This window comes from Lacrimispora xylanolytica, from assembly GCF_026723765.1.
Classification (GTDB): domain Bacteria; phylum Bacillota; class Clostridia; order Lachnospirales; family Lachnospiraceae; genus Lacrimispora; species Lacrimispora xylanolytica.
Genome location: NZ_CP113524.1, coordinates 2,241,443 through 2,299,113 on the forward strand (window position 1 = coordinate 2,241,443; position 57,671 = coordinate 2,299,113).

54 protein-coding genes and 1 pseudogene (2 of these 55 running past the window's edge) are annotated in these 57,671 nt (G+C 40.0%); 54 read left to right on the plus strand and 1 reads right to left on the minus strand.

Going from position 1 to position 57,671, the window contains the following annotated elements:
* The 35 genes from OW255_RS10595 to OW255_RS10765 all read left to right on the plus strand — a co-directional run.
* On the plus strand, positions 1-1,403 hold the 3' portion of the coding sequence (locus OW255_RS10595) for a putative polysaccharide biosynthesis protein (RefSeq protein WP_024835943.1). Its footprint begins 274 nt before the window's first position; only the last 1,403 of its 1,677 coding nucleotides appear in the window; its start codon lies off the left edge, out of view; the stop codon is at positions 1,401-1,403.
* A 54-nt stretch (positions 1,404-1,457) separates the two neighbouring features.
* The gene (locus OW255_RS10600) at positions 1,458-1,844 is read left to right on the plus strand and encodes a hypothetical protein (protein ID WP_024835942.1); all 387 of its coding nucleotides are present in this window, start codon (positions 1,458-1,460) and stop codon (positions 1,842-1,844) included.
* A gap of 65 nt (positions 1,845-1,909) precedes the next feature.
* Positions 1,910-3,127 (plus strand): BaiN/RdsA family NAD(P)/FAD-dependent oxidoreductase, encoded by a 1,218-nt coding sequence (locus OW255_RS10605; protein WP_024835941.1) that lies wholly within the window; start codon positions 1,910-1,912, stop codon positions 3,125-3,127.
* Complete coding sequence (locus OW255_RS10610; protein ID WP_024835940.1) at positions 3,124-4,716, plus strand: NAD(P)/FAD-dependent oxidoreductase; 1,593 nt, start codon at positions 3,124-3,126, stop codon at positions 4,714-4,716. The genes OW255_RS10605 and OW255_RS10610 overlap by 4 nt, the downstream gene beginning before the upstream one ends.
* A 69-nt stretch (positions 4,717-4,785) precedes the next feature.
* On the plus strand, positions 4,786-5,649 hold the full coding sequence (proB, locus tag OW255_RS10615; RefSeq protein ID WP_024835939.1) for a glutamate 5-kinase: 864 nt from the start codon (positions 4,786-4,788) through the stop codon (positions 5,647-5,649).
* Positions 5,650-5,659: 10 nt separating this feature from the next.
* Complete coding sequence (locus tag OW255_RS10620) at positions 5,660-5,881, plus strand: DUF896 domain-containing protein (protein WP_024835938.1); 222 nt, start codon at positions 5,660-5,662, stop codon at positions 5,879-5,881.
* Positions 5,859-6,437 carry a 5-formyltetrahydrofolate cyclo-ligase gene (locus tag OW255_RS10625; RefSeq protein WP_024835937.1) on the plus strand — a complete coding sequence of 193 codons (579 nt, stop codon included), beginning with the start codon at positions 5,859-5,861 and terminating at the stop codon, positions 6,435-6,437. Before OW255_RS10620 ends, OW255_RS10625 begins: the two co-directional genes overlap by 23 nt.
* Positions 6,424-7,668 carry a glutamate-5-semialdehyde dehydrogenase gene (locus OW255_RS10630; RefSeq protein WP_268116558.1) on the plus strand — a complete coding sequence of 415 codons (1,245 nt, stop codon included), beginning with the start codon at positions 6,424-6,426 and terminating at the stop codon, positions 7,666-7,668. Before OW255_RS10625 ends, OW255_RS10630 begins: the two co-directional genes overlap by 14 nt.
* Positions 7,669-7,828: 160 nt before the next feature.
* Positions 7,829-8,635 (plus strand): motility protein A, encoded by an 807-nt coding sequence (locus tag OW255_RS10635; RefSeq protein ID WP_024835935.1) that lies wholly within the window; start codon positions 7,829-7,831, stop codon positions 8,633-8,635.
* Positions 8,636-8,653: 18 nt separating this feature from the next.
* The gene (locus OW255_RS10640) at positions 8,654-9,346 is read left to right on the plus strand and encodes an OmpA/MotB family protein (RefSeq protein WP_024835934.1); all 693 of its coding nucleotides are present in this window, start codon (positions 8,654-8,656) and stop codon (positions 9,344-9,346) included.
* 326 nt (positions 9,347-9,672) lie between these two features.
* Positions 9,673-11,202 carry a ribosomal protection-like ABC-F family protein gene (gene abc-f / locus OW255_RS10645; RefSeq protein ID WP_268116559.1) on the plus strand — a complete coding sequence of 510 codons (1,530 nt, stop codon included), beginning with the start codon at positions 9,673-9,675 and terminating at the stop codon, positions 11,200-11,202.
* 48 nt (positions 11,203-11,250) lie between these two features.
* Positions 11,251-12,699: a tRNA (N6-isopentenyl adenosine(37)-C2)-methylthiotransferase MiaB gene (gene miaB / locus OW255_RS10650; protein WP_024835932.1), complete on the plus strand. Its 1,449-nt coding sequence runs from the start codon at positions 11,251-11,253 to the stop codon at positions 12,697-12,699.
* A 27-nt stretch (positions 12,700-12,726) separates the two neighbouring features.
* Positions 12,727-15,381 carry a DNA mismatch repair protein MutS gene (mutS, locus tag OW255_RS10655; RefSeq protein WP_268116560.1) on the plus strand — a complete coding sequence of 885 codons (2,655 nt, stop codon included), beginning with the start codon at positions 12,727-12,729 and terminating at the stop codon, positions 15,379-15,381.
* Between the two features lie 67 nt (positions 15,382-15,448).
* A complete protein-coding gene (gene mutL, locus OW255_RS10660; RefSeq protein WP_268116561.1) occupies positions 15,449-17,431 on the plus strand; it encodes a DNA mismatch repair endonuclease MutL in 1,983 nt (660 codons plus the stop codon).
* On the plus strand, positions 17,431-18,393 hold the full coding sequence (gene miaA / locus OW255_RS10665; RefSeq protein WP_024835929.1) for a tRNA (adenosine(37)-N6)-dimethylallyltransferase MiaA: 963 nt from the start codon (positions 17,431-17,433) through the stop codon (positions 18,391-18,393). The genes mutL and miaA overlap by 1 nt, the downstream gene beginning before the upstream one ends.
* Complete coding sequence (locus OW255_RS10670) at positions 18,384-19,664, plus strand: methionine gamma-lyase family protein (RefSeq protein WP_024835928.1); 1,281 nt, start codon at positions 18,384-18,386, stop codon at positions 19,662-19,664. Before miaA ends, OW255_RS10670 begins: the two co-directional genes overlap by 10 nt.
* Before the next feature lie 91 nt (positions 19,665-19,755).
* On the plus strand, positions 19,756-20,007 hold the full coding sequence (locus OW255_RS10675; protein ID WP_024835927.1) for a DUF4321 domain-containing protein: 252 nt from the start codon (positions 19,756-19,758) through the stop codon (positions 20,005-20,007).
* 50 nt (positions 20,008-20,057) lie between these two features.
* Complete coding sequence (radC, locus tag OW255_RS10680; RefSeq protein ID WP_024835926.1) at positions 20,058-20,753, plus strand: RadC family protein; 696 nt, start codon at positions 20,058-20,060, stop codon at positions 20,751-20,753.
* The gene (gene mreC / locus OW255_RS10685; RefSeq protein ID WP_024835925.1) at positions 20,754-21,650 is read left to right on the plus strand and encodes a rod shape-determining protein MreC; all 897 of its coding nucleotides are present in this window, start codon (positions 20,754-20,756) and stop codon (positions 21,648-21,650) included.
* A 14-nt stretch (positions 21,651-21,664) separates the two neighbouring features.
* Positions 21,665-22,183 (plus strand): rod shape-determining protein MreD, encoded by a 519-nt coding sequence (gene mreD / locus OW255_RS10690; RefSeq protein ID WP_035317601.1) that lies wholly within the window; start codon positions 21,665-21,667, stop codon positions 22,181-22,183.
* A complete protein-coding gene (locus OW255_RS10695) occupies positions 22,176-25,040 on the plus strand; it encodes a penicillin-binding transpeptidase domain-containing protein (protein WP_024835923.1) in 2,865 nt (954 codons plus the stop codon). Before mreD ends, OW255_RS10695 begins: the two co-directional genes overlap by 8 nt.
* A 20-nt stretch (positions 25,041-25,060) precedes the next feature.
* On the plus strand, positions 25,061-25,726 hold the full coding sequence (locus OW255_RS10700; RefSeq protein WP_268116598.1) for a septum site-determining protein MinC: 666 nt from the start codon (positions 25,061-25,063) through the stop codon (positions 25,724-25,726).
* Positions 25,727-25,761: 35 nt separating this feature from the next.
* Positions 25,762-26,553, plus strand: coding sequence for a septum site-determining protein MinD (minD, locus tag OW255_RS10705; RefSeq protein ID WP_024835921.1), 792 nt, complete (start codon positions 25,762-25,764; stop codon positions 26,551-26,553).
* A gap of 11 nt (positions 26,554-26,564) precedes the next feature.
* Positions 26,565-26,843, plus strand: coding sequence for a cell division topological specificity factor MinE (minE, locus tag OW255_RS10710; protein ID WP_024835920.1), 279 nt, complete (start codon positions 26,565-26,567; stop codon positions 26,841-26,843).
* Positions 26,844-26,845: 2 nt separating this feature from the next.
* Positions 26,846-27,970, plus strand: a complete 1,125-nt coding sequence (locus OW255_RS10715) for an FtsW/RodA/SpoVE family cell cycle protein (protein WP_024835919.1) — start codon at positions 26,846-26,848, stop codon at positions 27,968-27,970.
* A 16-nt stretch (positions 27,971-27,986) separates the two neighbouring features.
* Positions 27,987-28,382 (plus strand): methylglyoxal synthase, encoded by a 396-nt coding sequence (mgsA, locus tag OW255_RS10720; RefSeq protein WP_024835918.1) that lies wholly within the window; start codon positions 27,987-27,989, stop codon positions 28,380-28,382.
* Positions 28,383-28,414: 32 nt separating this feature from the next.
* Positions 28,415-29,359: a D-alanyl-D-alanine carboxypeptidase family protein gene (locus tag OW255_RS10725; RefSeq protein WP_268116599.1), complete on the plus strand. Its 945-nt coding sequence runs from the start codon at positions 28,415-28,417 to the stop codon at positions 29,357-29,359.
* 89 nt (positions 29,360-29,448) lie between these two features.
* Complete coding sequence (locus tag OW255_RS10730; protein ID WP_024835916.1) at positions 29,449-29,868, plus strand: hypothetical protein; 420 nt, start codon at positions 29,449-29,451, stop codon at positions 29,866-29,868.
* A gap of 203 nt (positions 29,869-30,071) precedes the next feature.
* On the plus strand, positions 30,072-31,409 hold the full coding sequence (locus OW255_RS10735; RefSeq protein WP_334308259.1) for a biotin/lipoyl attachment domain-containing protein: 1,338 nt from the start codon (positions 30,072-30,074) through the stop codon (positions 31,407-31,409).
* 12 nt (positions 31,410-31,421) lie between these two features.
* Positions 31,422-32,126, plus strand: a complete 705-nt coding sequence (locus OW255_RS10740) for a YggS family pyridoxal phosphate-dependent enzyme (protein WP_268114095.1) — start codon at positions 31,422-31,424, stop codon at positions 32,124-32,126.
* Positions 32,123-32,644 (plus strand): cell division protein SepF, encoded by a 522-nt coding sequence (locus OW255_RS10745; protein ID WP_024835913.1) that lies wholly within the window; start codon positions 32,123-32,125, stop codon positions 32,642-32,644. Before OW255_RS10740 ends, OW255_RS10745 begins: the two co-directional genes overlap by 4 nt.
* A gap of 167 nt (positions 32,645-32,811) precedes the next feature.
* Positions 32,812-33,900 carry a 3-dehydroquinate synthase gene (gene aroB, locus OW255_RS10750; protein ID WP_024835912.1) on the plus strand — a complete coding sequence of 363 codons (1,089 nt, stop codon included), beginning with the start codon at positions 32,812-32,814 and terminating at the stop codon, positions 33,898-33,900.
* Between the two features lie 9 nt (positions 33,901-33,909).
* The gene (gene lspA, locus OW255_RS10755; protein ID WP_024835911.1) at positions 33,910-34,422 is read left to right on the plus strand and encodes a signal peptidase II; all 513 of its coding nucleotides are present in this window, start codon (positions 33,910-33,912) and stop codon (positions 34,420-34,422) included.
* A gap of 2 nt (positions 34,423-34,424) precedes the next feature.
* The gene (locus OW255_RS10760) at positions 34,425-35,339 is read left to right on the plus strand and encodes an RluA family pseudouridine synthase (protein ID WP_035317600.1); all 915 of its coding nucleotides are present in this window, start codon (positions 34,425-34,427) and stop codon (positions 35,337-35,339) included.
* A gap of 117 nt (positions 35,340-35,456) precedes the next feature.
* Positions 35,457-36,089 (plus strand): cytidylate kinase-like family protein, encoded by a 633-nt coding sequence (locus tag OW255_RS10765; RefSeq protein WP_024835909.1) that lies wholly within the window; start codon positions 35,457-35,459, stop codon positions 36,087-36,089.
* A gap of 69 nt (positions 36,090-36,158) precedes the next feature.
* Here the strand turns inward: OW255_RS10765 and glmS are convergent, their stop codons facing one another.
* Positions 36,159-37,976: a glutamine--fructose-6-phosphate transaminase (isomerizing) gene (glmS, locus tag OW255_RS10770; RefSeq protein ID WP_268114096.1), complete on the minus strand. Its 1,818-nt coding sequence runs from the start codon at positions 37,974-37,976 to the stop codon at positions 36,159-36,161.
* A 513-nt stretch (positions 37,977-38,489) separates the two neighbouring features.
* On the opposite strand from glmS, the gene OW255_RS10775 reads away from it, so the two are divergent.
* The 19 genes and pseudogenes from OW255_RS10775 to OW255_RS10865 form a co-directional block, all read left to right on the plus strand.
* Entirely contained in the window at positions 38,490-39,347 is an 858-nt protein-coding gene (locus OW255_RS10775; protein ID WP_268114097.1) for a Cof-type HAD-IIB family hydrolase, read from the plus strand.
* A gap of 102 nt (positions 39,348-39,449) precedes the next feature.
* Entirely contained in the window at positions 39,450-41,003 is a 1,554-nt protein-coding gene (locus tag OW255_RS10780) for a C40 family peptidase (RefSeq protein WP_268114098.1), read from the plus strand.
* A gap of 97 nt (positions 41,004-41,100) precedes the next feature.
* Positions 41,101-42,639, plus strand: coding sequence for an LCP family protein (locus OW255_RS10785; RefSeq protein ID WP_268114099.1), 1,539 nt, complete (start codon positions 41,101-41,103; stop codon positions 42,637-42,639).
* A gap of 191 nt (positions 42,640-42,830) precedes the next feature.
* The gene (locus OW255_RS10790) at positions 42,831-43,460 is read left to right on the plus strand and encodes a YHYH domain-containing protein (protein WP_268114100.1); all 630 of its coding nucleotides are present in this window, start codon (positions 42,831-42,833) and stop codon (positions 43,458-43,460) included.
* A 205-nt stretch (positions 43,461-43,665) separates the two neighbouring features.
* Positions 43,666-44,157, plus strand: a complete 492-nt coding sequence (locus OW255_RS10795) for a hypothetical protein (protein WP_024835903.1) — start codon at positions 43,666-43,668, stop codon at positions 44,155-44,157.
* Between the two features lie 152 nt (positions 44,158-44,309).
* Positions 44,310-44,474 (plus strand): hypothetical protein, encoded by a 165-nt coding sequence (locus OW255_RS10800; RefSeq protein ID WP_268114101.1) that lies wholly within the window; start codon positions 44,310-44,312, stop codon positions 44,472-44,474.
* Positions 44,475-44,514: 40 nt separating this feature from the next.
* Positions 44,515-45,753 (plus strand): hypothetical protein, encoded by a 1,239-nt coding sequence (locus tag OW255_RS10805; RefSeq protein WP_268114102.1) that lies wholly within the window; start codon positions 44,515-44,517, stop codon positions 45,751-45,753.
* A 432-nt stretch (positions 45,754-46,185) separates the two neighbouring features.
* Entirely contained in the window at positions 46,186-46,509 is a 324-nt protein-coding gene (locus tag OW255_RS10810; protein ID WP_268114103.1) for an ArsR/SmtB family transcription factor, read from the plus strand.
* Positions 46,510-46,609: 100 nt separating this feature from the next.
* The gene (locus tag OW255_RS10815) at positions 46,610-46,957 is read left to right on the plus strand and encodes an ArsR/SmtB family transcription factor (protein ID WP_268114104.1); all 348 of its coding nucleotides are present in this window, start codon (positions 46,610-46,612) and stop codon (positions 46,955-46,957) included.
* A 58-nt stretch (positions 46,958-47,015) separates the two neighbouring features.
* Positions 47,016-48,071: an ACR3 family arsenite efflux transporter gene (gene arsB / locus OW255_RS10820; protein WP_268114105.1), complete on the plus strand. Its 1,056-nt coding sequence runs from the start codon at positions 47,016-47,018 to the stop codon at positions 48,069-48,071.
* Between the two features lie 19 nt (positions 48,072-48,090).
* Positions 48,091-48,513: an arsenate reductase ArsC gene (locus OW255_RS10825; RefSeq protein WP_268114106.1), complete on the plus strand. Its 423-nt coding sequence runs from the start codon at positions 48,091-48,093 to the stop codon at positions 48,511-48,513.
* Between the two features lie 105 nt (positions 48,514-48,618).
* Positions 48,619-48,990: an arsenite efflux transporter metallochaperone ArsD gene (gene arsD / locus OW255_RS10830; protein ID WP_024835898.1), complete on the plus strand. Its 372-nt coding sequence runs from the start codon at positions 48,619-48,621 to the stop codon at positions 48,988-48,990.
* 48 nt (positions 48,991-49,038) lie between these two features.
* Positions 49,039-50,781 (plus strand): arsenical pump-driving ATPase, encoded by a 1,743-nt coding sequence (gene arsA / locus OW255_RS10835; protein ID WP_024835897.1) that lies wholly within the window; start codon positions 49,039-49,041, stop codon positions 50,779-50,781.
* Positions 50,782-51,227: 446 nt separating this feature from the next.
* Positions 51,228-51,893: a hypothetical protein gene (locus OW255_RS10840; RefSeq protein ID WP_268114107.1), complete on the plus strand. Its 666-nt coding sequence runs from the start codon at positions 51,228-51,230 to the stop codon at positions 51,891-51,893.
* 97 nt (positions 51,894-51,990) lie between these two features.
* A pseudogene (locus OW255_RS10845) lies at positions 51,991-53,053 on the plus strand (IS3 family transposase).
* Positions 53,054-53,664: 611 nt separating this feature from the next.
* Positions 53,665-53,853 (plus strand): hypothetical protein, encoded by a 189-nt coding sequence (locus OW255_RS10850; protein WP_268114108.1) that lies wholly within the window; start codon positions 53,665-53,667, stop codon positions 53,851-53,853.
* A gap of 405 nt (positions 53,854-54,258) precedes the next feature.
* A complete protein-coding gene (locus OW255_RS10855) occupies positions 54,259-55,320 on the plus strand; it encodes a hypothetical protein (protein WP_268114109.1) in 1,062 nt (353 codons plus the stop codon).
* Between the two features lie 564 nt (positions 55,321-55,884).
* Entirely contained in the window at positions 55,885-56,211 is a 327-nt protein-coding gene (locus OW255_RS10860; RefSeq protein ID WP_268114110.1) for a hypothetical protein, read from the plus strand.
* A 367-nt stretch (positions 56,212-56,578) separates the two neighbouring features.
* Positions 56,579-57,671 carry the 5' portion of a P-loop ATPase, Sll1717 family gene (locus OW255_RS10865; protein ID WP_268114111.1) on the plus strand. The gene runs 746 nt beyond the window's last position, so only the first 1,093 of its 1,839 coding nucleotides appear in the window; the start codon lies at positions 56,579-56,581; its stop codon lies off the right edge, out of view.

Genomic DNA, 57,671 nt, shown 5'->3' on the forward strand with positions numbered 1-57,671 from the left:
ACTCAGTTCGTGTTCTAAAGGTGTCCCTGTTCTATGGAACAGTAGTTGGAGGGCTTGGTGCGGCAATTCTTTGGTTTGGGGCAGATGTTTTTGCAAATGATTTTTTAAAGATGCCGTATACCAGCTATGCGTTAAAGACACTGGCTCCTACCATCTGGATTATAGCTTACCTTGGAGTATTCAGAGGTTATTTCCAGGGACTGGGAACGATGATGCCAACAGCCATATCCCAGGTATTCGAACAGATTGTTAATGCTGTAATCAGTATCTATGCTGCAGCAAAGCTGTTTGAGGCGGGATTAAAATCAAATGCACTGTACGGCTCCACGGAATATTCCTATGCCTTTGGTGCTGCAGGAGGTACCATTGGTACGGGAGTCGGAGCCCTGGCGGCTCTATTATTTCTTGGATTTATCATGTTTAGTTACAGGCCTGTTGTCAAAAAACAGGCAAGACGTGACCGGACAAGAAGCCTGGAGACTTACCAGGAGCTGTCAGGTTTACTTGTAATGACTGTTTTTCCTATTGTACTAAGCAGTGTTGCATACAATATCAGCATTGTTGTAGATAATAGTATTTATGGAAACGGAATGGCGGTTCTTGGGATGGGCGCTTCTGAGATTGCATCTAACTGGGGCGTCTACTCAGGGAAATACCGATTGCTGTTTAATATTCCAGTAGCCATTGCCAATTCCCTTGCCTCCGCCCTCATACCATCGTTATCACAGGCGGTTGCAGAACGGAATAAAAGCCAGATTCTTAGAAAAATATCCATGGTAATCCGGTTTTCCATGATTATATCCATACCAGCTACCGTTGGACTAACGGTGCTTGCTGCTCCCATATGTAATCTGATGTTTCATAGAAGTGATAATACCGCTCTAATTAACATGATGGTATATGGATCTGTCGCCGTTGTATTTTTCTCTCTTTCAACGGTAACAAACGCAGTACTGCAAGGAATCAACCACATGCGTACACCTCTTAAAAATGCAATTATTTCATTAGTCCTTCACGTTGGAATTCTTTGGGTCATGTTATTTGTGTTTAAGATGGGTATTTATGCAGTTCTGTACTCAAACATTTTATTTGCATTAACTATGTGCTTATTTAACGGGATTGCCATCGGTAGAATTTTAAATTACAGGCAGGAAGTAATAAAAACCTTCCTTCTGCCTACGCTGGCCTCAGCTCTGATGGGTGGAGCAGCCTACGGAACTTATGCCTTGATTCATTTTGTATTAAAAAGCAACCTTCTTGGTGTTCTGGCAGCCATAGCTGTGGCTTGCGTCGTATATGGAGTTCTTCTACTGAAACTACGTTGTGTCGATGAAAAAGAACTGCTGGGCTTACCAGGAGGGGGTAAAATGGTGAATATTGCAAGAAAATTCCATTTATTGTGATTAAAAACTGAAAAGAAAGCAGATACTATACTTACTTGAAGGAGGTATCATCTCATGAAGAAGTATATGTTCTGCTTTCTTTTGTTCGTTGCGGCATCTGCTATCTGCCTGGGTGTCGGTTTTGTCATAACAAAAGACAGCGTAAGGCCGGAGAAGGCTTTACCAGGTGCGACCCTTGAAACCGAGACCGTAACAGAAGCGCAGATAGTCATAAATCAGGAAGAGGTCCAGCCTGCCAATGCAAAAGGTAAGGAAAAATATTATCTTGTATCAGAGGACGGATATTTGCTCGTCCTCTATCAGGATAAGACCACAATCTGTCTTTATACTCATATGCCTGTAACTGATTTTCCAGAGGAAGAACGGGGAAAACTAATGGAGGGCATATGGTTTTCTTCCATGATAGAGGTGTTTAATTATCTGGAGTCCTATACAAGCTAAGATTTTACCAGAAATAAAAAGACAGGCTGTTTTAGTCAGCTTGTTTAAAGATACAGGAGGAGGATATGAAACAACAGGTAATCGTTGTAGGCGGAGGCGCTTCCGGTCTTACAGCAGCAATTGTGGCTGCCAGATCGGGCGCTTCTGTTGCAATTATGGAACATACATCAAAGCCTGGGAAAAAGCTGCTGTCTACCGGAAATGGCAAATGTAACATAACCAATCTGGAACAGTTTGATGGTGCCTATCGCAGCAGCAATCCAGAATTTATAAAAAGAGCCAGGAAAAACGTGACGGTGGATGAGACACTTCAGTTCTTTCGGGATCTTGGAATTGTACTTACGGATAGAAACGGATATGTTTATCCCTATGCCGGGCAAGCTTCTGCAGTGCTTGATGCTCTGCTTACGGAACTAGACGATCTTGGGATCCAGTTGATTACCGATTGTCAGGTGACAGGGATAAAGCCTGATCTTACGGTTATGACTTCCATAGGCAAGAGAAAGGCGGATGCCGTTATATTGTCAGCCGGATCCATGGCAGCTCCAAAGACTGGATCTGATGGCAGCGGTTATGACCTTGCAAAAGCACTTGGACACAGGATTATTCCTCCGCTCCCTGCTCTGGTACAGTTACGGTGCCGGGAAAAATGGTATAAACAGGCGGCAGGTGTACGAACCGAAGCTGCCATAACCTTAAAGCTAGACGGGAAAGTCATTGCTTCCGACCGGGGAGAACTTCAATTTACTGATTATGGCATCTCAGGCATTCCCGTTTTCCAGGTGAGCCGGTTTGCAGTGAAGGGACTAAAGGAAGGAAAACAAACGATTATAGATCTGGATTTATTTCCTGCTATGGATTATAAAGAAACAAGAGATCTATTAATGGAAAGAAAAAGCCGCTTTGGACAGCGGCCCGCAAAAGAGTTCTTAAATGGTGTGATCAACCAAAAGCTGATTCCCATTCTTCTGCAGGAGGCTGGAATTAACACAGGCAACACGAACCAGATAACCCAGGCTCAAATAAAGATGCTCACCGGTGCCCTGAAAGGACTGAGTACAGTCGTTACTGCCTCCAATTCCTATGAACAGGCTCAGGTGTGCAGCGGAGGAATTGACACCAGAGAAATGGACCCGGACACCATGGAATCAAAGCTTGTGAAGGGTCTCTATCTAGCTGGAGAGATCGTTGATGTGGATGGAATCTGCGGCGGTTATAACTTACAATGGGCATGGACCAGCGGAATACTGGCTGGCAGACATGCGGGAAGAGGGAATGGATGATAAGAATTAATCAATTAAAGCTGAAAGTGGATCATACAGAAGAAGCATTATGGTCAAAAGCAGCAAAAACATTAAAACTGCCAGTAAAGGAGATAGAGTCCTTACAAATTATAAAGCAGTCCGTAGATGCAAGAAAGAAGGAAGAGCTTCATTTCACCTATACGGTAGATGTAAAAGTACCAAATGAGAAAACGGTATTACATAAAGTGAACAATGTCAATGTCATACTGTCTGAGAAAAAAGAATATCATTTCCCTGCAAAGGGCACAGAAAAGATGTCCAGCCGCCCTGTCATTATCGGTGCAGGTCCAGCCGGCCTATTCTGCGGTGTGATGCTTGCAAGAAATGGATACCGTCCTATCTTACTGGAACGTGGAGAGTCAGTGGATGAGCGAAGAAAGGCTGTTGATGAATTCTGGAAAAACGGTCTCTTAAAACCAGATAGTAATGTACAGTTTGGTGAAGGAGGAGCAGGAACATTTTCTGACGGAAAACTGAATACCCTGGTAAAAGACCCTCTGATGCGAAACCGCAAGGTTCTGGAGCTGTTTGTTGAATTTGGAGCGGATCCTTCCATACTATATATTAATAAGCCTCATATTGGAACTGATGTTCTAAGTGGCATTGTTAAAAGGATGAGAGAAGAGATTAACCGTTTGGGCGGAGAGGTACGCTTTAACAGCCGTGTCACTGATTTTATGATTAAGGATGGTAAAATTACCGGTGTAGTGGCAGGCGGCGAAGAAATTCCTTCTGAAATTCTTGTATTGGCCATTGGTCACAGTTCAAGAGACACCTTTGAGATTTTGGAAAGCAGAGGAGTTCCTATGGAAGCCAAGGCATTTGCTGTAGGCTTAAGAATCCAGCATCCTCAAAAGAGCATCAACAAATGTCAGTATGGCGTGGAAGATCATTCTGTTCTTGGAGCTGCAGATTATAAGCTGACACACAAAAGTAAAAATGGCAGAGGTGTCTATACCTTCTGTATGTGTCCGGGAGGATACGTAGTCAATGCTTCCTCGGAAGATAAGATGTTAGCCGTCAATGGGATGAGCTATCATGACAGAGCCGGAGAAAATGCCAACAGCGCATTAATCGTTACCGTGACGCCGGAAGATTTTGGAGCAACAGGACCTCTTTCCGGGGTACACTATCAAAGAGAGCTGGAAAAAGCTGCTTATTTAAGCTGCGCCGGTAAAATTCCCATCCAGCTTTACGGTGATTTTGTAAAGGGACAATTGTCAAAGAGTTTTGGTGATGTAGAACCAGCATTTAAGGGACAGTATGATTTTACATCCATCAGAGATTTCCTGCCTCCTTATTTAACGGAATCACTCATTGACGGAGTGGAAGCCTTTGACCGCAAAATCAGGGGCTTTAAAAGACCGGATGCGATTTTAGCAGGAGTGGAGAGCAGAACCTCCTCTCCGGTGAGAATCCCAAGAAATGAAGAATTTGAAAGCAGTATCAAAGGAATCTATCCCTGTGGAGAAGGAGCTGGTTATGCCGGTGGTATCACTTCTGCGGCAATGGATGGATTAAAGGTCGCTGAGGCGATTGCCGCCAGATTTCAAAGGCTTCCTATATAGAAATTGACGAAACCTTCAAAATGTTGTAAGATATTTTTAACAAAAGAACTGGAGAAAGTGGATGATACAATGAGCATCAGGGAGAGAGAAACGTTAAAAGATAAGAAGAGAATTGTCATTAAAATAGGATCTTCATCCTTAACCCATGCCTGTACCGGTGATTTAAATCTTACGAAAATCGAGAAACTGATTCGGGTTATCAGTGACTTAAAAGGAGAAGGTAAGGAAGTCGTACTGGTTTCCTCAGGAGCCATCGCCGCTGGCCGCCAGGCCTTGGGACATCATTCCAGGCCAGGTACCATTGCTGAAAAACAGGCGTTTGCTGCTGTTGGTCAGGCAAGGCTGATGATGGTTTATCAAAAGCTTTTTGCAGAATATAATCAGATCGCAGCACAGGTTCTGCTGACCAAGAATACAATGACACATGATGTCAATCGTTATAACGCCCAGAATACCTTTGATGAGCTTCTTAAGCTGGGTACTATTCCAGTCGTCAATGAAAATGATACCGTTTCTACTTCTGAGATTCCTCTGGTGGATAATTTCGGAGATAATGACCGGCTTTCCGCCATTGTTGCGGCCCTTATCGGAGCAGATCTTTTGATTCTGCTTTCTGACATTGATGGTCTGTATTCTGATGACCCAAGACAGAATCCGGAAGCAAAATTCATTAATCTGGTTGAGAGAATTACTCCAGAACTTATGGAGATGGGAAAATCCACATCAGGAAGTGATGTGGGAACTGGAGGCATGGCAGCCAAACTGGCGGCCGCCCGTATTGCTACTGACGGAGGGTCGGATATGGTAATTGCCAATGGCGACCATGTTGAGGTAATACAGGAAATTATGGCGGGAGAAGAAAAGGGAACCCTCTTCATTGCCCACCCCAATGATGATTTTGATTTAATGGACTATATTAATTACGAGTATTAAGGAGAAACGAATGAATCAGGAAAAAATAGACCGCATCAACACTCTTTTTCACAAATCCAAATCAACTGGCTTATCGGAAGAGGAAAAGGCAGAGCAGGCAGCTTTACGTAAGGAATACATTGAATCCATACGTGCCAGCTTAAGAGGAAACCTAAATAGTATTTCTATTCAGGAAGAAGACGGATCGGTAACCGATCTTGGTAAAAAGTATGGAAAAGTCGGAAAAGAATGAAATAAGGAACTGGATTAAAGAACAGCGAAAAACACTGGATTCAGCCACGGAACACGTGTGGAACGAGGTCATCTGCCAAAAGCTTTTAAATCTTTCTGAGATTCGTCAGGCTTTTTGCGTATACTGCTATGCCTCGTTTCACGGGGAAGCCGGCACATGGAAATTCATGGAGGCATTATTGAACCAGGGAAAATACATAGCAGTTCCTAAAGTTACTGGAAAACAGATTGAGTTCTATGCCATAAGCGGCAAAAAGGATCTGGAAGAAGGTGTAATGGGAATCATGGAGCCTAAATCCACCTGTTTAAAGATCTGCGACCCGGATGCACCTGTTATTGTGCCTGGGATTGCTTTTGACCGGGAAGGCAATCGACTGGGGTACGGCGGTGGTTACTATGACCGTTTCTTTGAACGGGAGCCCTCCCATCTTCGCTTTGCCATTGCATATGATTTTCAGCTGCTTGACCGCATTCCGGCAGAACCTCACGATAAGCGGGTAGACCGGATTATCACACCGAAAGGAAAGGATTGGGGACTCAATTATGACAGTGATTGAAATTGGTAAGAAAGCAAAGGAAATTACAGGTATTCTAGGAATTCTGGGCTCTGAGAAAAAGAACCAGGGCCTAAAATCCGCTGCAAAATTCCTTCTTTCAGGTGAAGCGGAAATTCTTGCTGCCAATGAGAAGGATTTGGATAAAGCGAAAAAATCAGGCATGAATGCTGGATTAATTGACCGTCTGGAACTGACTTCCCAAAGAATAGGAGCCATGGCAGACGGCCTTTTGTCTGTGGCTGCGCTTGATGATCCCATTGGTGAGGTCATCTCCATGAAAAACCGTCCCAACGGACTTACCATCGGACAGAAACGCGTTCCAATGGGAGTGGTTGGTATCATATATGAAGCAAGACCCAATGTGACTGCAGATGCTTTTGGCCTGTGCTTTAAATCCGGGAATGCAGTGATTTTAAAGGGCGGAAGTGACGCTCTGGAATCCAATATAGCAATTGTGAAATGGCTGAGAAAAGGCTTATCAGAAGCCGGACTGCCGGAAGATTCCATTCAGCTTATTACAGATACAGACCGGGAGGTCACAAAAGAGTTTATGCGTCTCAGGGAATATGTAGATGTTCTGATTCCAAGAGGCGGCGCAGGATTAATCCGGGCAGTTGTGGATAACAGTACGATTCCGGTCATTGAGACGGGAACTGGTAACTGTCATGTTTTCGTGGATGAAACGGCTGATTTTAATATGGCATTGGATATCATCTTTAATGCCAAGACCCAGAGAATCGGGGTATGTAACGCATGCGAATCCCTTGTGATTCACAGAGCGGTTGCTCCTGATTTCCTTCCTCTCCTTAAAGAAAGGCTTTCTCTGAAATCGGTGGAAATCCGTGCAGATGAAGAGGCCTGCTCCATTGTATCTGATTTTGTTCCAGCAACAGAAGAGGATTGGGGCACTGAATATCTGGATTATATTCTATCTTTAAAAATTGTTGGTTCCATTGACGAAGCCATCAGCCATATCAACCGCTACAGCACCAGTCATTCCGAGGCCATTATCACTTCTAATTACGCCAACGCTCAAAGGTTTTTAAATGAAATTGATGCAGCCGCTGTATATGTCAATGCATCCACTCGTTTTACCGATGGCTATGAGTTTGGATTTGGAGCTGAGATCGGTATCAGCACTCAGAAACTTCATGCCAGAGGCCCTATGGGCTTAAAAGAGCTGACGACCACGAAGTATATCATCTACGGAAATGGCCAGGTTCGTCCTTAAGAAGGAACTTATGTAGGTATTTTGTTACAGAAAATCAGGATATTTTACCACTTAATCAAATATTGAAACTAAATTTAGCATTTTTTTAGCGTCAAATTTCGGCATAATGTGATAAAATTGAAGCTATAAAATTATAATACTAGTTACAAAGGAGATTATTATGGATTTTTCGCTGATTGTTGGTATCATTATTGGTGTGGCAGCGTTACTTACGGGGTATGCGCTGGAGCACGGAGTAATATCGTCTTTGTTTTTAATTAGTCCCTTCATCATTGTCTGCGGAGGAACTGTGGGCTGTGTAATCGCCTCCTTTTCATTTAATGACATCGCTATGGCTATGAGAGCGATGTTCAAAAGCTTTAAGCATCCTCATTCAGCCAGTATGGAGCGGATGATATCCAAAATCTCCATGATTGCTACCCGTTATAGAACTGAAGGAGTTACCTGCCTGGATGACATAAGCAGGGACCCTGAGCTTAACGAGGAGGAATATCTTCTTTTAAAGGAAGGTCTTGTATTAATTCAGGAATTAAAAACACCGGAAGATATCCAGTATACACTGGAATCTGATATCAGAGCTTATGTACAGCAAAGAAGTATTGAGGCCAGCGTATTTGATGCTGCAGCCGGATTTTCACCTACCATGGGAGTTATTGGTACGGTAATGGGACTTATCATGGTACTTGCTTCTGGATTTGATGATCCGTCTAAACTGGCTGGATCCATTGGTACCGCATTTATTGCCACCCTTTACGGTGTATTTTTAGCAAACATTGTTTATTTGCCCATTGCTACCAAGTTAAAAACTCAGTTAAAGAGAAAACACATTCAAAAAGAGATGATTGTAGACGGCGTATGCATGATTGCCAGAGGAAGCACCTCCCGAAATATTGAAAATGAACTTGCTCTCTACTTCCAGGCATTCTCAGACGGTGGTAAGAGATATAAGCAGGGAATTGACAACTAATCACAGGAGGGGCATAAGATGAGCAGAAGAAGCATTATGGACTATGATGGTGAAAAAGATAATTCTGAGCGTTGGCTTCTTACATATTCCGATATGATTACATTGCTCCTTGCTTTGTTTATCATCATGTACGGTATGAGTTCTGTTGATACGCAAAAGGTAAAGGAGATGTCTCAGGGATTGGAACAGGCATTAAACCATGGCGGCTCCAAGGGTCTGGAACAGTCAGGAACCATTCTTCCGGAAGATAATTTAGAGAACGTATATAAAGGTCTGCAAACTTACATAAAAGAGCGGAATTTGGAACAAACTATAGACTTATCATCAACAGGTACATCCATTACCATCCGTATGAGGGATGCCATGCTTTTCAAGCCGGATACCGCTATATTGCAGGCAGAAAGCAAACCGGTCATTGAAGAGATTGCAAAAAGTCTGGAATCAATATACGGAGACATCCATCACATTACCATTACCGGTAATACGGCTGATTTAGGAAACAGGGATGCTTATAACGAAGCGGATTCCTGGCAGTTATCCGTAAACCGGGCGGTTACTGTATTAAATTACATGACTTCTATGGGCTTACAGGCAGAAAAGATGTCGATTGAAGGTAATTCTCATTATAATCCCATCTCTACCAATGATACGGAAGAAGGCAGAGCAAAGAACCGTAGAGTAGAGATTACGATTACAGGTAGGGCAAATTAGTTTTTTAGTTGACAATTTGAAACTTTTATGATATTTTGAATTTATATTTGACGAGAAAGAGGTGAAAGGATGAAGTTATAATTCTTGCTGAAGTTACTGTACAACATGAGTATAAGTTTTACTATGCTTTTTTGTTGTGCCTGTTATGCAAGAATATCACTTCATTCTCCAGCCTTTTTTGTTTGCAAATGATTCTATTTGCAACATTTAAAATACCTGCAATTTACCTGCCTGGTTCAGGCAGGTAGCTGACGGCTGCGAGATATGATTTCTTGCAGCCGTTTTTAATGCAGAAAATCACTTTCTGCTGATTTGGAGGTATGTATATGTCATTAATACAAGTTACAGATTTATCGTTCACATACGAAGGCGGAATCGAGCCTGTTTTTGAACATGTGTCTTTTCAAATTGACACTGATTGGAAGCTTGGGTTCACTGGGAGAAATGGACGTGGGAAAACCACTTTTTTAAACCTTTTGATGAAACGTTATGAATTTACAGGGAGCATTGTATCTGGTGCAGAGTTTGATTATTTTCCATTCCCTATTGAAGATCAGGACAGAAGTACCATGGACATTTTGGAATCCTTACATGGGGAATTTGAATATTGGGAGATAAAACGGGAGCTTACCAAATTACAGGTAACAGAAGATGTTCTTTACCGCCCGTTTTCAACATTATCCAATGGAGAACGGACAAAGGTCCTATTGGCTGCACTGTTTTTAAAGGAAAATCATTTTCTACTCATAGACGAACCGACTAATCATCTGGACCGGGAAGGAAGAGCTTTGGTCAGTCGATATCTAAGTGGGAAAAAAGGATTTATATTGGTTTCCCATGACAGAAACTTTCTGGATTCTTCCGTGGACCATATTCTATCCATTAATAAAACAAATATAGAGGTGCAAAAGGGTAATTTCACCTCCTGGTATGAAAATAAACAAAAACAGGATCAATATGAATTGTCAGAAAATGACAGATTAAAGAAGGGCATTCGGCGGTTGGAAGCGTCTGCTAAGCAATCCAGGGAATGGGCAGATCAGGTAGAATCAACAAAGATAGGTAAAAAATCCATGGTCCGGGAAAAATCCATCGACAATAGAGCTTATATAGGTGAGAAGTCGAGACGGATGCAGATGCGCAGAAAAAATCTGGAGCAGCGGCAGGATCGTGCGATTGATGAGAAAAAAGGCTTATTAAAAAATATAGAAGAAGCAGAGCGTTTGAAGCTGTACCCTGCAAAACATCATATGGATCGGATCCTCACCTTAAAAGAAGTGGTACCAAGCTTTGATCGTCCAATATGCAAGCCAATCAGTTTTGTATTGGAACAGGGGCAGCGGATTTCGCTTCAAGGGAAGAACGGATGCGGGAAATCAAGTCTGATAAAGTTAATCCTTGGAAGGGAAGCGAGACCTGATACATTGTCTTATACAGGAACAATTGAAGCGGCCAGCGGCCTTACTATCTCCTATGTATCTCAGGATACCTCCTTTTTACAAGGAAGCTTATCTGATTATGCCAAAGCATGCGGAGTCGAGGATTTTTTGTTTAAAGCTGTTTTAAGAAAACTTGATTTCTCCAGAGAGCAGTTTGAAAAAAATATGGAGGCATACAGCGAAGGCCAAAAGAAAAAGGTTCTGATTGCCAGAAGCCTATGTGAGAAGGCGCATTTGTATATTTGGGATGAGCCTCTGAATTTTATTGATATCTATTCCAGGATGCAGATTGAAGAATTGATTAAGGAATTTCAGCCCACTATGATTTTTGTAGAGCATGATGAGGCATTTTCTAAAGCCATTGCGACCAGCCAGATAGAGGTGGAGCAAGTGGATTTTGGACTTTGCAATCAATAGTATTTATGCTATAATGGGAAAATCGAATAAAAATAAGAGGTTAAGTAGATGGATTATACAAATATGACTTATGATGAAGCCTGTCATTACGCACCGATGGAAGAGCCTGCAAGACAGTACTTTTTTATGGAATACTGCAAGGCTCTGCTTGATAAATTAAAAAAGGCAGTAGGGAAAGACACACTTACGTTCCACATTGCCACATTTGGTTGTCAGATGAATTCCAGGGATTCAGAAAAACTCCAGGGAATACTGGAATCGATCGGTTATGTAGAAACGGATTCGGAAGAAGCCGATTTTGTTCTTTATAATACCTGTACCGTCAGAGAAAACGCTAACCAGAGAGTTTATGGTCGACTGGGACAGTTAAACAATTTAAAACGGAAAAACCCTCATATGATGATTTCTCTTTGCGGTTGTATGATGCAGGAGGAAGAGGTTGTTGCCAAGATCAGAAAAAGCTATCGTTTTGTTGATATCATTTTTGGTACCCATAACATCTTTAAGCTGGCAGAATTAATGGCAGAGCGTCTGGAACGGGACAAGATGGTAGTGGATATCTGGGAAGGAACCGATACCATTGTAGAGGATCTTCCGACGGACCGTAAATACCCATTTAAATCAGGCGTTAACATTATGTTTGGCTGCAACAATTTCTGCAGCTATTGTATCGTTCCTTATGTAAGAGGAAGAGAGAGAAGCAGAAGCCCAAAGGATATCGTGGCTGAGATCAAAAAGCTTGCCGATGATGGAGTGGTAGAAATCATGCTCCTTGGCCAGAATGTAAACTCCTATGGTAAAAACTTAGAAGAACCAGTGTCATTTGCACAGCTTCTTACCCAGGTGGATCAGATCGAGGGCTTGGAAAGAGTTCGTTTTATGACCTCTCATCCAAAGGATTTATCCGATGAATTGATTGAGGCTATGAAGCATTCCAGTAAGGTTTGCCGTCATATTCACCTTCCACTCCAGTCAGGAAGCAGCAATGTGTTAAAGGCTATGAACAGAAGCTATACCAAAGAGCAGTATTTGGAACTGGTGGACAAGATTCGTGCAGCCATGCCGGATATTTCCCTGACTACCGATATAATTGTTGGCTTCCCCGGAGAAACAGAAGAAGACTTTTTAGAGACATTGGAAGTAGTTAAAAAAGTCCGTTTTGACAGTGCATTTACCTTTATTTATTCAAAACGTACCGGAACTCCGGCGGCAAAGATGGAATGCCAGATCTCAGATGAGGCTGTTAAGAACCGTTTTGACCGCTTATTGACAGAAGTACAGAAAATATCTTCTGAGATGTGCGGCAGGGACGAGCATACAGTGCAAAAGGTATTAGTGGAAGAAATTAATGATCACGCAGAAGGACTTCTGACCGGACGCTTAGGCAACAATACTACCGTGCATTTTAAAGGGGATTCTTCTCTTATCGGAAAAATCGTGAATGTGTATCTTGACGAATCAAAAGGATTCTATTACATGGGAACTTTAAGACCATAATAATAAGAAAAGAGGAAACAAAACAGCATGGCTGGATTATCACCAATGATGACCCACTACCTGGAAACAAAAAAGGAATATCCGGACTGCCTCCTGTTTTACAGACTGGGAGACTTTTACGAAATGTTCTTTGAGGATGCGGTTACCGTTTCCAGGGAGTTGGAAATAACGTTAACAGGAAAAGAATGCGGATTAGAGGAACGGGCACCTATGTGCGGCGTTCCTCATCATGCCGTTGAGACTTATTTAAACCGTCTGGTTCAGAAAGGCTTTAAGGTCGCTATTGCTGAACAGATGGAGGATCCAAAGCTTACAAAAGGGTTAGTAAAAAGAGAGGTAATCCGTGTGGTAACACCCGGAACCATTACAAGCGCTCAGGCCCTTGATGAAACTAAGAACAATTATCTTATGGGAATTGTTTATGTGGGAGAAACCTTTGGAATCTCAGTTGCCGATATCACAACTGGAGAATTTCTCCTTACCGAGGTGGAGTCTGAACGGGAACTGACCGATGAGATTAATAAATTCAACCCGTCTGAAATCATCTGCAACGAAGCGTTTTATGTCTCCGGAGTGGATATTGAAGAAATCAAGAACCGTTATCATGCGGTCGTTTCATCTCTGGATAATCATTTCTTTTCGGATGAAGTCTGCCGGAAAATCCTAAAAGAGCATTATAAGGTTGGCTCACTCTCCGGACTTGGACTGGAAGATTACGATACCGGGGTCATTGCTGCTGGTGCAGTGATGCAGTACATGTATGAAACTCAGAAAAACAGTTTATCACACATAACTACCATTACGCCTTATTCCACCGGTCAGTTTATGATCATAGATACTTCTACCAGAAGAAACTTAGAGCTTCTTGAAACCCTTCGCGAAAAGCAAAAACGGGGCAGCCTTTTGTGGGTCCTGGACCGGACTAAGACAGCTATGGGTGCCAGGATGCTTCGTACATACATAGAACAGCCATTAATACATAAATCAGAAATTATCAAACGCCAGAACGCCATTGAAGAATTGAATATGAATTATATTTCCAGGGAAGAAATCTGTGAGTATCTGAATCCTATTTATGATCTGGAGCGTCTGATCGGGCGTATCAGCTATAAAACAGCCAATCCCAGGGATTTGATTTCCTTTAAAAATTCTTTGGAGATGCTGCCGTTTATTAGAAACATATTGGATGAGTTTAACAGTGAATTGTTAACAGAGCTTCATGGGGAGCTTGATCCCTTAGAGGACGTGAAGGAACTCATTGACAAGGCCATCATTGATGATCCGCCTATTACCGTAAGAGAGGGCGGAATTATTAAAGAGGGTTTTCATGAGGAAACCGATAAGTATCGCCATGCGAAGACCGAAGGAAAGACCTGGCTGGCTGAACTGGAAACAAAGGAAAAAGAGAAGACCGGAATTAAAAATCTGAAGGTAAAGTATAATAAGGTCTTTGGTTATTACTTTGAAGTTACCAATTCCTTTAAAGATCTTGTGCCGGATTACTTTATCCGCAAACAGACCCTGGCCAATGCGGAGCGTTATACCACCGATGAGCTTAAGGAACTTGAGGATGTAATTCTTGGGGCAGAGGATAAGCTGTATTCCCTGGAATATCAGTTATTTACGGAAGTCCGTGATTCCATTGCCGACCAGGTGCTCCGAATCCAGAAAACAGCACGGGCAGTTGCTGGAATTGATGTTATCACCTCCCTTTCCTCTGTTGCCACCAGAAATAATTACGTGAAGCCCTTCATCAATGAAAAAGGTCTGATTGACATTAAAAATGGACGTCATCCAGTGGTAGAAAAGATGATGAGGGATGATCTGTTCGTTTCCAATGACACATACTTAGATAATAGTAAGAACCGTCTTTCTATTATAACGGGTCCAAACATGGCAGGAAAGTCTACCTATATGAGGCAGACAGCTCTTATAGTGCTCATGGCACAAATCGGCAGCTTTGTTCCAGCGGAAGAAGCTAACATTGGAATCTGCGACCGGATTTTTACCCGTGTAGGTGCATCCGATGATCTGGCTTCCGGACAGAGTACATTCATGGTAGAGATGACAGAGGTAGCCAACATACTTCGGAATGCTACGAAAAACAGCCTGATTGTCCTTGACGAAATTGGGCGTGGAACCAGTACCTTTGATGGGTTAAGTATTGCATGGGCGGTGGTGGAGCATATCAGTAACTCCAAGGTACTTGGTGCAAAAACCTTATTTGCCACCCATTATCATGAACTGACGGAGCTGGAAGGAACTATAAGTGGTGTGAATAACTACTGCATCGCCGTGAAAGAACAGGGCGATGATATTGTATTTCTAAGAAAGATTATTAAAGGCGGCGCAGATAAGAGCTATGGAATCCAGGTGGCAAAGCTTGCCGGAGTTCCGGATACTGTCATATCCAGAGCAAAGGAGCTGCTTTCTGAGCTGAGTGAAGCGGATATTACGGTTAAAGCAAAGGAGATTGCGGAAATCAATTCAAATATCACCCAGAGAAAAGCCGTACCAAAGCCTGATGAGGTGGATTTACAGCAGATGTCTCTGTTTGATACGGTAAAGGATAATGATATCATAAAAGAATTAGGGGATCTGGAACTTGGAAATATGACCCCTATTGATGCACTTAACATCCTGTACCGCCTTCAAACAAAACTTAAAAACCGCTGGCAGTAAGAAACTGTTTGGGGAATCCCTTTATGTCCTTAACATGTAATCGGACAAGGAGAAAGGAGCTGGTGTCATGCCGAATATAACAGTACTTGATCAAAATACGATTAATAAGATTGCGGCTGGTGAGGTAATAGAACGCCCGGCATCTGTGGTCAAGGAGTTGCTGGAGAATGCCATTGATGCAAAGGCCACTGCTGTAACTGTGGAGATTAAAGAAGGAGGAACCAGCTTTATCCGTGTCACTGATAATGGATGCGGAATCCCAAAAGAAGAAGTCCCTCTTGCATTTTTACGCCATTCCACGAGTAAGATCAAATCGGTAGAAGATTTATTTACCGTTTCCTCTCTGGGCTTCAGGGGTGAGGCGCTTGCAAGCATAGCTTCTGTTTCCCAGGTAGAGCTGATTACTAAGACCAGTATTGGACTTACGGGGACCCGCTATCAGATTGACGGCGGAGAGGAGAAGACTCTGGAAGAAATCGGTGCTCCGGAAGGAACTACCTTTATCGCCAGAAACTTATTTTTTAACACTCCGGCCAGAAAAAAGTTCTTAAAGACTCCCATGACCGAAGGGGCACATGTGGCGGAGCTGGTGGAAAAGCTGGCATTGTCCCATCCTGAGGTCTCCATCCGTTTTATCCAGAATAATCAGAACAAGCTACATACTTCTGGAAATCATAATTTAAAGGATATTGTATACACGGTTTTTGGAAGGGAAATTGCTTCCAATCTTTTAGAGGTTTCCGTTAAAAAGCCGGATATTTCCGTAGAAGGATACATTGGAAAACCGGTAATTGCCAGAGGAAACCGGAACTATGAAAATTATTTTATTAATGGAAGATACATAAAAAGCACTGTAATCTGCCGCGCCATTGAGGAAGCTTATAAGCCCTTTATGATGCAGCACAAGTACCCATTTACCATGCTTCATTTTACCATTGATCCTGAAACACTGGATGTAAATGTCCATCCCACAAAGATGGAGCTGCGTTTCCGGGATGGGGAGATGGTCTATCACATGGTATACCAGGCAGTTGCCAGTGCTCTTGCCCATAAGGAATTGATTCCTGAGGTCGAGCTGGTAAAAAGGACAGAAGACAGCCGACTGAGTATGTCTGTGAAAAAGCACGAACCCGCTCCTGAGCCTTTTGAAAAAAACAGGCTTATGGCAATGCAGCAGCAGTCTGCGGCAAAAGAATCGGTAAAAGAATATACTACTTCTCCTGGAATCACAGAAGGATTTAAGAAACGGTTGATCCCAGCACCCTCTCAAAACATTCTGCCGGAGATGGTCAGAGAACCAGATGAACTTTCGGCCAACTGGCTAAAGCCCCAGGCATCTATAAACAAAGCTAACACACTGGAAGCTCTAACGGAAGCTTTACCAGAAACTCTACCGGACCCCCCGGTACAACCGGAAGAGAAGCCCAAACAAATGGATCTCTTTGATGGAAAATTGTTGGAGCCAAAGGCCAGATCCATGCATAAGCTGATTGGACAGCTTTTTGATACCTACTGGCTGGTGGAATTTAATGAGCAGCTTTATATCATTGATCAACATGCTGCCCATGAAAAGGTTTTATATGAGAAAACCATGGCAACACTAAAAACAAGGGAGTATACCTCCCAGTTAATAAATCCGCCCATTATTCTGACTCTGAACCGGAATGAAGAGGTCTTGCTCAATCAGCATCTGAAATATTTCACTGAAATGGGCTTTGAAATCGAACCTTTTGGGGGAAGAGAATATGCGGTCAGAGGAGTTCCGGCTAATTTATTTTCCATTGCAAAAAAAGAACTTTTGATTGAGATGATCGACGGCCTTTCAGAAGATGCAGCTGTCAGCAATCCAGATGTCATATATGAAAAAATTGCTTCCATGTCATGTAAGGGAGCCGTAAAAGGCAATAACCGCCTTTCCTTTGCAGAGGCCAACGAACTGATTGATCAGCTTCTGGGCTTAGAGAATCCTTACGCCTGTCCTCACGGAAGACCTACGATTATTTCCATGAGTAAATATGAGCTGGAAAAGAAATTTAAGAGGATCGTGTAATGAAACCATTAATTATTTTAACCGGCCCTACTGCGGTGGGGAAGACAGCATTGTCCATACGCCTTGCAAAGGCGATCGGTGGAGAAATTATCAGTGCCGATTCCATGCAGGTCTACCGCCGTATGGATATCGGCTCTGCCAAAATCACAAAAGAGGAGATGATGGGAATCCCCCATCATCTTATTGATGTTCTGGAACCAGACGAAGAATTTAATGTGACCGTGTTTCAAAAACTGGCGAAGGCAGCTGTGGAAGAGATCTATTCCAGGGGAAACATACCCATTGTTGCGGGAGGCACCGGTTTTTATATCCAGGCCCTGTTAAATGACATTGATTTTACAGAGAATGGAGAGGACACTTCCATAAGAGATGAGCTGGAAGCTCTTGCAAAAGAAAAAGGAGCAGAGTATCTTCACGGGATGCTTCTTGCCATAGATCCTGAATCCGCCGAACAGATTCATGCCAACAATAAAAAGCGGGTAATCCGGGCCATTGAATATTACCGGCAGACAGGAGAGCGGATCTCAGAACACAATAAAAGGGAACGGCAAAAGGAGTCTCCTTATGACTTCCTGTATTACGTTGTTAATACAGACCGGGACATCCTTTATCAAAGAATTGATCAACGGGTGGACGAGATGATGAAGCAGGGACTGGTTGAGGAAGTGAAAGAGTTAAAAGATTCTGGCTGCACCAGAGACATGGTTTCCATGCAGGGATTGGGATACAAAGAGATTCTGGATCATCTGCAGGGAGAATGTACTCTTTCAGACGCTGTTTATCTGTTAAAAAGAGACACCAGACATTTTGCCAAACGCCAGATTACCTGGTTTAAAAGAGAACGAGATGTGAAATGGCTGAATCTGCCTGACTTTAACAATGATATGGACAAGGTGCTGGAAACCATGATACAGGAGATCAATGAGACATACGGATTGGAGAAAAAGGAACAATGGAAATAAATGCAATGTACGAGAATCTTGGAATTAGCAAGAAAGTCCTGGATTTTGGAAAAAAGATAGAAGATAGCTTAAAAGATCGTTTTCAGGAAATAGATGAAAATGCAGAATACAATCAAATGAAGGTAATCAAAGCCATGCAGGATAACCGGGTCAGTGATATTCACTTTGCAGCGACCACTGGCTACGGTTATAACGATCTTGGACGAGATACTTTAGAAGATGTTTATGCCAGTGTCTTCCACACAGAAAGTGCTTTGGTAAGACCAAACTTAATCAGCGGAACTCACGCCCTTTCTATCGCACTTTCCGGAAACCTACGCCCAGGTGATGAACTGCTTTCTCCAGCCGGTAAGCCCTACGATACCTTAGAAGAAGTAATTGGTATCAGAGAGAGTACTGGTTCTCTAAAAGAGTATGGAGTGATATACCGTCAGGTGGATCTACTTCCAAATGGTACATTTGATTACGAATCCATTAAAAAAGCTATCAATGAACGGACAAAGCTTGTTACCATCCAAAGATCAAAAGGCTACGATACACGTCCCACGTTCTCTGTTTCACAGATTGGTGAGCTGATTGCCTTTGTCAAAGAAATCAAGCCGGATGTAATCTGTATGGTGGATAACTGCTATGGAGAATTCGTTGAACGGATGGAGCCGTCTGATGTTGGGGCTGATATGATTGTTGGATCTCTGATCAAAAATCCAGGTGGCGGTCTTGCTCCCATAGGTGGCTACATTGCCGGAAAAACAGAATGCATTGACAAGGCATCCTATCGGCTGACAGCCCCAGGTCTTGGAAAAGAGGTAGGAGCAAGTCTTGGACTTAACCAGGCCTTTTATCAGGGATTATTCCTGTCTCCAACGGTAGTTGCCGGTGCTTTAAAAGGGGCCGTGTTTGCAGCCAATGTATATGAAAAACTGGGATTTCAAGTAGTACCAAACGGAAGCGAATCCCGTCATGATATCATACAGGCTGTTACCTTTGGAAATCCGGAAGGCGTTATCGCATTTTGCCAGGGAATTCAGGCGGCAGCTCCGGTTGACAGCTTTGTTTCACCAGAACCATGGGATATGCCGGGATACGATGCCCCTGTTATTATGGCAGCTGGTGCATTTGTCCAGGGTTCCTCCATTGAATTAAGTGCGGATGGGCCTATCAAACCACCCTACGCTGTTTATTTTCAGGGAGGGCTTACCTGGTATCATGCAAAGCTTGGTATTTTAATGTCTCTGCAAAAGCTTTTGGATGCAGGTTTGGTTCAAATCTAAAAAAACGGTATACACGAATGGAAAACTATGCTAAAATATCATGATAGGTATGGACATTCCTGCCATTAAACCAAAAGGGGTAGCAGAGCAGATGAAGTACAAAAATTGCTGGATACTGCTTCTTCTTATGCTTGCCGGTGTTGTACTAGGAGGCTTTGTTGGAAATCTTACTGAGGGTATATCCGGATTGTCATGGCTAAGTGCAGGACAGTCCTTTGGCTTTGATACTCCCATCGTGGTAAATTTCGGCATTTTAGTCATTACCTTTGGTTTTAATTTAAAAATCACCATGTCCGGCATTATAGGAATAGGGGCAGCCCTCATAACGTATCGGTTCATTTGATTCTTACATATGTCTACACACGTGCCTGGAGAGTAACGGACAGGAGACATATGAAACGTATAACCATGAAAGACATCCCATCGGATGAGAGGCCCTATGAAAAGTGTTTGAAAGAAGGGGCACAGAGCTTAAGCGACGCGGAACTTTTATCAATCATTATCCGCACAGGCAGCAGAGGAGAGAATTCTCTGATACTGGCACAAAAGATACTGGCCCTAAATTATCCGAAAAAGGGTATTTTAGGGCTTTTACACCTTTCTATGCAGGAACTCATGCAGGTGAAAGGAATCGGAACAGTCAAAGGTGCCCAGCTTTTATGCATCGGAGAACTTTCCAAACGCATTTGGAAAAGAACAGCCCAGCTGGAAGCGGCCTCTTTTCATAATCCCCTTGATATTGTCAACTATTATGTGGAAGACATGCGTCACAGGGAACAGGAGCTTGTTTATGTGATGCTTCTGAATACAAAGGGAGTCCTGATCAGGGACATAATGATCTCTCAGGGAACGGTCAATGTATCCGTAGTTTCTCCCAGAGAGATTTTCATTGAAGCTGTAAAACATCATGCTGTGAGCCTGGTGATGATTCACAATCACCCAAGCGGTGACCCAGCTCCAAGCAGAGAAGATATCAACCTTACCAAAAGAGTTAAGGAAGCCGGAGAATTATTAGGCATTCGGCTGTTAGATCACATAATTATAGGAGATAATTGTTATATCAGTTTGAAAGAACGGGGAATCTTGTAAATGGAATCAAAGCGCAGTAAATATGTTCTTATATCATTAACCGTATTTTGTATCCTTCTGATTGGGCTGACCTCGATTCGCGACACGTGGCTGACCCCTCTCCGGACGGGCGTGGGCTATGTCCTGATTCCGGTGCAGTCAGGAGTTAATTCAGTGGGTTCCGCCATATACGGGGAAATCACAGACCTTTCTAAATTACACAGTGCTCAAAAAGAAAATAAAGAGATGAAAGATATCATCACACAGCTGACCGAAGAAAATACCAGACTTCAATCAGAGGAACTGGAACTAAACCGCCTTCGAAAGCTCTATGGTCTGGATCAGCAGTACGGACAATATGAAAAAGTGGGAGCCAGAGTCATTGCCAATGATTCCAGCAACTGGTTTCAGGTGTTCCGTATTGACAAGGGTTCCAAGGATGGCATTGCTGTGAATATGAATGTAATGGCTGGCGGAGGCCTTGTAGGAATCGTCACGGATGTAGGTGCTAATTATGCCACAGTCCGTTCTATCATTGATGATTCCAGCCGTGTAAGCAGTATGGCAATGCAGTCTGGTGACAGCTGTATTGTTGCCGGTGATCTGACTTTATTTAAAGAAGGAAGACTTAGAATCACCAATGTATTAAAGGATAGCGACTTAAAGAATGGAGATAAAATTGTCACTTCCAATATAAGCTCGGTGTTCCTTCCAGGACTTTTAGTGGGTTACGCCGCTGATATTACCAATGACAGTAACAATGTTACAAAATCCGGATATCTGGTCCCTGCCGCGGAATTTGACAGTCTGCAGGAAGTACTGGTTATTACGAAATTAAAATCTGAAATGATGAAAGAAGAAACTTCCCAGGAGACAACTTCCGCTGAAACTCAGGCGACGGAAAGTGCTTCTCAATAGCGAAAAGGAGTATCATGAGACGTGTTTTTTTCAATGTACTGCTGATTATTCTGGCATTTACCATTCAAAACTGTATATTCCCATTGCTGCCGTTTTTATCAGCGTCTCCAAATCTGCTTTTAATTCTGACCTTTTCCTTCGGCTTCATGCATGGAAAAGAGGCAGGAATGTATTACGGTCTGCTTTCCGGGTTGCTGATGGATCTGTTTTATACTGGTCCCTTCGGCTTTTATACCCTGATTTTTCTATATGTAGGGTATGTGAACGGTATTTGCACCAAGTATTATTACGAAGATTATATTACCCTTCCTTTAATACTCAGCGTACTGAATGAATTGGCTTACAACTTTTACATTTATGTTTTCCGGTTCCTGATCCGCCAAAAGCTAAGGATTGGATACTATTTTGTTAACATCGTGCTGCCGGAAATCATTTTTACCGTAGTGACGACACTGCTTCTTTATCGGGTATTCCTGATTTTAAATCGTCATTTGGAAGACATAGGAAAAAGAGGAGATTCTAACATTGTTTAGGGATTTATTGGACATCGTTTCTGAGTTTTTAAAAAAAGCTGTATCATCCCGGCTTTTCGTACTTGGAATCATTTGTTTTGCCATGTATGCCGGCTTAATTAACAAGCTGTTCCATATGCAGATTATCAATGGAGAAAAGGCCCTTAATGAATATTTCCAGATAACGGAGCAGACCATCACCACAGCTGGTACAAGAGGCAATATTTATGACAGGAATGGCAAGGTCTTAGCTTATAACAAGCTGGCTTATTCGGTGACGGTTCAGGATAACGGAGCCTATAAAACTGCAGCCGCCAGAAATAATATGTACTTGAACCTGGTGAGAATCCTTCAGAAGCATAAAGAGACCATTCAGAGTAAATTTGAAGTGGCCATAGACTCAAATGGAGATATGGTTTATACCTCATCCTCTGAAACGTCAAGAAAAAGGTTCCTTCGTGATTATTACGGATTAAAAAGTGTAGACGAGCTTGATGACGAAAAGGGGAAGTATCCCTCGAATTTAAGCGCAAGAGAGCTGTTTGATTGGGCCTGCAAAGAAAATAGCTTAAAGGATTTCAAAGACTCAAAAGGTAACATAATCACTTTAACGGACCAGGAAGCCCTTGATATTATTAATATTAAATATGCACTGCGTCTCATGTCCTACCGGAAATATGAGGCGACGACAGTAGCCTCCCAGGTCAGTGATGAGACAGTAGCAGATATCTTGGAGCATCTTAGGGACTTACAGGGAGTTAGTGTAGAAGAAACTACAATTCGTGCCTATAATTACAGCATTCCATTTGCCCCTATTATTGGTTATACCGGAAAGGTACCTGAGGATCAGTTGGAGGATCTTCAGAAGAAGAAAGAGGACTATGATATTAACGATATCGTAGGACGTACCGGAATTGAATACACCATGGAACATGAACTCCAGGGAACCAAGGGCAAAAAGACCATATACAAAGACAGCGTAGGAAGAATCCGTCAAACCAAGGACGAAACAGATTCTTCTGCTGGAAATGATGTTTATTTAAATCAGGATGCAGACCTTCAGGTTGGTATTTATCATTTGATTGAACAGTCTTTAGCAGGTGTTCTCATAAAAACCATTGTGAATGGTGATTATAAAACAGGGGCTAATACTGATGGTTCTAATATGAAAATCCCTGTTAAGGATGCTTATTATCAGCTGATCAATAACAATGTACTGTCCTTAAAGGAACTGGAGGATGCCGATGCTTCAGTGGTTGAAAAGAGTATTTATTCCAAATACATATCTTCTCAAAAACAGATATTCGCAAATTTAAAAAACGAATTAATGAGTGACCATCCCACACCGATGAAGGATCTGCCGGAAGATATGAAAGCTTATATGTTTTATATCTATACTTATTTGTCAGGTCCCACGGTTGCTATCATCAAAGAAGATCAGGTGGATACTTCAAGTGAAGAATACCAGGCCTGGAAATCCAATGAAACGAGTCTCAGGGAATATCTTTATTATGGAATTGCAAATGGCTGGGTGGATACCACAAAGCTTGAAACCGGTTCCAAATATACCAATGCGGATGATACCTTTGAACAGCTAATTAATTATGTACTGACCAATCTGGAAGGGGACCGTAACTTTACCAAGAGGATTTACCGTTACCTGATTAATGATGATGTTATTACCGGTCAGGAATTGTGCCTCGCCCTGTACGACCAGGGAGTATTAAAGGATGATGGTCAGGATGCGGCTCAGCTAAGAGCTACCGGAGATGCTTACTCCTTTCTATTAAAAAAGCTGTCCACCTTGGAGATTACACCGGCCCAGCTGGCATTATCGCCCTGTAACGCTGGTGTTGTAGTGACCAATGATAAAACAGGGGAAGTACTGGCATTGGTTTCTTATCCTGGGTATGACAACAACAGGATTGGAGATGGAACCTATTTCAGTCAGCTTCAGGCAGACATGTCTCTGCCCCTTTATAACAATGCGACTCAGACGAGAAAAGCACCAGGTTCGACCTTTAAGCCGATTACCGCAGTTGCAGCGCTGGAAGAACATGCCATTACAACCGATGAGACTATAAACTGTACCGGTATCTATACCGATGTGGAACCGCCAATTAAATGCTGGATTTATTCCGGACATCACGGCCCTTTGAATATAGTAGGTGGAATAGAAAATTCCTGTAACTTTTTATTTGCGGATTTAGGGCATCGTTTGTCAACGGATGCCGGAGGCGTATACTCCCCAGATTTGGGCCTTGATGTTTTACGCACTTACGCAACCAAGTTCGGACTGGATCATAAGTCCGGCGTAGAAATTGCAGAGCTTGATCCTCAGATTTCCAAAGAAGCTCCCGAGCGTTCTGCCATGGGTCAGGGAAGCCATGCGTACACCAATGTACAGCTTTCCAGATATGTGGCAGCCATCGCAAACAGGGGAACCGTTTTTGAACTCAGCTTACTTGATAAAACAACGGATTCTGAAGGCAATCTGATACAAGATTATACCCCTAAGATTTCTTCTCATATTGACGCGGCGACAACAACGTGGGATACTGTACAACAGGGAATGAGAGAAGTGATTGCAAATGGTTCAACCAAAAGGTTGTTTCAAGACCTTGAAGTGGAGATTGCAGGTAAGACAGGTACCGCTCAGGAAGCCCGCAACAAACCCAACCATGCTTTCTTCATTTCTTATGCGCCATATGACAATCCGGAAATCTGTGTTACTGTGAATATTCCGTATGGCTACTCATCATCCAATGCGGCCAATATTGCGAAGAATGTTTACAAATACTACTATGGTTATACTGACTTAGAATCCATTGTAAACGCGGGTGCCCTGGATGCAGCGAAAGTCAATATTCGCGATTAACTAGGATAAGAGGTGATATGATGCATAATACCGTAGTAATTAAGAGCAACAGAGCAGGTATGACTGTCATCCTGGACCCCGACATCCCTTTCCCTCAGCTTCTTTCTGATATTGGGAAAAAATTCGGGGATAATTCAAAATTCTGGGGATCAGTACAAATGACCCTGACTCTAGAAGGCAGGCAATTAACTTCTGAAGAAGAATTCGCAATCATCAATCAGATTACGAATAACTCCAATGTGGAAATCATCTGTATTGTCGATACAGATGCGAACCGGTTGGAACGATGTGAAAAAGCACTGAATGAGAAACTTATGGAGCTGTCCTGTCAGACTGGCCAGTTCTTTAAAGGTAATTTGCAAAATGGAGAGACCTTGGAATCGGAATCCAGTATTGTCATTATTGGAGACGTGTGCAAAGGTGCAAAGGTTCTTGCTAAGGGAAATGTCATTGTTCTTGGCAAGTTAACAGGAACCGTATGTGCCGGGGTAGCAGGTAATAAGAGCGCACTGATCACCGCTCTTGATATGGCTCCTATACAGCTTCGCATCGCAGACTGTACTTCAGGTCTTGATGGCCGTGGCAGGCGTTTGGGCAGGGGACCCATGAAGGCTTATCTAGAAAATAATAAGGTCATTGTTAAACCAATGAAAAAAAGTATGGAAATATTCCATAAATTAAGGTAAAATAGTATAAGGTATAAAAATCAGGAGGATATGGTATGTGTGAAATCATCGTAATCACTTCTGGAAAAGGCGGGGTAGGCAAGACGACAACTTCTGCCAACGTCGGTACCGGACTGGCAATTCTGGGGAAAAAGGTAGTTCTGATTGATACTGATATCGGACTTCGTAACCTGGATGTAGTCATGGGTCTGGAAAACCGCATCGTTTACAATTTAGTAGACGTGGTAGAAGGGAACTGCCGTATGAAGCAGGCCCTGATAAAAGACAAAAGATACCCGAACCTGTTTTTACTTCCCTCTGCACAAACAAGGGACAAGACTGCTGTTACACCCGGCCAGATGGTAAAGCTGGTTGACGATCTAAGGGATGAATTTGATTTTATTATCCTTGATTGTCCTGCCGGGATTGAACAGGGCTTCCAAAATGCCATTGCAGGCGCTGGCAGAGCCATAGTCGTTACAACACCGGAGGTTTCTGCGATCCGGGATGCAGACCGTATTATCGGACTTTTAGAAGCCGCTGATATGGGAAGCATTGAACTTATTGTTAACCGGATACGGGCTGACATGGTAAAGCGCGGAGATATGATGTCGTTAGATGATGTAATGGACATACTTGCGGTAGATATCATTGGAGCTGTACCGGATGATGAGGATATCGTTATTTCCTCCAATCAGGGAGAACCGCTGGTAGGTATGGGAACCCCGGCGGGACAAGCTTACATGGATATCTGCAGAAGGATTGCCGGCGAGAACATCCCGATTCAGAATCCTGCCGTGCGCGAAGGCCTGTTCTTCAAACTCTCAAATCTCTTAAAGAGAGCATAGGAGGGTTTGATATGAGCCTGTTTCCTGTATTCCGCAAGAAGAATTCAGGAGAAATTGCAAGAAATCGTCTGAAACTTTTGCTGGTTGCGGACAAGGCTGATTGTTCTCCTGAAATCATGCAGATGATAAAAGACGATATGATCCGTGTAGTATCAAGATACATGGATATTGATTCCGACAGAATAGAGATACAGATGAAGAAGTTAAAGCAGCCAGACTGTGAAGGTTTTTCTCCGGTGCTTTATGCTAACATCCCTATCCGCGATGTACCTGACAAGGGGATATATTAATTATGTTTTCAGAAATTAACTTAAAGTTTTATAATTACCGTTTAGTTTTATATATGATAATTCTGTCAGTGACTGGAATCCTGGTGGTGGCAAGTGCCTCCAATCAGGACTCCTCTATTGTGACGAAGCAGATCATAGGAGTTATGGTAGGATTTGCCCTGGCTATCGGCATTTCTATCATTGACTATCACAACATAACAAAGCTGTATGTTTTGGTTTATGCAGGCTGCATCATTTTACTGGGGGCGGTACTGGTTATGGGGCATACGGCGGGAGGCGCAACCAGATGGATCAACCTTCCGGGTATCGGTCGCATCCAGCCCTCTGAATTCGTAAAAATAGGATTAATTATATTCTTCTCCTGGTACTGGAATAAATATCAGGAGAAGATGAATATGCCGGTCATGATAGGAATGGCGGCAGGACTAGCTGCCATTCCTATCGGCCTTATTTTTGCAGAACCAAACCTGTCAACCAGTCTTGTGGTCACCATTATCATTCTTTGTATGGTTTTTTCCGCAGGAATCAGTTATCGTTGGATCGGTGGAGTGCTTGCAGTGGCAATACCTGCAGGCGCGCTTTTTATATTCCTGCTGACAAAGGGCCTAATTCCTTTTATTCACGACTACCAGGCACGGCGTATTCTTGCTTGGATTTACCCGCATGCCGAGCAATATGCAGAAAATCTGTATCAGCAAAAAAATTCAATCATGGCAATCAGTTCCGGCCAGCTTCAAGGGAAGGGACTTTTTAATACGACAATCGCATCTGTAAAAGATGGGAATTTCTTATCAGCTGGAGAAACCGACTTTATTTTCGCTATTATTGGCGAGGAGATGGGGTTTCGAGGCAGTGTAATCATCATTCTCATTATTGGTCTTGTTGTTTTTGAATGCCTTTATATGGCAGCCCGTTCCAAAGACTTATCAGGAAGACTGATCTGTACGGGCATGGCAGCTTTGATTGGTTTTCAGGCATTTGCTAATATTGCAGTGGCGACACAGATTTTCCCAAATACAGGCCTCCCGCTTCCTTTTATAAGCTCGGGAGTCAGCTCGCTCATTAGTATATTTATGGGCATGGGGCTGGTGCTGAATGTTGGATTGCAACGCAAAATCGGTAATTAATAGGAGGTATATCGTTATGAATATAGGATTAGTTGCACATGATTCTAAGAAAAAACTGATGCAGAATTTCTGCATTGCCTACAGAGGCATTTTAAGCAAGCATATGTTATATGCAACCGGAACCACCGGACGATTGATTGAGGAAGTAACAAATTTAAACGTTCATAAATATCTGGCAGGACATTTAGGCGGAGAACAGCAGCTTGGATCTCAGATTGAGCACAATGAGATTGATTTGGTGGTCTTCTTAAGAGACCCTCTTACCCAGAAATCCCATGAACCGGATATTGTCAATATTATGAGCACCTGTGATATGCACAATATTCCGCTTGCAACCAACCTGGCAACTGCAGAGCTTTTAATCAAATCTCTGGAGCGAGGCGATCTGGAATGGCGGGAAATGTACAAATAGAGGTGTTTTTTGTGAAAAGAAAAGCTTTAGTAATGTCAGGCTTCCTTTCCGTTGCCATACTGTTAACGGGATGCTCTGGTCTGCGTAAGCTTGACAATCCATATGTATTTTCGGAACGGACTGCTCTTTATGCAGCTGGAAGTAAAGCAGATAAATCAGATACCTTCGCCCAGAATCTTTGTGTCATTCCGGAAGACGTGGCCAGCCAGGACAGTAAAGTTACAGCGGAAGCAGCCGCTGTTTTTGACCTTACAAAGGGATCTGTGATCTTTGCTAAAAATCCGTTTGAGCGAATGTATCCTGCAAGCATTACAAAAACCATGACCGCTCTTGTTGCCTTAAAATATGGCAATTTGTCAGATGAAATCACAGTGACAAACGCTGCTGTGATTACAGAGCCTGGATCCAGTTTAAGTGGAATTAAGCCAGGTGATAAGCTGACCTTGGAGCAGCTTTTGTATGGACTCATGCTTCCCTCTGGTAACGATGCAGGAGCAGCGATCGCTGAGCACATCGCAGGCGATGCAGATGCCTTTGCCAAGATGATGAACGAGGAAGCTGTGAGAGTGGGGGCCACTGGCACCCATTTCATGAATCCTCATGGACTGAACAATGAAAATCATTATACGACGGCTTATGATCTGTACTTAATCTTTAACGAGGCTTTAAAATATCCGGAATTCCGTAAAATTATCGGAACAGACCGTTACACCACTACTTATCAGGATAAAGATGGAAATCCAGTCAATGTTACCTGGAAGGATACCAACCGGTATCTGACTGGTGAGAAGAAGATGCCACAGGGACTTACGGTTCTTGGCGGGAAAACAGGCACTACCCAGGCAGCTGGAAGCTGTCTCATCATGGGAAGCTTAGATGACTCTAAAAATGAATACATTTCCGTGGTTTTAAAGGCTTCCAACCACGCAACTCTCTACGATAACATGACAAATATATTAAATAAAATAGCAGAATAATCATTGCCTTTCTTATGAATTTGTACTATAATTAGATTAATCCGAATAAACTTTTTATACAAATTAAATAATGCAAGGAGGAGATTGCTATGGTGCAGATAATAGCGGGAAAAAAGGGTAAGGGAAAGACAAAGCATCTGTTAGACAGAGCGAATTTCGCTGTAAGAGACTCAAAAGGCTCTATCGTGTACTTGGACAAAAGCTCTAAGCACATGTATGAGTTAAGCAACAAAATCCGTCTCATTAATGTGAATGAGTATCCAATAACATCTAGTGAAGGATTTATTGGTTTTATCTGTGGTATCATATCTCAGGATCATGATTTGGAAATGATGTTTTTTGACAGTTTTTTGAGGCTGGCCTGTTTGGAAGGAGAAGACATATCTGAGACCATTGCAACTTTGGAAAAAATCGGTGAAAAGTATCACGTAACTTTCGTTCTAAGCGTTTCAATTGATGCGGAACATCTGCCGGAGAACGCTAAGGCCGATGTGATTGTTTCATTATAATCATAGATAATAAACAGGGGGCTGGATAACGGTCCCCTTTATTTTTCTTGAATTTTTAGAAGTTTCCTTTTATAATGTATGAAAGGAAAGGAGGCGTCAGGTTGGCAAAACAAAAGGCAACGCAGTCAGGAAAGAAGGCTGCACAACCAAAGAAGAACAAAAAAATAATCCGGTACCGACGGCCTCTGAATATCAATGTTGGCATGATCATCTTTGCGCTGATTTTTGTTTATATGGTGTTCAGTGTAACCGCTTACCTTCGAAGAGATAAAGTAATGTTTTATGAAGTACAGGAAGGAAGCATTGTAAACAATAAAAATTACACAGGTATCATTCTCCGTCAGGAGGAAGTTAAGACTACAGACCGTTCCGGCTATGTAAATTATTACGTAAGAGAGGGTAAACGGGCGTCCACTGGAACCAGAGTATATTCTATTGATGAGACTGGGACGATTGCTACTTTTCTTGCGGAAAACGCACAGGATAAGGTAGCGTTAAAGCCAGAGAACTTATCTGGTCTTAAAAAGCAGCTGACCTCTTTTAGCCTAGCCTACAACAGTGACCGCTTTCAGTCTGTTTACGATACGAAATTATCTGTAGACGCGGAGGTCCTTGAATACATGAACTTTAACAGTCTTGACAACCTTGGAGATCAGATGGACAAGGCTGGCGTTAATTTTCAACAGGTAAGGTCCGATCAGGCTGGAATTGTTTCCTATGGCATTGATTCCTATGAGGCACTGAATTCTTCCGCTATATCAGAAGAATCATTTGACCGTACTAAGTATACAAAAAACATAACCAAGTCCGGCAGCCTGATTGAAAAGGGAGTGCCAGTATATAAGCTCATAACTTCTGATTTGTGGTCTGTTGTGTTTCCGCTTGCAGAAGAGGATGCAAAAACTTATGGAGATAAAACAAGCCTTACCGTACAATTTTCAGGTCATGATTTAAAGATTCCAGGAAATTTCACCGTATTTACCGGTACCGATGGAAAAACCTATGGAAAACTTGATTTTGACAAATACATGGTGCAATTTGCTTCGGATCGATTTGTGGACTTTGAAATAGTCTCTAAGAGGGCTGATGGTCTTAAGATTCCTGTGACTGCGGTAACCAAGAAAGACTTTTTACTGGTGCCAATGGATTACATGACCCAAGGCGGAGACAGCACAGAAACAGGCTTTAATAAAGAGGTCTATTCTCAGTCCGGCACTTCTGTGGTCTTTGTTCCAACTGAGATCTATTATTCCGAAGGTAATAATTACTATATTGAGATGAATGATAAGGACGGCTTTAAGGCAGGCGATTACATTGTTAAGCCCAACTCCACTGACCGGTATCAAATCGGGCCAAGCGCATCCTTGCAGGGAGTTTACAATATTAACAAGGGATATGCCGTGTTCAAGCAGATTGATGTACTGTCATCCAACGATGAGTACTATACCATTAAGAAAAATATGACCTATGGGCTGGCTGTTTACGATCATATTGTATTAAATGCAGAGACTGTCAGCGAAGGGGAATTAATATATCAATAAGAGGTGATTAAATTGATTCTGGAAAATCTGGAAGAAGTAAATAAACGAATTTTATGCGCATGTGAAAAAGCTGGGAGAGATCCCAAAGAAGTGACCCTGATTGCAGTTAGTAAAACAAAGCCAGCCTCTATGATAGAAGAGGCATATGGTGCTGGAGTCCGTGATTTTGGAGAAAATAAAGTTCAGGAGTTATGTGAAAAATACAAGGAGCTTCCACAGGATATCAAATGGCATATGATTGGTCATCTGCAGCGTAATAAGGTAAAGCAGATTATCGGAAAAACAGTGCTGATTCACAGTGTTGATTCTCTTCGTCTTGCAGAGCAGATAGAGGAAGAGGCTGGGAAACAGGATTTAATCATTGACATTCTCCTGGAAATAAATGTAGCTGAAGAAGACAGTAAGTTTGGCTTTAAACTGGAGGAAGCGGAGAGTGCTATTTTAAAAATCGCCACCTTTCCCCATGTTAGGATAAAAGGCCTCATGACTATTGCACCTTTTGTTGAAAAATCTGAGGAAAATCGTTCCGTTTTTAAAAAATTAAGGCAATTTTATGTTGACATGCAAAGCAAAAACATTGATAATGTTAATATGAGTTTGCTCTCAATGGGTATGACCGGAGACTATGAAGTTGCAATAGAAGAAGGTGCTACTCTTGTTAGAGTCGGTACCGGTATTTTCGGTACAAGATATAAGATTGGAGAGAATGAAGTATGAGCATTTTAGGCAAACTGATGGATAGCATGCGCTTAAATGATACAGATGATGACGATGATTACTATTTAGATGATGATTACGAGGATGAAAAAGAAAAGCCTGCAAAGAAAACACTCTTTTCCAAAAAGACTGATGATGAATACTACGATGATGAAGAGGAATATGAGCAGAAGCCTCGTTTTCTGTCCCGTTCTCCCAAGGTAGTGCCGATGAAGCAATCAAGAACTATGGAAGTTTCAATGGTAAAGCCAACTTCCATTGAAGATGCGAAAGAAATATGCGATCATATGCTGGCTGGAAAAGCGGTTGTACTTAACATGGAAGGAATTCATACGGAAGTGGCGCAAAGAATCATAGATTTTACATCAGGTGCTACTTATTCCATGAATGGCAATCTGCAGAAGATATCAAATTACATATTCATAGCAACTCCTGAATCTGTTGAATTGTCCGGGGATTTCCAGGATTTACTGAACAGCGGAAGCTTGGATATGGGCGGTATGAATCTACGTCTTTAGATCGCTTTTTATAATGCAATAACATATTTTATGGTACAAGCAGATGATTTTCCGTTACATTCACTTATTTATATGCGCGGCCAAAAAGCTGGCAATGGTGAAAAGGAGAATTGTTTGCTTTCTTCCATAATATAGGCAGACAAATTTTACGACGGAGGAATTGCTTCATGGGAGATAGAATTCCGGTACACATGAATGGTGACTTTCAGTATGACATTGTTATGGAGATGACATTTGACGGTCTGGAAAGGGAATTACATGAATTTGGCTTGCAGGGTCGCAGAATCTGTATTGTCACAGATTCTAATGTTGCGGCTCTTTATTTAAATGAAGTGGAAGCAGTTGTCTCCCGTTGCTGCCGGGAAACCTCTCATTTCATTTTTCCCGCAGGAGAGGAAAATAAGAATCTTGATACGGTCAGGAGCTTATATGAGGTTCTTATAAAAAGGCAGTTCGACCGCTATGACGTTCTATTAGCGTTAGGCGGCGGAGTCGTAGGCGATTTATGCGGCTTTGCGGCTGCCACTTATTTAAGAGGTATTTCCTTTATTCAGGTCCCAACCACTCTGCTGTCTCAGGTGGATTCAAGTATCGGCGGTAAAACAGGTGTTGATTTTGATGCTTACAAAAATATGGTAGGCGCGTTTCATATGCCTAAACTTGTGTATACCAATATATCCGCTTTAAAGACACTTTCTCCAGAACAGTTTTCCTCAGGAATGGGAGAAGTCATTAAACATGGGTTAATCCGTGATGCTTCTTACTATCATTGGCTGAAGGATCATGCTTCTATGATTCATGCCAGAGACTTAGAGCATTTAAAAGAGATGGTAAAGATCAGTAACCACATTAAGCGTGAGGTGGTGGAAAAGGATCCTACGGAGCAAGGAGACAGAGCCCTCTTAAACCTTGGTCATACCCTGGGACATGCCATTGAAAAGCTGGCTGATTTCAGGCTGTTACACGGCCATTGTGTGGGGCTTGGCTGCATCGCTGCTATGGCCATTTCCATTCATAGGGGATTGGTTCAGGAAGAGGAGCTTACGAGGCTGTATGAGCTTATGAGAGACTTTGACATGCCAGTGACAGTCAGTGGACTTTCCTCCCATGACATTGTAAGTCTTACGAAGAATGATAAAAAGATGGATTCCGGCGCCATCCGGTTTATCCTGTTAGAACAGATAGGGAAGGCGTACGTTGATAAGACTGTAACAGAAGCAGAAATGTCAAAGGGGCTTATCCCCATCTTAGCATAAGGAGATTTTATGAATCAGAAGACAAAACTAATCATTGGACTAATCATCGGCTTTTTTGCGGCAATCGGGTTAGACCAGTGGACCAAGCTCCTGGCGGTAAAGCATCTTATGGATCAGAGTGCTTATAATATCTGGACCGGAGTCTTTGAATTATTATATTCTGAGAACCGTGGAGCAGCCTTTGGTATGCTTCAGGGAAAGCAGATTTTTTTCCTGTTTGTTGCCATAGCTGTATTATCAGTAGCTGTTTTTTCAGTTATTCGTATGCCAGCCACGAAAAAATATCTGCCTCTTCATGTCATTGCTATGTTTTTATCAGCAGGAGCAGTAGGAAACATGATAGACCGGTTTACCAGGGGCTATGTGGTAGACTTCCTTTATTTCAGGCTGATTGACTTTCCAATTTTTAATGTTGCAGACTGTTATGTTACCATTTCCATGTTCTTTTTTATCATTCTCTTCTTTTTTTACTATAAGGAAGAGGATTTATCATGCCTGAACCTTGGAAAGAAGGAGGTTTAACATTGAATCTGGAATTTACCGTAACAGCTGAGGAAGCAGGGATTCGGATTGACCGGTATTTATCCGACCGATGCAGTGAGGTATCCCGCTCTTATTTGCAAAAGCTGTTAAAGGATGAAGCTGTATTAGTAAACCAGAAGACAGTCAAAAGCAACTATAAGGTATGCCCAAACGATTATATCCTGATATGCATTCCAGAAGCCATAGAGCCTGAGATTGAAGCAGAGGACATGCCGCTGGAAATTATCTATGAGGATAAAGATATTATCCTCATCAATAAGCCTAAGGGTATGGTAGTACACCCAGCGGCAGGCCATTACAGCGGAACTCTGGTCAACGGTTTAATGGCCCATTGCCGGGATGACTTATCTGGTATTAACGGAGTAATGCGCCCTGGAATCGTTCATAGGATTGATATGGACACCACGGGGGTGCTCATTGTCTGCAAGAATGATATGGCCCATAACTCCATAGCAGAACAGTTAAAGGAACACTCCATTACGAGGAAATACTATGCCGTGGTCCATGGAGTTCTGAAAGAGGATGAAGGCACTGTAAATGCCCCAATAGGCCGTCATCCGGTAGACCGCAAGAAGATGAGCATCAACGAAAAAAATGGAAGAGAAGCCGTGACCCATTACCGGGTTTTAGAGCGATACCGGCAATTTACCTATGTGGAATGCCAGCTGGAGACAGGTCGGACTCATCAGATCAGGGTTCATATGGCAAGCATTAATCATCCTCTGTTAGGAGATTCTGTTTACGGTCCCGCTAAGTCACCATTTCGCCTAACCGGACAGACACTCCATGCAGGAGTGCTTGGCATCATACATCCCAGAAGTGGGGAATATATGGAGTTTACCGCGCCCCTTCCTGAATATTTTGAGGATTTATTAAGAAAATTACGAACCACTTAGATGATTGTCTAAGTGGTTTTTTTGCATAGAAAACTGTTAAATGTTAGAATAAATATAGATTTTTCAGATATTTTGATGTATAATATTACCATCAGATAACTGGAAGGAGTGATCGATATGAGTAAACATCCGGTAATTACAATTGGAAGACAATGCGGAAGTTCCGGAAAGATCATTGGTCAGAAACTGGCAGAAGAATTAGGAATTAAATGTTATGACAAAGAGCTTCTTGCACTTGCATCGAAAAACAGCGGACTTAGTGAGGAACTGTTTGAATCTCACGATGAAAAGCCCACCAGCAGCTTTTTGTATTCCCTGGTAATGGATACCTATTCTTTGGGTTTTACAACCTCCGGTTATATGGATATGCCAATTAACCATAAACTGTTTCTGGCACAGTTTGAAACCATCAAAGAGCTTGCCATGAAGGAGCCTTGTATAATCGTTGGAAGATGTGCAGATTATGCACTTTCCGATTATCCCAATTTGATATCCGTTTTTATATCTGCAAAAGACGAAGATAAAATCAAATCCTTAAAAGAGCTATACCAGATTGATGATGCTAAGGCCAAAGATTTAATGGTAAAAACAGATAAGCAGCGCTCCAGCTATTACAATTATTATTCCAATAAGAAATGGGGAGATGTAAGAAGCTATGATCTCTGCGTCGACAGAAGCTCTGTTGGGGTTGATGGAGCTGTGAAGGTCATTAAGTGCTTTATAGAAGAAAAGATGAGCAGGCTATCATAATATATTAAAACGGACATTTCTTGATTTCATGGAAATGTCCGTTTTTTATATAATCCTATTTAATATAGCTTATTCTACGGTTACTGACTTCGCCAGATTTCTAGGCTGATCCACATCCAGGTTTTTACCAACAGATGCGTAGTAAGCAATCAGCTGTAAAATAACTGCGATGGGGAATACAGTAAAGCTGTCATTGATATCAGGAATGTTGATCTGAATATCAGATACACCTTTTTCTATCTGGGCATTTTCTTTGGTCAGCAAAATTACAAATGCACCTCTGGCCTTAACCTCTCTGATGTTAGAGATGGTCTTAGAAAACACCTTTTCCTGTGTGGCAATTGCAATCACAGGAACCTGATCAGTAATGAGCGCTATGGTACCATGCTTTAATTCTCCGGCAGCATATGCTTCTGCATGGATATAAGAAATTTCCTTTAATTTTAAAGCGCCTTCCAGGGAGAATGCGTAGTCAAGCCCACGCCCAATGAAGAATGCGTCAGGTTTCTGGATGAGGTGGCTTACCAGATCCTTCACTAATTCCTTCTTCTCAAGCATCGCTTCCATAGCTGGAATGGCATCTAAAAGCTCTTTCATAAAGTCTCTGGCTTCATCCTTGCTGTAGCACTCACGTACATAGGCCATACGGCAGCCAATCATGTAGAGAGCCGCTAATTGTACGGAATAGGCTTTGGTGCTTGCTACTGCAATTTCAGGGCCTGCATGGGTGTATAAAACATAATCACTTTCTCTTGCAATGGTAGAGCCTTTAACATTTACGACAGAAAGCGTTTTGGAACCATAATGTTTTGCAAGGCGAAGAGCAGCCAATGTATCAATGGTCTCTCCTGACTGGGATATGATGATTACCAGGGTCTTATCATCAACCAATGGCTCTTCATAACGAAATTCTGAGGCAATGGAAACGGATACAGGTATTCTTAACAATGGTTCTATAAGGGCTCTGGCTGCCATTCCTGCATGCATTGCCGTACCACAGGCAACAACGTGGATCTGATTGCAGTTCTTTAATACGTCATCCGGAATCTGGTCATCCGTAAAATCGGGAAGCCCCTTGACCAGACGTGGAAGAATTGTGTTCTTTAAAGCATCTGGCTGTTCATGAATTTCTTTCAGCATAAAATGTGGGAAACCATTCTTCATAGCTGATTCTGTATTCCAGTTTACTTCCAGAAGCTCTGGCTCCTGTTCCTTCTGGTCCAAATCAAACAGCTGTGTCTGATAAGAGGTAAGCTTTACAATATGATTCTCAGGCACTACGAAATACTGTCTGGTGTAAGGAATCAGAGCAGTCAGATCCGATGCCAGGAATGAACCGGAACGGGTGTAAGCGGCCACCAGTGGGCTTACGTTACGGATTGCATATATTTCACCAGGATGATCCTCAAACATCATACAGAAGCTGTAAGAGCCTTTTAAATGGCCAACAAGCTTTGCAATGGCTTCAATGGGATCTCCCTGATAAATGTGATCCAACACCCAGGCAGCAACCTCTGTGTCGGTTTCTGAATGAAGCTTATCTTCCAGATGAAATTCTGTAGTAAGCTGATGATAATTTTCAATAATTCCATTATGAACCAGGGTAACACGCCCAGCTCTGTGAGGATGTGCATTTTCCGTAGTTACGCCGCCGTGGGTTGCCCATCTTGTATGTCCAAGACCGCAGTGGGATACTTCTGTAATGTCCTTGCAGCCTTCTTTTAAATTTGATACCTTTCCAGTATGACGAATGACACGAATATGAGAGTTTTCCATACAAAGAGCAACTCCAGCGCTGTCATAGCCACGGTATTCCAGCTGGGAAAGTCCCTCAAGCAATATTTTCTTAGAGTCCAAAGGTCCTGTATATCCAATAATTCCACACATATTTTATAATCTCCTTATATTTTCAATTGATTACAGCATTCATAAAAAACCGCAGACAAAAAACAGGCTGTCTGTTTCCTCATTTTATGGCAGCTTTTTTCTTTTATTCATTTGTAAGTCTCCGGTTCCAGCATGTTTGTTTTGCAGTTACCTGCATATTTCACGTTGGATCACACGCCCGGAGGGCATGGAAGGGCATCCGCCGAATATTCGATAACCCTTCACCTCGTTAACCTTTGGTACCGTTTTTCTGAAAAAACGTTCACGTTCGTACCATCAGGTGCATGGCGCTTAGCTTTGCTATTAGAAATTTATCCTCCTTATAAATTTAGTTTATTATATCCTTTCATCGTTTGTGAGTCAATACCATGATTTACATCTATTTTACGAAAAGTATCTTTTTTATATTACAAGAAATCCTTATAATGAATCATAGGATATGTATAAAGGGACATTTTTCCCCATAAGATCTACTTATCCTTACACAATATAAAATGAAGAAAGGAACAACTTATGATACGATTAGTAGCATCTGATATGGATGGAACACTTTTAAACCGATTTGGAAAGGTATCACAATGGAATGTCAATGCGATTAAAGCACTGGAAGAAAAAAATATTGGCTTTGTAGTCTGTACAGGCAGACATTACGAGGATGCTTATGCTCCGCTTAAGGAGGCAGGAATTCAATGCGATATTATCTGCATGAATGGTGCTGCAGCATTTAATAAAATGGGGGAGAGACTTAGAAAACAGCCCTTGTTAAACAGCCAGGTTGCAATGATTCTTGATATCTGCCGCCCTTATTTCCCGCTTTTTGATTTCATGACTGAATCAGGAAGCTGTACCACAACCAGCCGGGAGAAACTGAAAAAAAGCTTTGAAAGCAGAGTATTTCTTTCCATGGTAGCCGATGAGTTGACCTATGAGACCATAGAAAGTCGTTTTAAATTTATTACAGAAGATTTTCTCTTAAATGGAGAGACAGATATCTTCAAAATTTCGGTGATCCATGAAGATCCTCAGGTCCTGGATCAGATCCGCAGGCAGCTTAAGAAAGAAGACGGTATTTCAATTGCCTCCTCCGCATCCACCAATCTGGAACTGACTCATGAACTGGCACAAAAAGGCTCTGCACTCATGGAGTATGCCGTAAAATCAAAAGTCCACCCACGGGAGATTCTTGCTCTTGGAGACAGTGAAAATGACTTGTCCATGTTAAGTCTTCCCATCGGTTACACCGTTGCAATGGGAAATGCTTCTGATGCCGTAAAGCGCAGCGCAAGACTTATAACAAGAACCAATGAGGAAGATGGTGTGGCACTTGCCATTGACGCCCTGATTTTATCAAAAGAAGCTGCCGTTGGTTAATTCCATTCTATCTTAATAAACTCTTAAATCTTTTTCTCTGTATTTTACGGTCCTCTTATGCTATAGTTCTATTTTAGAAGAAAACAACAGGAATGATAGCAGATGAAACTAGGTAAAACCGTTAAAATACAGATGTCAGCAGCCATGATTATGGCTCTTTTGGGAGGTCTTCTCTGCAAATACTCCCAATCTTATATTTCCGCATACGACAAACCAATGATTGATACTACAGAACTTATGGCAAGTGCATTGCCAAAAGTTAATACAAACGATGAAAAAGCTCGTTCAGATGCAGAAGAGGAGCAGCCAGAAACACCGGCCCCCTATGCTCCATCTCTGACTGCATTTAATCTGGCCTTTCTTTATGGAGAGGGAGATTCCCAGGAAAAAAGTCTGGGTGAAGAAGCTGCAGAAACTCTGTCTAGGAAAGACTCAGCCTGGCTGGCCTCTATTTATCAGGTCGGAGACGAAAGTCCTGAAAAGGTGGCTAAAAAGTTAAATATACCGGATGCTCCCTTAAAAGGATTATCCTTTCAAAAAGTAAATATTTCTTTTTATAATGAAGCTGGAAAACAGATTTCTCCCCAGTCAAATATCCAGGAGATTATGTCCCTGGCCAATACATATTTTTACTATGCAGCGCCAAATGATTACGACGCTTTTTTAAGCTATGCAAACCAGCTGTGGGAAAGCTCTCATACCGTTCAATACTCCATCAGTGATATCTATTACTGTGATGGCTCTCTGGAAGGCAATACAGTTCCCCTTCCAGAAACTGTTCCTGCAACCCCCTCAGAAGCTCAACCTGCTGTTTCCGAAGCAGAAGAGGAAACAGAAGCATCAAAGGAGATTGGACCGGGTTTTGCCTTAAAAGAAAAAGAAACCGCCTCCACAGAAGCAGAAACCATAGAAGAAACCGAAGCTCCGAAACAAAACCCATGCCCCGGACACGTGGACCTTCATATCAAGGCGGTAATTACCGGACTTTCTGATTCTAAAAAGGGATTATTTTCTCTGGATACTCTGGGTTCTGAGAAAAATGATTCCATACAGTGGCCAGGCTGGACGGAGGAAACGAAAAAATATGCGGCAAGCCTTGCAGAACAGGATTGGGCAGAGGCTTATGGGCTTACACTTACACCAACATTTATTTCAAATCCTCTATCTTACGAAGAGATACAAAACTATATGGACCGGCTTCCGGATACACTTTCTCAAAGCAGGACAAAACTGATTTATTACGCGTTATCTTCCGTTGGGAGAGTGCCTTATTACTGGGGCGGTAAACCTGCCTGCGCCGGCTATGAGAGAAACAATTTCGGTGCACTGGCAGAACCTGATGAAAAGGGCAGAACGTTGAAAGGACTGGACTGCTCCGGATGGATCAGCTGGATTTATTGGTCTGCCATTCAAAAGCGCCTATCCTCCGAGAGTACATCAGGGCTGGCTTCTCTTGGTACACCCATAAAAAGAGAGGATTTACAGCCTGGAGACATCATCCTGAAAACAGGAGATGAGGGGCATGTCGTTATGTTTCTTTGCTGGGAAAGCGACGGAAATATGACTGTTATACACGAATCAAGCGCTTTGGTAGATAATGTGACCGTAACAAAAATGAGCGCAAATTGGCCTTATATCAGAAAATTGATCGACTGATAAAATTAAGAGAAAAGCAAGGACTTACTAATGTTTTTCTGTTAAAATGAAATGAAGTCTGCCTAAGACAAATTGGGAAAGGATTGATATTTCAATCATGGATTATGAAGATGAATTAGACCGAATGCGAGCCCGCAAACGTCATAAGAATGGTACCGGCAGCCGAAGTGAAACTGGACGGCCGGCACCAAAAAAGCACCCTCAGCAAGCTGCTAAAGGGGATAGAGTATATTACAGCGATGGAGATGGGAGAAATCCCAGAGCCCGATATACCGGTGCCTCAAGCAGTCCGAAACGCAACAATCAAAAGAAGAAAAAGCGAAAGCATAAAAAACGTATTGTATTGATAGAAATTGCTGTCCTGATACTTATTTTATTGGCCGGATTCTTTATGTTTAAGCAAAGAACCCACCAAAAAGGATTTTGGACCATAGCCGTTTTCGGAGTAGACTCCAGAGACGGTAAGCTGGATAAAGGAGCTTTATCCGATGTTATTATGCTTTGTAACATCAATAAAGCTACGGGAGAAATTAAACTGGTATCCGTTTACCGGGATACTTATTTGAAAATCAACAGCAAGGGAACGTATCATAAGATTAACGAAGCCTACTTTAAAGGCGGCCATAAGCAGGCAATAGAAGCCTTAAACGAAAACCTGGATCTAAGCATTGATGATTATGCCACATTTAACTGGAAATCCGTTGCCGATGCCATCAATATTTTAGGCGGCATTGACCTTGAAATTACAGATTCTGAGTTTGCTTACATAAATGGTTTCATCACCGAAACCGTAAATTCTACAGGTGTTGGTTCCCATCAATTAAAGCGTGCCGGCATGAATCACCTGGATGGGGTACAAGCAGTTGCCTATGCCAGACTTCGCCTTATGGATACCGACTATAACAGAACCGAACGCCAGCGTAAGGTTGTAAATCTGGCCATGGAGAAAGCCAAGAATGCTGATTTGGCAACCCGTAGTTCCTTAGTAGCTGCTGTATTCCCACAGGTATCCACCAGCATTGGGGTAAATGACGTTCTCTCTATTGCCAAAGGAATTAACAAATATCACATTGGAGAAACCACTGGCTTCCCATTTTCAAGAACTGCTATGAAGATGGGGAAAATGGACTGTGTCATTGCAACTACTCTGGAAAGCAACGTAATACAGCTTCAGCAGGTTCTTTATGGAGTCACCGATTATAGTCCGTCCTTAACAGTGAAGAATATCAGCGGTAAAATCGCCAAGGAAAGCGGCCTGACCCAACCAGGTCAGAATGCTCCTTCAAGCAGCGGCTCCGGTGGAAAGAAGAAAAAGTCTTCCTCCACAAAAGAAACAGCTCCTCAGCAGACGGAAGCAGTCGTTGAGACCACAGCTGAAACTACACCGGAAACCACCGAAGAAAATGTAAAAGAAACGACTTCGGCAGAGACAAAAGTAGAGAGCACAGAAGCCCCTACCAACCAGGATGGCAGCTTGATTGGCCCGGGAGCAAAGATTGACGATCCTAATTCAAAGAAAAATGATAAGAAGAAAAACAAAGATAAAAAGGAAACAAAAGAAGAGACAGAACCAATAGATACCCCGGAGCAGCAGAATGAACCGGATCAGCAAGGAGAGTTTGGGCCAGGTATTTAATGAATAGAAGTTTAATCGTGATACTTGAAAGGAAACGCACTGATCGATAGGCAGTGCGTTTCCTTTTTTCTTTTTACATCCTCTTTTGTTAAATTAACAGATGTGAAACTTGAATATTTTATTCATTGTTTGTAATATGAAAAACCATATGTTATGATGTTATAAAATGGATAAATATGGGGGAAATGTATATGAGGAAGAAAGTATCAAACAAGAGTTTCAAATTTGTTTCAAAGAAGATGAAAAGAGGAATTTTATTTGTTGCAGCAATATTAATCATTGGATCCATGGAGACAGGCTATTCTGGAGGTGTTATAGTTTCTGAGGCGCATTCAGGAAGAACAGACTCCCAGGGGGGCCATCATGATTATAAGAACAAAAGTGGTTTAGGTAGCTATCATTATCATCATGGTTATGAGGCACATTTACATCCAAACGGCGTATGTCCCTATGAAAATGGTAATGGAACATCTACAACAAAGTCTTCAAAGCAGTCAGTTGGGTCAAGTACAACTACAACTTCTGAGAAAAAGACCGAACCCACTCTAAAAATAGAAGATTATAGTCTCATTTTTGAAACAGTCTACTATTATAATAATAATCCGGACTTACAAGCATCTATAGGAAATGGTGGCCAGGACTTACTGGAGCACTTCGTTAATTATGGTATGGCTGAGGGGAGAAGAGGGTCAAGTAATTTTGATGTAAAAACATATAGAGATAATAACAAAGATTTAGAAGCTGCATATGGTGATAATTTAAAAGAATATTATGTGCATTATTTAAATATTGGGCACAAGGAGAACCGAACACATAATTAATATATTATCCTTTCTATGGCAATATGGGAACGTAAGAAGCCGCTTATATATTCAAATTCGTATCTATTGACAATATTCTAGCCACATTTAAATATAACGTTCTATTTTTGTCGGTTTTAGCCTAAAAAACAGTAGTTTGCAATTGGAAAATTATTGAATTTATAGAAAAATCATGATACTATATTTAAAAAGGAGGGGTATTTATATGAAAAAATTATTAAAAGTCATTTTAACAACAGTTTTACTTGCTTGTATTATGATTTTACCCGCAAGTGCTGCTCAAGAGCAGACTGTTAACTGGGGAGATACTAATTATCAGATAATTGTTCCGGGGTTTATTGGGGGAAAGGATATAACAATTAGTGGTCAGACCACACCAGCAATTGTTATTGAGAAGCCTACAATAAATAGTGAAAACAGGTATCATTTTTTTGATATCGTAACAACAGATACAAATGCAACCTTAATTACTTCTACAGTTAGTACTGCTGATACAGTCGTAGGGGATTATATGGTAGATTTACAGGATGGCCGTGTTAGCTATATTCCGTTTTTTACTGAAGACTTTAATAGTATATCAAATGAACCTATTTATTTTGGATTTTCATATCGGGATAATAACTTCAATGTAATCAAAGAATTTCCGCTTTGGGTTGTGTTCCAAGACAAAGATACAACCACTGGGAATACGAATTAGTTATATTAGCGTAATATAGGACTTTTCTGCTTATATACATTTGTAAGTAGTGGGAGAGTCCTATTTTTAATACAGTTATGGGAATGCTGCAATATATCAACTCAATTGAATCAAAATGGAAGACGCTTACCCATAATCAGCTGAATCTCATAATGGAAGAAAATGACGAAATGAATAATAATTTAATTACAGAGCGACCAGTACTTAAAAGTATACCTGAAGAGGATAGAGAGTTTATCTTTTCTGAGTTTTCAGATGCCAAAATTACAAAATGCTTGTACGATGAAGAACCTATGACTGATATAAATAGAAATTAAGTACTTATTTGAAAAAAATAATAACTTGTGAGGTATTAGTTTGAATGACCTATATGAAACAATAAAACCATTCTTAAATAAAACTATATTATCCAAATATAAGTTCGGTTTTGCAGGGGAGGTGTATATTGAAGCAGATAAGTTCGAAGAAGAGTATAACCAATATTTTCTGATTTTAGAGAAATATTTCAGTTTAAAAAAACCGTTTTACTGCAACAGAAATCACACTTATTATTCCACGGATATAAGCGAGACAACAGACTTAATAAAAAATATAGTTATAGATGCGCCAATAATTTTAAGTTTAGAATTATCGTATGATAATAAAAGATATATAATATTCTCACTTACGGAATATATGTTGTCATGTATAGCAAAATTAGTTGGTGTTATATTCTCTTATACGAATTTGGATGATGTTTATTATAAGGAACTTAAAGAATACCTGATAGATTTGACTGACTACATAACTCGAATTATTTTTGATGAGGAATTGAATCAATTTCCACCCTTATCTCTTGGTTTAATTGATAGTATTATAATGGATATGAAGGAACTTAGTATTTCCAATATCCGTGAATATTCAGAGATGGACAATATACTTATTATGTTTGTTACATATTTTGCATTATGTGATTATATTGGAGAACACGACATTATTATATCACCTTTACAGGGAGCTGCATTAATACCACCATTTTATATATCTATGCAAAAGTATACCAATATGATGAATAAAGGTTCCGGTTTAGCAGGGTATGAATATGTTAGGTTTTCAAAATATGATAATACTCATTATTGCGAATTATCCTTACTTGACCAGGTTCATTTGTTGAGTCATCACTATCCAGAGAGTACAAATATTTTATTGATAGATGATAGTACAGGGACGGCAATTACGCTAAAATCTATTAAAATTGTATTGTTGAAACATTTTAAAAAAATCTCAACTTGCGCATTAGAGTATTATTGGGAGGGTAAAATTTTTAAAGCTGACTACCAGGCGTTTCAACTAGATGACATAGATCTTATAACGCCCCTTTGCTACAGATATTTTAAAATACTGGAGGAACATATAGAATATCTGAAGAATGTACAAGATTATAATTTTCGGTATGATTTAGTTGAGTTTAGTAAAATAAATATGATCTATGATAAAATGGATTATTGCTCATATATAAATAGCAATTGTAAAGAACCTTCAGCAAATATAAGAACATTGAATATTTATGAGAAGATAAAGGAGATTATGTTGATCCTTTCAAGAACTAATGATTAAAACTAATTATTTTATAAAAAGAACGCGTTAACAGAGTTAATATTATTTTTATAATATAGAATTAAGGGAGTTGACTACATGGAAATAGATCACATTTATATATGCACAGAAAAGAACGCTCCTGCAGGAGATTTATTAGTAGAGAAGAACCAATAGAAGACTCCGAAAGTCAGGGATCCCTTATTAATACTGGCCTGGGAGGTTTTTGTCACAGATATACAGAAAACGACAGAACCCTAAAAACGACAAAACAAATTAGTATAGTTTTGTCGTTTTTATATTATAAAAATGTGATGATAGGGCAAAACGGAGAGCAAAAAACATATTGACAAATATCTATATGTTCGCTATATTGATATATATCTATATGCTATATTAATCATAACTAAATGAAAATATCAAATATGAATTCACATACACAGGAGAGAAAAAATGGAAAAAAATAATGAATATGTTGCTGTATTCAAAGCGTTGGGAGACGATACGCGGTTAAAGATTGTAGAAATGTTATCATGTGGTGAACTATGTGCTTGTGACATTTTAGAATCATTTCAAATTACACAGCCTACCCTATCTTATCATATGAAAATATTGACTGAGTCTGGTCTTGTTATATCGAGAAAAGAAGGTTCCTGGATGCATTATCGCAACAATTCAAATCTTACAGAAGCAGTAAAAGAGTTTTGGGAAGGTATTACCACACCTTCAGAAGCTTGTATATGCAAAAATAAAAAAGAGATTAATACGTGCCAATAATATATATTACAGTAAGTCAAAAGAATTGTAACATAATGTTTAACTATGCATAGTATATTCCTATATGTGCATATAAACATTAACAAGGAGGAGATAAATAATGGTAGAACTATTTAAAGCGCTGTCAGAAGAAAGCAGACTAAGAATACTTGCTTTGCTTATGGAACGGGATATGTGCGTCTGTGAAATAGAAGCTATTCTTAATATGACACAGTCAAACGCATCCAGACATTTATCGGCACTTAAAAGTAGCGGTATTTTAGTCAGTTATAAAAAAGCACAGTGGACCTATTATCAACTAAGTGACTTTTTTATAGAAAAGAACAAGGAGCTTTGGATCTATTTGCAGGTGAATTTAAAAGAGATTCCAAGTTATCAACAAGATTATAAGAATAGCTTAGCTGTAAGAGCAAAAAATCTTTGTTCTTGCCAAAGCAATTCGCACTAAGGCTGTTTTGATATGGATTATAATATTTATAAGTGTAGCTTAAAGCAGGAGGAATACTATGAGTAAAGAAAATAAGGGGAGATTATCCTTTCTGGATCAGTTCCTAACACTATGGATTTTTATTACCATGGGAGTTGGGGTCTTAGTAGGATTTATGTTTCCCCAGTTAGGAGAAATATTGGAAGGGATGAGTAGTGGCACTATTTCATGGCCAATCGCAATCGGCTTAATCATTATGATGTTTCCTCCTCTAGCTAAAATAAAATACGAAGAATTAGGAAAGGTGGCAAAAAATAAAAAGGTTCTGGTTCTTTCTTTAGTTCAAAATTGGATTGTTGGTCCGTTGCTCATGTTTGCTCTTGCCGTATTACTTCTACCGGATATGCCAAATTACGCAATTGGTTTAATCGTCATTGGTTTGGCTCGTTGCATTGCTATGGTAATTGTCTGGAACACACTTGCAAAAGGTGATAATGAATACTGTGCAGCTTTAGTCGCATTAAATTCTATTTTCCAAATATTTTTTTATTCCGTATATATTTACCTGTTTGTCACGTTATTACCAAAATGGCTCGGTTTGTCCTGGGGTGGCCAGGTAGTTGATTTCTCAATCTTGGATGTGGCGAAAAGTGTCTTAATTTACTTAGGAATTCCTTTCGCGTTGGGTTTCCTCACCAGATTTGGGTTGTTAAAAATCAAGAGCAAAGAATGGTATGAAACGAGGTTTCTTCCTAAAATATCACCACTTGCCTTAATTGCACTGTTATATACCATTATGGTGATGTTTGTTCTTAAGGGGCAGTACATTGTCGAATTGCCGTTTCATGTTGTTAGAATCGCAATTCCTCTCTTAGTTTATTTTACAATCATGTTCCTGGTTAGTTTCTATATGTCATATAAGCAGGGAGTAAATTACGAACAGACAGTTACTTTGGCTTTTACAGCAGCAAGCAATAACTTTGAACTTGCAATTGCAGTTACCGTAGCAGTATTTGGAATTGCATCCGATCAGGCATTCGCGGCTGTTATTGGACCTTTAATTGAGGTGCCGGTCATGATTGGTCTAGTGAATCTAGCCTTTGTTTTTAAGAAAAAATACTTTAAACAAATTTGATGTATTAAGGAGAAAACGCATGAGTTTAAATCATACAGTTAATAAGCCAAAGGTAGCCTTTATATGCGTACATAATTCCTGCCGAAGTCAGATGGCAGAAGCATTAGGAAAGCATTTTGCTAGTGATGTATTTGAAAGCTATTCCGCAGGAATCGAGTTAAAGGACCGTATCAATCAAGATGCAGTACGTTTAATAAAGCAAAAGTACGATATTGATATGGAGGAAACACAGAAAATCAAGTTGTTAGAAGACATTCCAAATCCCGATGTAGTCATTACGATGGGATGCAACGTAAAGTGCCCAGCTCTACCTTGCAAATTAAGGGAAGATTGGGGCTTAGAAGATCCGTCCGAAAAAAACGATGAAGAATTTTTTAAGATAATAAATCAAATTGAACACAACATATTAGAGTTAAAAGAACGCCTGTCAAATGGCTTATAGGTGTTACAAAGTAATATTGCAGTGAGGAAAAACACTTTTTTATATAAATTGATGCGAACTCAATTTATATAAGTATAACTATTGAATTGAATTGGAGGTAATATCATGAACAAGATGCAAATTTTTGAACCTGCAATGTGCTGCTCAACCGGATTATGTGGAGTGGGGGTGGATCCAGAGCTTCTTAGGATTTCGACTATCTTGAATACGCTCAAAAAAAGGGGGATTGTAATTGAACGGTTTAATCTTTCAAATTCACCCCAAGAGTTTATTAAAAATAAAACGGTGAACGAATTTATTAATGTGAATGGGGTAGATGAATTACCAATTATTATATTGAACGGGCAAATAGTAATAGCTGGAAGATATCCGACTAATGATGAGTTTTCAAGTATGCTTGGTATTCCGGCTAATATATTGGGAGGAAGTTCAAAAACTTCAGGTAGCTGCGGATGTTCAGGGGGAAATTGTTGTTAATTAAAATAGATATGTATCTTATTCTTGGTTATAACTGGAGGTTTTATAGTGGAGATTTTCAATCCGCAATTAATTGCGCTTACCAAATATCTGTTTTTCACAGGAAAGGGTGGCGTAGGAAAAACATCTACTGCCTGTGCTACCGCTGTCAATCTTGCAGATAGCGGAAAAAAGGTGCTTTTAATAAGTACTGATCCCGCTTCAAATTTGCAGGATGTATTTAATGCCGAACTTACTAGCAAAGGTGTTGCCATCAAAGATGTGCCGAATCTTTTTGTGGCAAATTTAGATCCAATTCAGGCTGCGGCTGAATACAGAGAGAGTGTCATTGCTCCCTATCGTGGAAAGCTACCAGAGGCTGTAATCAATAATATGGAGGAGCAGCTTTCAGGTTCTTGTACGGTTGAAATTGCGGCATTTAATGAATTTACTAATTTTATTGCCAATGAAACAATCCAGGAAGATTATGATTACGTAATATTTGACACCGCTCCTACAGGGCATACGCTAAGAATGCTACAATTGCCTTCGGCATGGAGTAACTTTATTAGTGAAAGCACTCATGGAGCCTCCTGTCTTGGTCAGCTTTCTGGATTGGAAAGTAAAAAGGAGATCTATAAAAAGGCAGTAGAGACTCTTTCCAATAATAAATTAACTACATTATTACTTGTTACTCGACCAGAATCATCTCCGCTAAAAGAGGCAGAGCGTGCATCGAAAGAACTTGCTGATATTGGCGTAAATAATCAGCTTTTAATAATCAATGGTCTGATTAGTACTTTTGATGATTACATTTCTGAAAGCTTATTTTATAAGCAAAAAAATGCATTAGAGGAGATATCGGAAACATTTAAACAGTTAAATTTTTATCAAATTCCTCTAAGAGCTTATAATATAACTGGAATAGATAATGTTAGAGCATTTCTTACGTCAGATAATTATATACCATCTAATGAAATCGTGAGAGCGGAGAGTATAGCACGGCTAGCAGATATTGTGAATGACCTATATCAAAACCATAAAAGAGTTATATTCACAATGGGCAAAGGAGGTGTAGGAAAAACTACAATTGCTGCGGCAATTGCTATGGGCTTAGCAGAAAAAGGAGAAAAAGTACACCTTGCAACAACTGACCCAGCAGCTCATCTTAAACTGGTTATAGACGAAAACCAGAAAATAACAATGAGTCATATTGATGAGCATGCGGAGCTAAAAAAGTACCAGGAGGAAGTTCTTGACAAAGCAAGAGAGACATTGACTGATGAGGACATAGCCTATGTTGAGGAGGATCTACGTTCACCTTGCACTCAAGAAATTGCAGTTTTTCGTGCTTTTGCTCAAATAGTTGAAAAGGCGGAAAAAGAGATTGTTGTCATTGACACTGCACCAACTGGGCACACCTTATTACTTCTGGATTCTACACAAAACTATCATCGGGAAATAGAGCGATCTCAGGGTGATATTCCAGAATCAGTAAAAAAACTTCTTCCTAAATTACGTAACGATAATGAAACCGAAGTAATTATTGTTACATTAGCTGAAGCAACTCCGGTTTATGAAGCTTTAAGATTGGAAGAAGATTTGAAACGTGCTAACATTGCAACTAAGTGGTGGATAATCAATTCTTCCATTTATCAAACAAAGACATCGAATCAAATGTTAGCTGCCAAAGCAAGCAATGAGGTAGAATGGATTAATAGAGTGGATGAGCATACAAACGGTAAATTTGCTATAATAGACTGGAGTCCTTATGATATCAAAGGAGATAAATTAAAAAATCTCTTTGAATAATTTTCAATATAATCAATTCATATATTTCAATCCAGGCCTCTATATTCAAAGAATAAGTATAGAGGCCTGGATCATTTAGCAGAAGCGCATAGAATCTGAATAGAGATCTAATGGTTAAAAACAAAACCGAAAATTTTCCGACAAAACTCCGGAAGTCTTGAAATCCTTATAAAGACTAGGCAGGGATGGTTTTGTGGCAAATATTTGGAAAACGGCAAAACCCCGAAAACGACATTTCGAAATATCTGAGTTTTGTCGTTTTTTATTGTGATAATGAATTATGCATGAGTGGTATCGCAGATAAAAGCAACAAAACTATTTTTACGAGCCCTGATTCATTTGGTAGTGTTTCTTACTCCTAAACGTTGACTTAGAGAAAATTTTTATATTGAATCTCCCTTAAACTTCCATAAAATGGTATTATAATATACAAAGGAGAATTGCATATGTTGATGGAAGAATTACTAAATATTTATGATGAAAAGATTTTTAATAATAAACACTTTTTTTTACGCCTAAAGAAAGGCGAAAAGATTATTATGATATCAATGTTGCTATGTTTAATAGCATATATTATTTTAATATTTATATTTCAGGATAACACAAAAGGGTTTTTAGTAAGTTTGGGAGTGGTGGTTATACTCGTTTGCTTTTTAACATGGCTGAATAACAAATTATATCATAAAGATATGAAGGAAAAAATCAAGAACTTTAAAACATATCATCTTGAAGAGTTAAAGAAAATTTTGAAAAGACATGATCATTACTATTATAGCACTCGGCAGATAGATACGATTATTGAATGGTGTGATACGGAAGCTCAAAGGGAAAGCAACTTTTTAACTTCTATACGCCCTATCAGTACATTTGCAGCAGTTGTATTTATACCAGTAAGTATGATGATTTTAGATAAGTGTTTGGGAAACGAAGTTAATAGACAGTTTATAAGCATTGTGGTTATATATGGTATATCCTACCTTTTGGTCTTTCTTTTATGGCTTTGTTATGGTCCTATAATTAAAGATATCCTCAACCGAAGAGAACGAATGGCAGAGAAACTGGCTAATGACCTTCGAAATCTTAAATTGAATGAACCAAGAATTCCAGATTAATGATTTTAAATCTGAGGCTAACTGGTGTTAGTATATAAGTATGGACACGAAAAGTTTAACACGATAAAATACCAATAAGAAAGGTGTGTGTTAAACAATGTCCCAAAACGGTATTCGATATACGGATGAATTTAAAAAGCAATTAGTAGATTTGTATCAAGCTGGTAGTTCTGTCAGCTACCTCAGTCGCGAGTATGGTGTCTCAAACGTAACGATTTATAAATGGATTAAAGAGCTATCCCCAATCAAGGTATCTGAAAAGGAAGAAGTTACTTCTAAGGAATACGAAAACATGAAAAAACGTATTGCTGAACTTGAAATGGAGAATGAAATATTAAAAAAAGCTACCGCCATATTCGCAAGAAAACGATAGAAGAAATCGTTACATTCATCGACAGATACAAATCAATCTATACCGTAAAACTTATATGCAAAGCCTTACGCTTCCCTAGAAGTACTTATTATAAGGCTCTTGTTCGTGTACCATCAAATCGGAAAGTCGCTGCTGACAGACTAAAAGTCAAAATCAAAAAGATTTGGCTGGAGAGCAAAGCCCGTTATGGAGCCCCTAAAATCCATAAGGTGTTACTTAGCAAAGGGGAAAAAGTCAGTTTAAAACGTATCCAGCGTTACATGAAAGATATGAAAATCCGATCCATCGTTGTAAAGAAATTTCGTTATCATTCAGAAAAAAGCGTTTCTGATGAAAAAGAAAACATTCTGAATCGTGATTTCAGTACAACAGGAATTAATCAAAAGTGGTGTACCGATATCACTTATATTTTTACTGTTAAAGATGGGTGGACTTATCTTGCATCAGTAATGGGGATCTACACAGCAAAAAAATCATTGGATATGCCTATGATACTTCTATGACAGCAGAATTGGCTGTGAAGGCCGTAGAGAATGCCTGCATAAATGTAAAGTCAACAGAAGGAGTTATCCTCCATTTCAGTCGGAGAGGAAATCCATATGATAATGCTTGTATAGAATCCTTTCATTCTTTATTAAAAAAGGAAGAAATAAATCACCAAAGATACCCTGATTTTAATACGGCCCGGAGAGCAGTATTTGAATATATTGAATCTTGGTACAATCGAAAAAGGATTCATAGTGCAATTAATTATATGACTCCTCAGGCGGCTCATGAGGCTGCCTGATTCTCAGAGAGAGAAGTTAAACTTTTTGTGTCTACAATATTGACACAAGTCCAAACGAAAGTGAAATTTATAAATTAAAGAAACTTAGAATTACGTAACTTAAGATATTATAATACCCTAAATCAATATTTGGGGGACGAAAGAATTGATCTTTATTATAAGATTATATTGATGTAAAAATATGAAAATAATTAAATGGTGTCAACTTTAGGAATGGAATCGGTACCAGTTTTATAAATCAAAATATAAATATAAAATCTCTCAAGCTATATACTCAGAGTATATTGTGACTCGAGAGATTTTTGCAATTTAAGAAACTATACTGAATTATTGACTTATTATTTTTTACGACCTGCTATTTACACGGGTACAATAGTAATTTATTTACTTGAAACTATATTTTCATACAATAATTTGATATAATAGAAGCATCAAAATGTAAAATGTAGGAATTAGTCTTAAATTGCATCATTTTAATCAAATCTATTTATAACAATAATGTGACGTTGAAATTTAAGTTTGCAAGAGAAAACAATCTTGATCTATAATATTTAAAAATGGTCAGAACAATCTGATAATCCACAAGTATAGCAAGGAATAGGAGATTTTCTATGAGCGATACTGGGCATATTACTCTTTGGAATGTTGAATGTATTTTTGTTGAAGAAAGCGATGATATTTCAATCGTCCAATCCGTTAAAGATGCCTTGATTATCCACGTTGATGAGTATCTAAGAGAAGGATTGGAACAAGAAGAAACGGACTTTTTGAATAATGCGAAAGACCCATATCACAATTAGGGACACAGTTTGGGCAAAAAAGAAAGATTGTAAATGCATATAAGATTCTGCATAACGCCCTGGATAGTTCAATAGAACACATTTTTTACCAACCAGAATTTAGATTAAAAGGTCCGTTGCAGACGGCTAATCTTAATAATATTGCAGAGTTCTTAGCAGGTCAAAGAGGTGCAGTTGCCCATGGCAGCTTTTTAGATACTTTTTCTGATGTAGATGCGCAAAAGATACGTTTCCTGGAAATTCTTACATACTCTCAATTACTTAAAGTGTTGAACTGGAGGATGCAGATATCGAGCGCGTAATTGGGACATTATTTGTATGCAATTTTGTACTGTTTCAGGAAAAGTATCACTGATAGTGACGACAAATTGGATGGAATAGGAATGTTAATAGAAAGGATAATATATGATGAAAAAAGGCATGGGAAAGCAATTTGATTATTGTGGACTAAAAAATATGGAGGCTCTTAAGTTCTATGAACAATATGTCAGTAGTTTGTTACAAACCTATCAGCCTTCAAATAATCAATATAATAAAAAAGGCAAAAGAGAACTAAGTTTAGAATATTCCTGGGTGGATGAATTCCAAGCCAGTGGATTCGAAGCGAAGACTGATAGTATCACTATTAATGTGCAACTCATATTAACAGTTTATAGCTTATTTTATGATTTAGTAAACAATAACTCGCCTATATTAAATCTTTCAGGGATTACAGCACAACACAAATGCACAGAAAAAAAAATCATACTATGTAATCCCACTAATCCTGGAGAGATTATTTTTAATAGTATGTATATATCTGATGACCCGATTAGAAATAACTTAGCAGAATTTTTATCTATGTATGCTGTTAAATTTATTGTTGCTCATGAATTTTCACACGTATATGGTGGTCACACAAAATATTATAAAGAAGTCGCAAGCAAAAAAGATGCCGAGATCAAAAAAATAAAATCTGACAAAATAAAGGTACTTAAATATTACCTCGATATACAGGCAATGGAATTGGATGCTGATACATTTGCTGCTACTAGAATTGTCATGGAAGCGCTTTCAATGTTTAAAGAAAAAAAGATAGATATACATTTAGATAATAATGCTAATTTTCTCAAAATACCTTTTTTGGCTATGCATGGTGTGTATTTTATTCTTAGAGACAAATGGGAAAATGATGGTGAGGACCAGGAACATCCATCGACTTATATTAGGGAGGAAGCGGCAATTGGGGCTGGGATATCAGCTTTGGAACAATATGAGGAATCAGTAGATCATGAACTTATTTTGGCTTCGTTAACAGAATTTGAAAAGATAAAAGGTGCTGAAAAGGACGGCTTTGCTGAATATGTTCAAAAGAATTGTGTGTTATTACATGAATCGGCAGAAAAGTTAAGGAGCATTTTTCTTGATAGAATAGCTCCAATAATTAAGCCAGAGAGTCGTATGCCAATTGAAGGAATAGATTATTAGCCATGTTAATATTAAATGAAAAAGAATAAGATGAAAAAACTTTTGAGTGCAAAGAAACAGCACATCATACTAATTGACGGCATTGATAATGTGGAAGGAGGTGTCTATGAATTATATACAAAATGGAGTAATAGAGTAATGTTATATTGATCTTATTTAATCTACAGGAGAAAAGTAGTATATACAAATATCAAATGCGTTCATTATACATCATGGGCTTAGTAGTGTATGGGATGAGGCTAGTTCGGGTGAGGGCGTCAACCGATATGTGTTTGTATGGTATAACCACATAAGACCTTATTCCTATAACAATGGGCTAGCCCAAGCACGATTAAAAAACTGGATTTGTCGAACAAAGTGTAATAATAATGATTGGCCAGAACAAACAGAGTTGGCTGGTGAGCCCACAAAGTGATTAAGTTCTGGATAAACAGACAAGATAATGATTCGCTGCGCACAGCCGTGGAAGTGTCTAGATATTACATTCGTGCTCTTGCTTATGAAATGGGAGTTAAGAGAGTATAATATATATATGATTTAATATTTCCAGAAGAAAGGTAAGACATGTTAAAAGTTCAAATTGATTTAGATATTAATAAGATTATAACGGAAAGTAAGTACTCTCAAACAGTCTTATCTGCTACTGTTGCCAAGGTTTTTTCTGATAAAGGGATGAATGTTTCGGTAGATGCTGAAAGCGGAAGAATTATTGTAACCGATAGCGGTAGAGTTGATGATTATGGAAAACTCTGGTCCGTTATATGGAGGCTGTCAGAAAAAAACTGGCTTGTTGATAACTTAAAGGAATGGTTATGGTTCAACAACGATGATGGCGATGATTCAGTAGAGGATATATTATTTTATATTAGATCAAAAAAGAATGGGAGTTGAAATGGAACGAAATGATTTTGAATCAATAAAAAGTAAGATATGGAAGTAAATAGAATTGTTGATCAAAGATATTTTATGGAATGGGGAATGGAGGAATTATGGTTCTGGATAATAAAAGTAGATTTCATTTTCAGGAAATGTAGGAAGTTATATCCGGGTCAGATGAATTTTACCTTTGGGTATTTCTTAAATGGCTAAGAATGGGAGAGAGTGAATGGATTAGAGATTGGCCCATAATCTTCGTAATCTTAAACTAAATGAATTAAATATTCCCCCATTACGTACCAAAATCCCAAAATACAACGTATAAAAAATAATAAGTATAATCCGTCTATTTTATTAGAATGTATACTTAGGAGGCCAGCTTATGTATTTAACACAAATAAAAGATATTTATGCAGGAAAACCAGATGCTAAAGATGAAATTAATACAGAAGGATATGATCAATTTTTACGTAGCTTTATCGTACCAAGGAATTTCGATATTAATTCCCTTATAAATGATACTTTTTGTTTTATATCAGGATATAAAGGTATAGGCAAGACAGCTTTATTATATTATCTTGATGAATATATAAAGAATGATGATTGTTCCACATGCTCATCTTTTGTATTTTTTAAAGGTGATTATTCAGATATAAAGAAACAAGAAATGGAGTCTATTTCCAAACGTCTGGTATCGTTTATTTCTATAAGTGATGATGTTGTAATTGATGGATCGGATTTTGAATATATCTGGCGTTGGTTATTTTATCGACGCATTTGGGAAGATAATATTGAATGTAAATTTGGATTATTTGTCACAGATGAAACTTGGGAAAAGTTTGCAAAGGGTATATCTAAAATATCTTGTATAACTACAAAAAGAAAACTATCCATTCCCCAAAAACTCAAATTTCGTATCCCTTTTACCGACCCTGGAAGTGGAATAACGATGACACCGGAAACGGAACTTGATTTTACTTCATTGAAATCAGCAGAAACAAACGCTTATCGCCAATTCGTAAAAATAATAGATGAACTAGATATGTTATTTCCACAGCTTGTTCGATCCTCTAAACCGTACTACATATTCGTTGATGAGCTCGAAGCATATTACGGCGATGAAGCTATTTTTAAACGTGATCTTAAGTTGATTAGAGATTTAATTTTTACCGTGAAAAAGTTAAATTCACTTATGTCTGGATTCAAAACTGGAAAAACAAAAATTATTTGTTCAATTAGGACAGAAATACTTAACGCAATTAATAGATTCATTGTAACAAAAGAGTTAAATAAAGTTACATCCGGTTTTGATATACCTCTTGTTTGGGACTACACAAATACAAATTCATTTGAACACCCTATATTAAAAATTTTATCTAAGCGAATATCAAATGCGGAAAGTGAAAATGGTTATGATTTAACTGAACGTGAATTAATTTTAAAATGGTTCCCAGAAAAAATACATGATATTGAAG

Coding starts and splice junctions, on each gene's coding strand:
- mutL (WP_268116561.1), top strand. CDS start 15,449: ATGCCGAATATAACAGTACTTGATCAAAATACGATTAATAAGATTGCG.
- aroB (WP_024835912.1), top strand. CDS start 32,812: ATGGGAGATAGAATTCCGGTACACATGAATGGTGACTTTCAGTATGAC.
- mreD (WP_035317601.1), top strand. CDS start 21,665: ATGAGACGTGTTTTTTTCAATGTACTGCTGATTATTCTGGCATTTACC.
- OW255_RS10725 (WP_268116599.1), top strand. CDS start 28,415: ATGTCAGGCTTCCTTTCCGTTGCCATACTGTTAACGGGATGCTCTGGT.
- minE (WP_024835920.1), top strand. CDS start 26,565: ATGAGCCTGTTTCCTGTATTCCGCAAGAAGAATTCAGGAGAAATTGCA.
- OW255_RS10700 (WP_268116598.1), top strand. CDS start 25,061: ATGCATAATACCGTAGTAATTAAGAGCAACAGAGCAGGTATGACTGTC.
- mreC (WP_024835925.1), top strand. CDS start 20,754: ATGGAATCAAAGCGCAGTAAATATGTTCTTATATCATTAACCGTATTT.
- OW255_RS10635 (WP_024835935.1), top strand. CDS start 7,829: ATGGATTTTTCGCTGATTGTTGGTATCATTATTGGTGTGGCAGCGTTA.
- glmS (WP_268114096.1), bottom strand. CDS start 37,976: ATGTGTGGAATTATTGGATATACAGGACCTTTGGACTCTAAGAAAATA.
- OW255_RS10730 (WP_024835916.1), top strand. CDS start 29,449: ATGGTGCAGATAATAGCGGGAAAAAAGGGTAAGGGAAAGACAAAGCAT.
- OW255_RS10630 (WP_268116558.1), top strand. CDS start 6,424: ATGACAGTGATTGAAATTGGTAAGAAAGCAAAGGAAATTACAGGTATT.
- proB (WP_024835939.1), top strand. CDS start 4,786: ATGAGCATCAGGGAGAGAGAAACGTTAAAAGATAAGAAGAGAATTGTC.
- OW255_RS10765 (WP_024835909.1), top strand. CDS start 35,457: ATGAGTAAACATCCGGTAATTACAATTGGAAGACAATGCGGAAGTTCC.
- minD (WP_024835921.1), top strand. CDS start 25,762: ATGTGTGAAATCATCGTAATCACTTCTGGAAAAGGCGGGGTAGGCAAG.
- OW255_RS10670 (WP_024835928.1), top strand. CDS start 18,384: ATGGAAATAAATGCAATGTACGAGAATCTTGGAATTAGCAAGAAAGTC.
- OW255_RS10735 (WP_334308259.1), top strand. CDS start 30,072: ATGATCATCTTTGCGCTGATTTTTGTTTATATGGTGTTCAGTGTAACC.
- OW255_RS10850 (WP_268114108.1), top strand. CDS start 53,665: ATGAGCGATACTGGGCATATTACTCTTTGGAATGTTGAATGTATTTTT.
- OW255_RS10600 (WP_024835942.1), top strand. CDS start 1,458: ATGAAGAAGTATATGTTCTGCTTTCTTTTGTTCGTTGCGGCATCTGCT.
- OW255_RS10860 (WP_268114110.1), top strand. CDS start 55,885: ATGTTAAAAGTTCAAATTGATTTAGATATTAATAAGATTATAACGGAA.
- OW255_RS10815 (WP_268114104.1), top strand. CDS start 46,610: ATGGTAGAACTATTTAAAGCGCTGTCAGAAGAAAGCAGACTAAGAATA.
- OW255_RS10610 (WP_024835940.1), top strand. CDS start 3,124: ATGATAAGAATTAATCAATTAAAGCTGAAAGTGGATCATACAGAAGAA.
- OW255_RS10790 (WP_268114100.1), top strand. CDS start 42,831: ATGAGGAAGAAAGTATCAAACAAGAGTTTCAAATTTGTTTCAAAGAAG.
- abc-f (WP_268116559.1), top strand. CDS start 9,673: ATGTCATTAATACAAGTTACAGATTTATCGTTCACATACGAAGGCGGA.
- OW255_RS10675 (WP_024835927.1), top strand. CDS start 19,756: ATGAAGTACAAAAATTGCTGGATACTGCTTCTTCTTATGCTTGCCGGT.
- OW255_RS10800 (WP_268114101.1), top strand. CDS start 44,310: ATGGAAGAAAATGACGAAATGAATAATAATTTAATTACAGAGCGACCA.
- OW255_RS10775 (WP_268114097.1), top strand. CDS start 38,490: ATGATACGATTAGTAGCATCTGATATGGATGGAACACTTTTAAACCGA.
- OW255_RS10825 (WP_268114106.1), top strand. CDS start 48,091: ATGAGTTTAAATCATACAGTTAATAAGCCAAAGGTAGCCTTTATATGC.
- OW255_RS10625 (WP_024835937.1), top strand. CDS start 5,859: ATGGAAAAGTCGGAAAAGAATGAAATAAGGAACTGGATTAAAGAACAG.
- OW255_RS10795 (WP_024835903.1), top strand. CDS start 43,666: ATGAAAAAATTATTAAAAGTCATTTTAACAACAGTTTTACTTGCTTGT.
- OW255_RS10620 (WP_024835938.1), top strand. CDS start 5,660: ATGAATCAGGAAAAAATAGACCGCATCAACACTCTTTTTCACAAATCC.
- OW255_RS10810 (WP_268114103.1), top strand. CDS start 46,186: ATGGAAAAAAATAATGAATATGTTGCTGTATTCAAAGCGTTGGGAGAC.
- mutS (WP_268116560.1), top strand. CDS start 12,727: ATGGCTGGATTATCACCAATGATGACCCACTACCTGGAAACAAAAAAG.
- miaB (WP_024835932.1), top strand. CDS start 11,251: ATGGATTATACAAATATGACTTATGATGAAGCCTGTCATTACGCACCG.
- arsB (WP_268114105.1), top strand. CDS start 47,016: ATGAGTAAAGAAAATAAGGGGAGATTATCCTTTCTGGATCAGTTCCTA.
- OW255_RS10855 (WP_268114109.1), top strand. CDS start 54,259: ATGATGAAAAAAGGCATGGGAAAGCAATTTGATTATTGTGGACTAAAA.
- miaA (WP_024835929.1), top strand. CDS start 17,431: ATGAAACCATTAATTATTTTAACCGGCCCTACTGCGGTGGGGAAGACA.
- OW255_RS10640 (WP_024835934.1), top strand. CDS start 8,654: ATGAGCAGAAGAAGCATTATGGACTATGATGGTGAAAAAGATAATTCT.
- lspA (WP_024835911.1), top strand. CDS start 33,910: ATGAATCAGAAGACAAAACTAATCATTGGACTAATCATCGGCTTTTTT.
- mgsA (WP_024835918.1), top strand. CDS start 27,987: ATGAATATAGGATTAGTTGCACATGATTCTAAGAAAAAACTGATGCAG.
- OW255_RS10745 (WP_024835913.1), top strand. CDS start 32,123: ATGAGCATTTTAGGCAAACTGATGGATAGCATGCGCTTAAATGATACA.
- OW255_RS10785 (WP_268114099.1), top strand. CDS start 41,101: ATGGATTATGAAGATGAATTAGACCGAATGCGAGCCCGCAAACGTCAT.
- radC (WP_024835926.1), top strand. CDS start 20,058: ATGAAACGTATAACCATGAAAGACATCCCATCGGATGAGAGGCCCTAT.
- OW255_RS10605 (WP_024835941.1), top strand. CDS start 1,910: ATGAAACAACAGGTAATCGTTGTAGGCGGAGGCGCTTCCGGTCTTACA.
- OW255_RS10715 (WP_024835919.1), top strand. CDS start 26,846: ATGTTTTCAGAAATTAACTTAAAGTTTTATAATTACCGTTTAGTTTTA.
- arsD (WP_024835898.1), top strand. CDS start 48,619: ATGAACAAGATGCAAATTTTTGAACCTGCAATGTGCTGCTCAACCGGA.
- OW255_RS10840 (WP_268114107.1), top strand. CDS start 51,228: ATGTTGATGGAAGAATTACTAAATATTTATGATGAAAAGATTTTTAAT.
- OW255_RS10780 (WP_268114098.1), top strand. CDS start 39,450: ATGAAACTAGGTAAAACCGTTAAAATACAGATGTCAGCAGCCATGATT.